A 57,671-nucleotide genomic window follows, 5' to 3' on the forward strand; every position below is an offset into this window, starting at 1 on the left:
TATTATATCTCACACATGAAAAAGACTAGAAAACAATTTTGTTTTCTAGCCAAAAATCGTATTTTATCGGGTACTTTTTCAGCAGCCTCGCTGCTCTTCCCACTGGAGTCTTCGGACTTGTCCCCTGATATCTTCTATTTAGGATACTACTTTTTCTATAAAAAGGGGCTTTTGCTACAGCCCCCTTAGCTTTTCTTATATTTTTTGAATAAGAGTGAAAGCGAGTTTGCGAAGGGATGATCAACCCGATTTCCGTGCCGAGACACCCGCGGAAAGCTGCCGCCTTTATCTATTTAATTTCTTATCCAGACAATCATTTCTCCTTCTCCACGATTGCTCCAGGCATAATACGGAACTGCCTTAATGTCTTTAGAAGTGCGTTCAAAGGTACTGGTAGTATATAAACTTCCGGATAAGGAAGCGCGATCCGTTATGGTGCCTTTTCCTTGAATGGTCACTACCCCATTCAGCAGATGCGGCTCAAACGTTGGTTCGAGCTGCTTTTTTTCATTAATTTCAATGTCCTGCAGATTTGAGCCATTGTCTTTTTCTTCGAGACAATATACCACCGGGCCACGCTTTAAGGCTACTTTTCCTGCATTCTCCCGTACTTCTGGATGAGAACGCACCACCTCCACAGGCATATCAAGCTCGATGTTAATCTCATCACCTTTTTTCCACGTGCGTAGGAATTTTGCATAGCCTCCCTCCTGGTTCACTTGGACTTTCTCTCCGTTAACGGTGATAGAAGCATTTTGGCACCAGCCCGGTATCCGCACAGCTATTGCAAATTCCTCAGATTTCTGCGGTTGTACGGTTATATTTATATTCCCCTGCCACGGATATTGGGTCTGCTGCTGCAGCTTCACGTTATTTCCATTCATCTTCACGTCTGTTTCTCCCTGCATAAACAAATGCACATAGATCTCCGATTCATTTTTTGAATAAACATACTGCCCTAATGACGCAAGCAGCCGTGCAATATTCGGCGGGCAGCAGGCGCAGCCGAACCAGGGCTGTCTTGTTGTTTTCACACTGGACATATCATGACGGTGATTCGCCGTATGTGGCCATACTTCTAATGAATTTACGTAAAAGTAGCTTTGGCCGTCTAATGAAATGCCGCTTAATGCCCCGTTATAAAGAGCGAGCTCCATAATATCTGCATATTCCCGGTCTCCGTCTATCTGGAGCATGCGGTGTGCCCAGAAAATTAAAGATATGGCCGCACACGTTTCGGTATACGCGCGATCATTTGGAAGATCATAATCAACGGTAAACCTCTCCTGATATTCCGATGAGCCAATGCCGCCAGTAATATACATTCGTTTATCTATCGTATTTTTCCATAAGGTTCTGGCTACATTTAAAAGTTGTTCATCATTTTGCTGCGCAGCAAGATCAGCAATGCCGCTGTACAGGTAAACCGCACGCACCGCATGTCCTTCGGGAGTGGTCTGTTCCTTTATAGGTGCATGTGCTTGAAAATAATCGTAATTTTTGAGATTAAAACGATCCGTTCCCCCGCGTTTTTCTTTTTCTATATCAAAATAATGCGGAGGCTGCTGGCCGCGCTCTTCAATAAAGAATTGACAGAGGCTGACGTATTTATTTTCTCCCGTTGCCCGATAGAGCTTCATTAATGCCAGCTCAATTTCCGGATGACCCGGATATCCTTTTTTCTTGCCTTCTTCCCTTCCGAATACTTCGATAATATGATCAACAAAACGGCTGCATATATCCATAATCTTTGATTTTCCAGTCGCTTCATAGTAGGCCGCTGCTGCTTCGAACAGATGGCCGGCACAGTACAATTCATGATCATCCTTTACATTGGTCCACTTATTGTCAGGTTCCTTGACCGTATAATAAGAATTCAAATAGCCATTGGCTTCTTGAGCTTCTGCAAGCAGGTCAATTACTTCATCCATCGTTTGTTCCCATGTACTATCCCGGTCGAGCTGCAGCGAAAATGCGACCGCTTCCATCCATTTATATAAATCACTGTCTTGAAACACCATTCCATAATGTGTGCCTTCTCTTCTCCCCGCCGCAATTTCAAAATTTCTAATCGTTCCACTAGGCTCTGCCCCTGGTATGCGGTCATTTAATGCATCCCACTGGTACGGTATGATGGATTCCTTCACAAGCTTCTGCCAAGGGGTCCAAAACGCATCCTCCACTACTACATTTTTCAAGCTGATAGGCTCCATTTGAAGTTTGTCGCTCATAATATTAGACATTGTTATATCTCTCCTCAAAGTATTATTTTACGGCTCCACTAGATAAGCCATTGACGAAATACCGCTGTATAAGGGAGCTTGTTTTACATTTCAATTTTTCAGTTGTACGTACATCAAATTTCGAAAAATTTATTTTAATAAGGTAGATAAAAATGACTAACAACTTATGAGAACTAATTTTACAGCATAGTACAACCTCCCCTCCTTTTTGATAATATCCCGTTATTAAATGGATTTCCTGCTATAATTCTTGTAGAGATGAACAATGTAATTAAATCTTATCACCGGTAATATTTTCTGTCGGTAGTCACAATGAAATAATAGATGCAAAAAAATGACCTATTTTATTTGACATTGTAGTACGGAGGAGCGTATGTTTCTAAAAACGAGCGTGACCAGGCCCATCGAATTTATCTCGGCCGGCCAATTTATGTCCGATGAATCCTTCCGCCATGACAAGCGGAAGATTGACAGCTATGAGTTAATAATTGGCGTGAATAAGACGCTGTATATTCAGCAGGGAAAGGAAAAATATGAAGTAAAACCGGGGCAGGCGCTTCTCATTTGTCCGGAGGAAGTTCACCAGGGTTATAAGGATTGTGAAGAAGATCTCTCATTTTTCTGGGTTCATTTTATAGGCCCGGACGAGGCACAATATATTGATGAAGTGCAGATGTTTAAGGATATTTCACCGCTGAGAAAATCTCCCGGGTCGCGAAAGGTTAATACCGATGTCTATATACCGACATTTTCGACCATCCAAGAGCCGGACAGAATGAACATATTGTTTCGCCAGCTATTGCATGTTGATAATGCAAATTACTATACCCGCCTCAGTGCAAATTATTTGTTGACCTCTCTATTAATCGAGCTGTCCGAACAAACGATTACAAATTTTTTTTACGATAAAAATCAAAAGCAGGTAGATTACAACCTTGTTCAAATGATGGAGTGGACACGTATCCACGCCTTTGAAAAAATTTCTGTTCAAAAAGTGGCAGAAACGTTCAATTACAATAAAGACTACCTGTCCCGGATGTTTAAACGCGAAACAGGTATGAATTTAAATGAGTATATTAATTTATTAAAAATGTCCAAAGCAAAGGAGCTGCTGAGCCGCACCAATAAAAGTATAAAAGAGATCGCCGGGGTAGTGGGTCTATACGACGAAAAGTATTTTATGAAGCTGTTTAAAAAATATGAGGGGTTGACTCCTACTGAATACCGAAAAGCCTTCTACAGCACACATTGGAATAAAAAGTGACCAGCTTAACGGCGCATAAATACAACGGCCAGGACGACGATAACGACGACGATCAATATAATACTCGTACTCATTGTCAATTTCCTCCTTTGATGAAATCCTATTTTCGTTAGTATACCAAAGTAAATCAAATCCTATAGAAGGATTGCACCTCCGAGGTGGAGAAATGAGAAGGCAGAGGAGGTGCCGGTCCATGCGTGAAAAATGGCGTGGTGATTTCATGCGCGGGCACGCGCAGAAATTAGAAAACGAACCGTTGAAAGGCAAAGGCAAAAAAATTCCCGAGCATGTGCTGCAGGGGGATGTGCTCGACCGCACGATTCAACATTCCGGCTTTAAGCCGGTGTGGGTAAAGCTGCAGCGGCAGATACACCAGGCTATTAAGGACGCTCTAAAATCAAATGACGTTTCTCCACAGAGGATCGTTGAGATTAATGAGATGATCCGCGATTATAACCGGAAGTGTCCGCCGCCGATGCAGCGCGGGCTCGTCTCGAAAGATACGCTGAAAACCAAGCTGCAGCTTTGGGAATAAGCTGCTTCGGATACGCCATTATTCTTAAAGTCAGCTTTTCCCCCGGCTGGCTTCTTCACAAATTTATTTTACCCATCCGAGCAGCATTTCTCGTATAAACTTTGCCGCTACAATCTGGGTTTGTTCACTGGGATCATACACAGGAGCGACCTCGACTAGATCAGCCCCGACAACATTGATTTTTGATTTCGATACGGCGGTGATTGCCTCCAGCAGCTCTTTGGATGTGATGCCACCTGCTTCTGCGGTTCCAGTGCCTGGAGCGTGGGCAGGGTCGAGAACATCAATATCAATTGTTACATATACCGGCCGTTCTGCAAGTGCAGGAAGCTTCTGCTTAAGCGGCACCGCCACATGAAACGGATGAAAGCTCATCCCGGACGTTCGTGCATACTCAAATTCTGCTCTTTCACCGGAGCGGACTCCGAAGGAATACACATTCTCCGGCCCGATCAGTTCACATACCTTGCGGATCGGTGTAGAATGCGACAGCTGTTCTCCTTCGTAATCGGTGCGCAGATCCGTGTGAGCATCAATATGAATAACAGCAAGGTCATAATATTTCCGGTGCATGGCCCGGATAATCGGCCAGCTTACTAAATGCTCACCGCCCATGCCGAGCGGAAATTTACCATCATGAAGAAATTTTTCTACTGTCTCTTCAATGCGATCAATGCTTTTCTGCGGGTTGCCGAACGGCAGCAACAAATCCCCGGCATCATGATAGCGCAGATCCTCTAAATGCTTATCAATATATGGACTGTATTCCTCAAGTACAAGCGAGGATTCGCGGATCCTTCCCGGCCCGAAGCGGGAGCCCGGCCGAAAGCTCACGGTCCAGTCCATCGGCATGCCGTAAAGGACTGCTTTACTTTCTTCATACGTACTTGTGCTTCCGATAAATACTTTACCGGAATAGGCTTCATCAAAATACACTCTGACTCCCCCTTCTATAATTCATCCCGGAGAAAACGCGGCAGGGCAAATGATGCTTTATGAAGCTCCGGCGTATAATATTTCGTATTGATTTCAAGAAACCGATCCGCGTCTGCTTGCAGCGGATCATATTTTTTTGAGCCGATCGTAAACGTCCACAATCCGCTTGGATAGGTGGGAATGTTTGCAGTATAGAGACGTGTGAGTGGAAAAATCTCTTTGACATCCCGGTAGACCTGGTGCACCAGCTCCTTTTGAAACCACGGATTGTCCGTCTGCGCTACGAAAATTCCGTCTTCCCGCAGAGCTTTTGAAATTCCTTCGTAAAAGCCCTTCTCAAATAATTTAACTGCCGGTCCGACCGGTTCCGTAGAGTCTACCAGAATAACGTCGTATGCCTCCCGGCTTTCTGCGATATGCATGAATCCATCAGCTACCTTCACGTCAACACGGGGATCGTCCAGTGCCCCGGCGATGGCAGGCAGGTATTTTTTCGAGTATTCAATCACCTTTCCGTCAATTTCCACGAGCGTTGCTTTCCGAACAGACGGGTGTTTAATAATTTCGCGGATAACCCCTCCATCTCCTCCCCCAACCACAAGCACGTCCATAGGCTCAGGATGAGTAAACAACGGCACGTGCGCCACCATTTCATGGTAGACAAATTCATCGACCTCGGTTGTCATCACCATGCCGTCGAGGACGAGCATATTGCCAAACTCCTCGGTTTCTAATACATCTAACTGTTGAAATTCTGTTTTTTCCGTATGAAGCGTCCGCTTGATCCTGGCTGTAATACCAAAGCGTTCGGTTTGTTTTTCGGTGAACCATAATTCCATTCAAATTGCCTCCTTAACACATCCTCTATCTGTTATACCCCCTGTGCATCACTCATGCAACATCATTTTTTTCCTCCCTGTTTAAAAGCTGTGAAAATAACCGAAACTGGAGGATAAACCCATTATCAGCGAAAATGAAGGAAGGCGGATCATCCGATGGATACAGTTCTGCAGAGAAGAAATCAGCGCCCGCGCCGGCCAGGTCTGCTGCGAATTCTGTTCAGGCTGACGTTATTTACGGGAGTGGCAGGCTTATTTAGTGCAATTCTTATTATTCTTTATGCGCTTGCTCTCGAAGCGCCGCCCGTTCAGATCGAACAGTCGACTCTTTATTACGGGGCCGATGGCAGTGTTATCGGCGAACACCAAAACGGTAATAAACGCTACTGGGTGGAGCTCGAGGATATGGCACCGGAGGTCGAACAAGCCGTGCTTGCCATTGAAGACCGGGAATTTTACAAGCATAATGGCTTTGATTTTCCCAGAATTGCTTCTGCCATCGCAGCCAATCTACAGTCCATGTCAAAAGCCCAGGGTGCGAGTACCATCTCGCAGCAATATGCAAGGAACTTATTTTTATCTCATGACAAAACCTGGTCCCGAAAACTAGAAGAAGCTTTTTATGCACTGCGGCTCGAGGCACATTACGAAAAAGAAGATATCTTAGAAGGCTATTTGAATACGATCTATTACGGTCACGGGGCCTACGGTATTGAAGCAGCGTCACGGCTTTATTTTGATAAATCGGCCGGCCGATTATCGCTTGCCGAGGCAGCACTGCTGGCAGGTGTACCGAAAGGCCCGTCCTATTATTCACCATTTTCCTACCCGGACCGGGCACTGGACCGTCAGAAAATCGTCCTGGCTTCCATGGAGACTACTGGAGCGATCAGTTCGGAGGAAAGAAGAGTTGCCGAACAGGAAACTCTCTCATTTGCTGCTCCTGGAAGGCTGGCGGATGAGCGGATCGGTCCGTATTTCCAGGATCACGTCGAAAGCCTTCTGGCAGAGGAGTATGACATTGAACCAGGCGTGGTGGACCGTGGCGGCCTCCATATTTATACAACACTTGATCCAAAGCTTCAACGAATCGCCGAAAAGCGTGTCAAGCTTGAGATTCCAAACGGCTCTGAACTTCAGGGGGCTCTCGTTTCTCTCGACCCGAACACGGGTGATGTCCGTGCGCTCGCCGGCGGGAAAAGCTATGAGGAAAGTGCATATAACCGCGTCACGGATGCAGCGCGTCCACCCGGTTCTGCCTTTAAACCGTTTTTATATTACGCGGCACTGGAAAAAGGATTTACACCGCTCACCTCATTTAAAAGTGAAGAAACCGAGTTCGAGGTCGGCGAGAATGGTGAAACGTATGCGCCGGGTAATTATGGACAGCGTTATGCCGATGATTTTATCACGATGGCAGAAGCACTCGCCGTTTCTGATAATATTTTTGCCGTGAAAACGCATCTGTTCCTCGGCCCGGATGCGCTGGTCGACGCAGCCAAAAAAGCAGGGATTCAGGGAAAGCTCTCCCCGCTTCCGTCTCTCGCACTGGGAACTCAAAATGTAAATATGCTGAATCTTGCTGCAGCTTACAGTCCGTTTGCAAATGGGGGAAATGCTGTGACTCCGCGCTTTATTCAAAAAGTAACCGATTCCGAGGGCAACGTACTCGTGGAAACGAAGCCTGAGAAGATGCAGGTGTTCGACGAACAGAAGGCGTATGTTATGGCAGACATGATGAGAGGCATGTTTGATGTGAATATGGACAGCTATACCTCCGTTACCGGGGCATCGATTGCTCATTTAATCAATCGCCCGCTCGCCGGGAAAAGCGGCACAACAGATTTTGACAGCTGGATGGTAGGATTTGCTCCACAGCTTTCTACTGCGGTCTGGGTTGGTTACGATGATAACCGCGAAATGAACCACGCCGAGGAAGGCCAGATTTCAAAGCGGATCTGGTCGCAGTTTATGAGTGAAGGTCTGCAGGATGAACTGAAAATGGCTGTGCCGCCGCCGGATGACATTGTAAAATTAGACATTGATCCCGAAACGGGTCTGCTCGGTTCTGAAGAATGCGGACCATCACGTGCCATTGCTTTTGAAAAAGGCACCGAGCCGGTGAAATCCTGTACAGATGAATTAGAGGAAGAAGCGAGACAAGCGCAGGAAGAATCGGAAGAAGATCTTCCCGAACAGAAGGAAAAATTCTTTGACCGGCTTCGGAAGTGGTTTGAATAAGAAGTTCTTCGAAACATTAACCACCTTTCGTCTCCCCCTGACGGCTGTGGGAATGATAAATTAAAAAGGCAGCAGGCCTCTCGTCAGACAGCGCTGCCTTTTTTGACATTTACAGGCTTGCCGGAAAAGGCTGCAAGCACTGTAATTCTTTTTTCTAAACGTGTCTTTTCCCCTGCTCCTTCCGATATAATATAGGAAAACGCTTTCATTTCTGAGGGGGAGGCAGAAGCGCAATTATGAGCATGTCGACAAGCAATACTCCAATTTCAAAAGCTCCGCGCCCAAAACGAAATATACCATGGAAGCGGATCATTCTCATTATATTTCTTATCTTTATAGCAGCAGCCGCCACAGCTTCTGTGTGGGGTTTTCTGCAGCTGCAGAAGCCGCTTCCGCAGACGGAAGGGACAATGGAACTCAGCGGTCTGCAGAGCTCTGTCTCGGTCCACCGCGATGAACGAGGCGTGCCACATATTGAAGCAACGAATGATAATGATCTCTATTTTGCACAGGGTTATATAACGGCCCAGGACCGGTTATTTCAAATGGACTTAAGCCGTCGTCAGGCTTCCGGGCTGCTCAGTGAAGCAGTCGGGGAAGCAGCACTCAATAATGATAAATACTTTCGGACGTTCGGCCTGCGCCGTGCCGCTGAAGCCTCGCTGTCCGATTATTCGGAGGAATCGCTGGAAACTCTTGACGCTTATGCTGCCGGGGTGAATGCCTTTATTGACCACGCCATTGCAGAGGGTACCCTCCCGGTGGAATTTCGAATTCTCGGATATAAGCCGGAGCAGTGGACTCCGCTTGACTCTCTGACGATAGGAAAATTTATGGCATTTGATCTGGGCGGTAATTGGGAAGGCCAGGCCTTCAGACAGTGGCTTGTCCAAAATACAACGGCAGCCGAAGCCGGGGATCTGTTTCCCTCTTATCCTGAAAATGGGCCGGTTATTTTAGAATCAGTTAAAGAACATGAAGTAAACGTTGAAAAAAGCTTCGCTTCTGCCGTGGTGACTGAGGAAGACAACGGAAGCAACAATTGGGTGGTGGCAGGAGAGCATACTAGAAGCGGCGCAGCGCTGCTTGCCAATGACCCGCATCTTGCGATTGATACCCCCTCGATCTGGTATGAAAGCCAGCTTATCTCCCCGTCAATGAATGTGAGCGGGGTGATTTTTGCAGGTGTTCCAGGGATCATTGTCGGGCATAACGATGACATAGCGTGGGGAGTCACAAACGTCGGGCCGGATGTGCAGCAGCTGTACATGGAGCGCCGCAATCCCGAGAATCCTTACGAATTTGAGTATGAGGGCGAATGGTATAAGGGCGAAGTTATCCAGGAGGAGATTCCGGTAGCAGACAGCGATCCGGTGCCTCATGAAATTGTCCTCACAAGAAACGGACCGGTATTTTCTGAATACGCGCTGGAGAAAAAAGAAAATGAGGCGTTATCGCTGAAATGGACAGCTCATGAACCGACAACGGAGCTCGAGGCGGTTCTTCGTTTTAACAAGGCTTCTACGTGGGAGGAATTCAAAGAAGCGCTCGAATATTTTCAGGCACCGGCGCAGAATTTTGTATTTGCAGACCGGAACGGAACAATCGCTTATCGGGCAAACGGCTGGATTCCTACCCGCGAAAGCGGTGAGGACAGCCTTTTACCAGTACCAGGCTGGTCTAGAGAATATGAGTGGGAGGGCTATATTCCCTGGGATGAGCTGCCGACTATCAAGAACCCAGAGTCCGGTATGATTTCCACTGCAAATAATAAAATCGGCGGGGATGATTATCCGTACCACATATCCCACACGTGGGCCCAGCCCTACCGTCATCAACGAATTCTTGAGGTTCTCGAAGAAAAAGAGCAGCTCACTTCAGAAGATATGAAAGCCCTGCAGCTTGATACCCGCAATCTTCATGCAAAGGAAATGCTGCCGCTGTTAAAGAAAGCAGTCCAGCAAAAACCAGGCGGACTGCGGGAACTTGACCGAAGAGCACTGGAGCTGCTGGACGCCTGGAATTTATTTGATGACAGGTCAGAGGCCGGCCCACTCGTATTTAATTTATGGATGAAACGACTCGCAGATGTGCTTTTTGAAAAGGATATCCCGATAGAAGTCCGAGATCTATTTGAAGGGGAAGAAGCTGCTGTCGACGAACTTGTCAGACGCGCATCGGCCGGAGAAGCAGGTCCCTGGATGGAGAAAAACGGCGGCTTTGAACAGGTCGCTCTGGAATCCTTGCAGCGTACCGTCGACCAGATTGAGGAAGCGCAGGGAAATGACCCGCACGACTGGAGCTGGGGGGCGTTTCATCAGGCAAGCTTTGCTCATCCTCTCGCTTCTGTGTGGCCGCTGAATTATTTATTTAATAGTGCGCCCGCTCCATCAGACGGAAGCCGGGCCACGGTCCGGGCGGCCGGTTTTGATTCTCTGACAGGAGATAATTATCACGGCGGCGGCTGGCGCGGGGTAATGGATTTAAATGATCTCACCAAAAGCGAACATGTGGTGGCTCCCGGCCAGTCCGGGCATGTGCAAAGCGCCTCCTACCACGATCAGCTAGATGACTGGATAGAGGGAAATTACCATGTCACACAGCGCAAGTCGGAAAGGTATGAAGAAAACAGCCGGCTTCTCCAGCTTCTTCCGACAGACGGCGGATAACCAAAACGCGCAAGAGATGTCCAGTCCCTTGCGCATTTTGGTGTCCTAATTCAGTTGTGCATGTGTGTATATCTAGTGTATTGATAAATGAGAAAAAGAACAATACGTGTATCCAATGTTCAAAAATCGTTCATAGTTTTGCCACACATACGAGCAGTAAATTTCCTGTTGGTTCTTCGTTTTCTACCGGGTTTTGTCCCAGCCGCTGCACTTTCTACACAGCATATTTATTCTGCCAGTAACGCTTTATGCAGGCTCTCCTCGGAGTTTTTCCACATTTCTTCATTGAATCCTTTCAGAAACGCAGCAAGTATCTTTTTTGACGGGTCATCCATTTTATCAAGGACGTGTCTGCGCTTTAACGATTTATCCATGTTATTCACATGCTCAGGCAGGCTCTTGTAACCGCGGCGTTTTTCTTTGTTCACCGTCATTTCGCAGGCAGTGACTCCGGCATAATAAGGCTTTCCCTCGCTGTTGTGGTCCGTTGTCACCCAGACGAGCCAGTAAAGCTTTGCTCCTTCCGGAACCTCTTCCTTGTTCGGGAGAAATTTCACTCTTTTTTCAACCTCGGACCGGGCATGGAGTGCGCCCATATCTATAAAAGCATCATTTTCTTCCGGGTCGACAAAAATCGGTGTCATATTATCAAGGCTGAGGGTGCCGGCGCCGTAACCACCATGTCCATCAGTCGAATCCCCGCTTAAAATATTAAAGCCGGCACTCTTGCGTTTCTTGTTATTATCAAAAAGGTCCATGACCTATCTACTCCTTTTTGTAGTTTCTGTTTCTATCATACGTTCTTATTGTAAGTTCTTCAAAGAATTGATAAAATCGAGCGCTTCCTGCATATCTTCCTCAGAATAGTTCTGGCTTTTTTTCAGCGCAAACACTTTTTCTTTCATTTGTGCTTCCGGCAGGTCTTCAAAATACAGCACAGTAGAGACCAGCTCTAAAAACCTGGAGCTGTGGCCATTAAGATGTTCGATAACTCCCGACGCTCTGTGGTCGAGCCACTCATTCGGAAAAGCGTCCAGAAATTCCTGGCCCTTCTCGGTAACTTCATAACGGTACTGATAGTAACCCGCTTTCTTTTCTTTTACTTCGGTCACAAACCCGAATCCGCACAGCTCCTCTACTCGAAGAGTCAGCTCTTCAGAATAAGGACCATACATATGAAACGTGTATTTTTCCTGAAAAGGAAGATTTAATTTCTTTCCGATATATACCATTTTCTGCAGTTTTTTTCGTCCAATAACTTCCCCGGCGCCGTGCATCAGCACCATAATCTTTGTGTGTTCCGGCAGCAAACCGAGCCCTCCTTCTGCAACTATCTTTCCTTTATTATGTAGCAGTCCTACCCATCCGGGTGCTCTGTTTCTGTTTTCCCTTCCGGGTGCAGCAATATGTCCTTGATTTGTTGTTTTTCCTCTTCATGGCCGGGAGTCTCAAGCAGCTCCGCCGGGAAATACAGTTTATGGTCTGTCCGTTTTTTTCCGGAGATTGCCTCCACCACGTCTGACTCTCTTGAGAGCTCGCGCAGCTTTCCTTCCGGCATTAATAAATGGATCGGCATCCGCTCTTCTTCCTCCCCGGGCCGGTAAAAATCATACGGGAGATCGGAAGAAGAATCAACCACGAGATAATAATCCGGGTCAATCTCTGCTTTGAGGAATAATTCCTGCAGACGTGTCCACTCCCTCATCACAAAATTATGGTCAAATTCAACATATTTAAACAGGCGCCGGTTCATAAAGCGCTGGCAGAGATCACGGAGAATCTCATCCTCTTCCTTCTGCCACATTTGAAAATAATACAAAGTAACAGATTCATCAAGCTCTAAATAGCCTTCCAGTGACAAGTTCCCTTCAAAGAATCCTGTAAAATGCCCCGGCTTCTGGCGGAAGTCATAGCCCCTGTGATGAAGCACCTTCACGCGGTGCAGAATTTTACTAAGAATGACCTCCGCACTTCGTGTGACGGGGTGAAAATATACCTGCCAGTACATTTGGTAGCGGCTCATAATATAGTCCTCCACCGCATGCATGCCGGTGTATTTTATGACTGCCTGGTCCTCCATCGGACGCATCACTCTAAGAATGCGTTCCATATCAAAGTGACCATAGCTTACCCCCGTGTAAAAGGCGTCCCGCTGCAGATAATCCATGCGGTCTGCGTCAATTTGGCTCGATATCATGCTGACAACGAGCTTGTTTTGGTACGTCTTTTCGATGACATCAGCCACTTTTTGAGGGAAATCATCACCCACTCGCTTTAATTTCTGGTTCACTTCTGTATCGCCTGCGATAATTTCTCTCGTCCACCATTCATGGTCTGTATGAAACACTTTTTCAAAGGAATGTGAAAATGGACCATGGCCTATATCATGCAGAAGTGCCGCACTTAAACAAAGGAGGCGCTCCTCTTCATTCCAGTTTGGTCTTCCTTGAAACACTTCAATGATTCGTCTCATGATTTCATATACACCGAGAGAATGATTAAACCGTGTGTGCTCTGCTCCATGAAAGGTTAAAAATGTCGTGCCGAGCTGCCGGATCCGGCGGAGCCGCTGAAATTCCTTCGTTCCGACAAGCTCCCAGATCAACTCATCCCGAATATGTATGTAACGGTGGACGGGGTCCTTGAATACTTTTTCTTCTTTTAATATTCGATTTCCTGATGCCATAACGTTCTCCCGCCCTCCTTTAACTATCGTGCTTCCATTATATCAATTTCCTAAAGGTCATGCTGACTTTCCCGGTAAAGAATTGAAGTAGAAATTTATAAAGTGCCCGCTGCTGGATATTCAAACACGTTCTGATCATAGCTCGTGCTGTGTGCGGACATGAGTTCCGTTATTCCTTCATAATTTGCTCTTTTTGAACCGTTGACGGACATCAGGTTAACTCAAACGCCGTTTTTCGTATCGTTCTGCGATGGGAAGAGCATCAAAAAAGAGGCAGATGCAGCACCCGCCTCACTCTACTCTCTCGTTATTACAAACATCAGGTGGCTTCAAACTGCCTGTACAGGTCCTTCAATGCGGCAATCAAAGCATTAGTCGCCTTGCCTTTATAATGCTTCTCGATCAATTGAATCGCTTCCTCGACGCCGTCCTTAATACAGACGCCTTTTAAGAGATTATGAATAAAATCACGTCCATGGTCCGTTGCAAGGGTGCACGAGGCAACAAGAATGACTCCATGCTCCACGTCCACTTCTGTCGTAATCGTGAGAGAATCGAAAACGCTTTTTGCCGCCATTCCTTGAGGAAGCCGGGCATGCCCCGCAATAAAAGTAGTGTGATAAATCGCCATATTGTCGGTCCTCCTGATCTTTCTTCGTTTAACTGAAGCTTAAATAATTCCATTCTTCTTCAGCATCTCAATTTCCTGCTTTGACAATCCCCTTTCCTCTGAGAGAATATCCTCTGTATGCTGCCCAAGCTCAGGAGGGGCGTCTTTAACATCAGGTTCGAAGCTAGAAAAACGAAGCGGGCTTCTTACAGTTTTCAAACGACCAAGTGTGGGATGATCATATTCCTGCACCATTTCTCTCGCTTTTACCTGCGGATGCTCAAATACCTGCTCCACATTGTTGACTGCCCCGCAGGGCACATTATGGTCGACCAGCACCGATTCCCACTCGTACGCCGTTTTGTCCTTGAACCTCTCTTCAAGAAGAGCTCTCAGCTCCTGACGGTGCTGAATTCTGAGCCCATTTGTCTTATATTCTTCCAATTCCGCCCACTCAGGGCGTTCCATTGCCTGGCACAGACTTTGAAACATCCGGTCATTCCCTGCAGCCACCATGATTAGTTTATCCATGCACATAAACGTTTCATACGGGGTGATATTGCCATGCGCATTACCCACACGGGTGGAGACATGGTTTTTAATCAGGTAGCTGCTTGCGATGTTGGCAAGGGAGCCGACCTGCACGTCGAGCAGGGACAGATCAATATGCTGTCCGACCTGTTGTTTATCCCGAAGCATCAGCGAGGAGAGCACACTGATACCGACGTAATGAGAAGCCATAATATCAACAACGGGAGTCCCTACTCTCGTCGGATTCCCATCTGGTTCCCCGGTAACATCCATTAAGCCGCCGACCGCCTGAATAACAGGGTCATACCCTGGGTTCCCCTTCAGCGGTCCGGTCTGGCCGTAGCCCGTCACCGAGCAGAGAATAATTTGATCGTTCACTTTTTTTAATTCTTCGTAACCGATGCCGAGCCGGTCCATTGTTCCTGTTTTAAAATTTTCAATCACGACGTCTGCATCCTTGACGAAATCAAGAAAGAGCTCACGGCCCGCTTGTTTTTTCAGATTGATCGTCATCGATTTTTTATTACGGTTGGCAGATAAATAATAAGTGCTGCTGTCTTCGATGAACGGCCACCAGTGGCGAATGTCATCTTTTCCTTCCGGAGCTTCCACCCTGATAACATCTGCTCCGAGATCGGCCAGGATCATAGACCCGAGCGGGCCGGCGAGGACTCTGGAGAGATCTAATATTTTTACATTTTCTAAAGGCTTAATCATTGGATACGCACTTCCTTTACGTTTTATTGGAAAAGAGAAGGCGTGTTCTAGAAAGGTCATCTCGTCATCAGAGTCCGTCCGCTTCGTTCCTTTTACCGTACACAGGAGAGAAAAGGGGAAGCAGTCTTCCTTTCTAGCGGCCGAAGGAAAGCCGGAACTTCAGGCAATTTCCTTCCAGGAGATATTGCTGACATTCAGCATGGCTTCGTAAGCAGAGGAGACGATTTACACTCCCTGCAGTATTTCGTTATAGAGCTTTGACCATGCCGCCGTCAACAACAAATGATTGACCTGTAACGTACGTATTCGCACCAGAGCACAAAAATACAGCCTGCTTTGCGAATTCTTCCGGTTCGCCGTACCGGCCGAGCGGGATGGAGGACTCTGCCTGCTTCTTAATATTTTCTACGCTCGTATTCGCTTTTTCGGCCTTGATTCCATCGAGCTCGTCGACCCGGTCCGTTGCAATTCTCCCTGGTCCTATTGTATTAATTAAAATATTATCTGATGCCAATTCCTGTGACAGGCTCTTAGACAGCCCGACGATCCCTGCGCGGAACGTATTCGATAAAATCAAGTTATCAATGCTCTGTTTAATGGACGAGGAGGCGAAGTTAATAATGTGCCCGCGCTGTTTTTCCTTCATGGAAGGCAGCACGGCACGGATCGCCCGGATAAAGCTCAGCAGATTTAATTGAAATGCCTGTTCCCACTGCTCATCAGTGAACGATTCAAACCCTCCTGCCGGCGGTCCGCCTGCATTGTTTACGAGCACATCAATAGGGCCGAATTTTGAGACGGCGGCGTCAACGAGACGTGTGATATCCTCCGGTTTTGTAATATCACAGGCAGCATAGGCGATATTTTCATTGTTTGTCTGTTTAATAATTTCCTGCTGCGTCCTGGCGAGATCATCTTCATTTCTGCTTGAAATCATGACGTGGGCGCCTTCCTCCGCAAATTGCAGAGCTGCTGCCCTGCCAAGGCCCTTGCTCGCTGCTAGCACGAGGACAACCTTTCCTTCCAGTTCTAGATCCATTAGTGATCACATCTCCTTTGTCTATTTTTTTAAGTCTCTTACATTGTTTACTAGCTTTTCAAAGTCGTCAATATGACACTCTACCGTATCTCCCTCTTTAATTGGCACCGCCCCCGGTGTCCCAGTCGAAATAATGTCCCCCGGCTTTAAGGTCATTACCTTTGAGTGAAAGGATACCAGATTCCACGGCGTAAAAGTCATATTAGAAACTACGTTTTTACGATGCACTTCCCCATTAATCACTGTCGCTACCTCCAGCCGATTTACATCCTCCACTTCATCAGCTGTCACCAAATGCGGCCCGAAGCTGAAAAAGGTGTCAAAGCTTTTCGAACGGGTAAGGTAGCGGGGATTTTTTTGTAATATATCTTCAGCCGTCATGTCTATTATGGTTGTAAATCCAGCTATGACATGCGGCGCTTCTTCCTCGGAAACATTCTTGCACTCTTTTCCTATAATAACCCCCAGCTCTGCTTCTGCGGTCGTACGCTCCGACTGAGGCGGAATTTCGATAGTGTCTCCCGGGCCGATAATGCTTGTATCGGGCTTCATAAAGCTGGCGGGCTCTGTATTGGGCGCCTTTTCACTGAGGTCCGATGCGTGCTCGACGTAATTTAAGCCGATGCCCCAGATTTTCCCGGGGTGATTGTATAACGGCAAAAATGAATAATCAGTGGTGATGCTCTGTTCCAGGCAGACTTTCTCATTTTTCGCGTGCCATGCTTTGAGATCTTCAAGTTCGTTATTTGTCAGAATCGAGAATAGGTCTTCTCCCCAGCTCTTGCTTTCTTTTTGATTGATAGTTTTTACCGGGGTCACTCCGTTTTCGGTAACAATCGCGGCAAGCTGCTCTCCTTGAATTTCCACGGTTGCTAGCTTCATGGTATCCACATCCTTTTTTTATAGTTCATAAATGAATTTCATAATTCAGTCTTTGATAGATAAATGCGAATGTTCAATTGATTTTATTCGCTATCATTCGATTTTTAAAACTTAAAGATAATTATGAAATTGATTCAGTTCATTTATGAGTTTTATGAGATAAGAAAAGAAGCGTCTTTTTCCATTGCCATTTTTTCGATATTTTCAAATGCGGTTGTTAACACTTTTCGCAGTGTATCGTAGGTGCCCGCTCCGATATGAGCGCTCGCAATCACCTGATCCAGTCCGAGGAGCGGGTGATCTTCCCGCACCGGTTCGTTTTCCCATACATCAATGGCAGCCCCGGCAATTTCTTTTTCAGTTAGTGCCTCGTACAATGCCTTTTCGTCAACAACACCTCCTCTGGAGACATTAATTAACAGCGCATTGTTTTTCATCCTCCGAAGCTCGGGGGCGCCGATTAAGTGCTTTGTTTCCTGTAAAAGTGGAATGTGCATGCTGATGATGTCTGCCTGTTCAAGCACACTTTCAAGAGCAGCATAGGAAGCATTCAATCTTTCTTCTTCCTTATCCGGCACACGCAGGACGTCATAATAAATAATGTTGGTGCCGAAGGCGCTGGAGAGCTCAGCCACCCTACGTCCGACGTTCCCAAATCCTATAAAGCCGTGGGTTTTACCCTGCAGTTCGAAAGAGGATGTCCGGTGCCTCCACATCGGCCAGCTGCCCGCCTTTGTTTCCCGGTTGATGACCGGAAGTTTTCGATAAAGCGCTAAGATAAATGATAAGGTCAGTTCGGCCACCGCTCCTGCATTTACTCCTGGTGTATTGGCAACCGGAACTGCAAAGTCCCTCGCTGCCTGCAGATCAATATTGTCCACGCCTGTGCCCGTTTTTTGGATGAGACGGAGCTGAGATGCCTGTTCAATTTCCTTGCGCCCTACCGGCGCCGTTGCTGCCAGAAAGAAATCAGCTTCTGCGAGCGCTCTTTCTTTGTCTGATACTTTTAAATCAGCAAAAAAGATCAGCTCCGCAGCAGACGGCTTCAATTCTTGCAGCAGCTCCTTTAGGCTGCCGGAAGCTTCATCAAAATATAGAATGTTTCTTTCACTCACAGACGTCACCATCCTTTATGGAATTCGGGTGATGCAGAAAAGTTCATCATGTCCAAGAATTTCTGATTTGACCTGGCTGCCGGAAGCGACAGCAAGAACGTCGTTATAAATTGTGTCTCCCATTTCTTCGAGAGTGCTTTCACCAGTCATTACCCGCCCTGCATTAATATCAATATTTTCCGTCATCCGTTCGTACGTTTTGGGATTGCCGGTAATTTTCAATACTGGAACGCCTGGAAAGCCGGTCGGTGTTCCTCTTCCCGTCGGAAATGCAATCAGCTGGGCACCTGCTGCCACCTGTGCCGTCGCTACTTCTCCGTCATGGCCGGGGGAATCAAGCAAAAACAAACCATTTCCTTTTTTTTCTTCCCCATAAGAAATTACCCCTGAAAAAGGAGCTTCTCCAGCTTTCTTCATACTGCCGAGTGATTTTTCCACCACACTTGAAAGCCCGCCGTCATAATTACCTTTGGAAATAAGGTGGTTGCGGTCGGCATTGCTTGAAGCTGCCGTCTGACGCAGTAATTTTTCTTCGGTTCTTTGAATAACATCCAAAATTTCATCGTGAACCGCAGTGTTTACCGCCCGTCTAGCTAAAATATCTTCAGTTCCGATCAGTTCTGTAATTTCTCCAAGCAGCGAGGATCCCCCATTTTCGACAAGTCGATCCGAGGCCAGCCCAAGAGCCGGGTTGGCGATTAATCCGGACGTCGTATCTGAGCCTCCGCAGTTCAAAGCAAGTGTTAATTCACTGACTGGAACTGTTTCGCGCTGCTGCGCAGAGATCTTATGCTGCATTTCTCTTGCTGCTCTCGTGCCCTGCTGTATCGCTTTCAGGGAATCCCCTTCCTTTTGAATGACCACCGTTTCGAGGAGCTTTTCGGAGGAAGAAATGCCCTCGGCAAGCTCATATGGGGAAAAGCGCTCACAGCCCAGGCCGACAACCACCACCCCGGCAAAGTTAGGGTTTCTCCCAATATTAATTAATGTCTTCGCCGTTATTTCTAGGTCCTCCCCGACCTGACTGCAGCCGACTGGGTGCCGGAAGTACACAGACCCCGGCACTTGATAAGCGATTCTTTCTGCGACCTTGCCCGAGCAGAAGACTGATGGAATAATGGCAATTAAATTACGGATGCCGACTTTGCCGTCACTGCGTACATAGCCCATAAAGGTATCACTCATTTGTTTATTCCCCTTTCACAGTACATGTTGTGATTGTGAATCCAATTCCCCTTATGAACTGGTGTCATCATTCTACCGATCATTTCCCCGTATTTATACACTGCTTCGTCTTTGTTAAGATCAACAAGTGCTAGTTTATGGCCAAAAGAAATTTTCTCATGAACTGTCACCATAAATTCCTCTGGCCCCTTACGGACGATGCAGGTCTTGCCGGCAGGGATATCCTGCAGCGCTACGGCCGTATTATCTCTGTCATCGATCATCAGCGCGGCATGCTTTTCATGATTTACAACGAGCTTTAATTCATCAGAACTCACTTCGATTTCCTCCTTATTACGTAGTCAGCCTCTTCACTAACCTGCCGGACCCATCAAAAGATAGAGATGATTCCTCGTGGACGCGGTAAGTTACTTCCTGTCTCTCCATTTCATCGAGCACCGGCGCGGATACAAGCATTTTCTCCAGATGCAGCGTGTTGGGAATCTGGATACACCTTGCATTTTCTGCTTCAGCGTCCGGTCCAAGACTCTGAAAAGCAGTCTCAATCGATTGCTTTTCCGTATCATAAATAAACGGGAACATCGCCCTTCTCAGATACGTACTCGTTAACGCATTGGTATACGTAGCATTTCTGTCCACTTTATCGATAAGTGCCTGTGTCGTAAAATCAGCAAGGCCAATTCCCTGCGCATTGCCAAACGACCGCTCGGCCAAGTCCAGCACGGTAATTCTATTCACCGACGGCGCTTCCGGCTCTTCCACTCCATCAATGCGCCAGCGTCCGATAATATTTGGATCCATGCCAGTGCCGCTGAAAATTTTTCCCATCTCTTCTACGATCAGGACATCGATATTATGGACGGGCAGAGATGGCATCATCTCTTTTGCTTTTACAAGAAGTTCTGCTTCCCGCTCAAACCAATGCTGAGGCTCCACCAGCTGAATGTCCGCCGTTTCTTCGTAGCCGTTTTCAATGATGGCGAGTCCGCATAAAATCGGCGTGGTTTCCAAAGCTGTTCTGCAGACACCTGTGATATTCTGCGCCATCTGGCCGGCGCCATGGCTGTGAACATAGGTGGCTCCTTTAATTTTGCCAAGACCGATTGTAACCATTTTACTTAAACCGCTTTCCACACTGCCTCTAAAGGCCGTATGTGCTTTCACGCGGTTTACTACAATAATGCCGCCTGCACTGCAGGCATGCTTATCAATATACACAGGCACCCCTTCCTCCGTGTGCCCGGTAAGCTCGACTTCCATTGATGAGCGGATTTCAGCCCCAACCGCTTCTTCTGTTATGTGAAGGTGTTTGAGCACCTCTCGTTGTCCTTGGGCAGTAGCGCCGCCGTGACTTCCCATCGCGGGCACAAGAAAGGGGATAAGTCCAAGGTTTTTTACGTACTCCACAACATGCTTTGTGATTTGGTCTATGTTCGTAATCCCACGGCTTCCCGCAGTAATAGCGACCTCGCTGCCTCTTTCGAGCGAATGAAGTGCTTTACACTCTGAAAGCTCCTTCTCAACCCCCTGCCTGATGTCGATAAGCTTGTCGTCAGCAAGGGTTTGTTCTATCTCATACAGCTTCATTTTACCTCCACTCCTTTTCTCCTTATTGAACAAAACTTATCGCATAAATAATGAATGACATAAACGGAATAACCACTACCACGTACTCCCAGCTCCACAGTCCGACCTGGATCGGACTTTTATTTAAAATATTTCCAAGCGTCAGGTTTAACGCGGTCACCGGCGAGATGATGGTTGCGACCGACCAGCCGGCAATCATTGCCAGCCCCAGCGTTTCAGCGTTTACAGCCATTGAGGAGAGCGGCACGCTTGCACCGATTAATGAAACTGTTAAAATTTGGTGGATGCCTAAAAACGCGAGAAATGCAATCAAAAAAATGATTAACAAAATGATAAAAAAGGAAGAAGCACGGTTAAAATAAACAAACATCATTTGCATTGCATCCGCTATTGCTGTTCTTTTTACCATTTCCGCAAAGAAAGCGGCTGCAATAAAAAGGACGGCTTCATTATGGAGATTCGGCAGGACAGTATGTCTATAATGCTTCATGGAACCAAAAAAACTGCGTGATTCTCTAATCATCAGCGACCAGAGCAATGGAAAAAGAAATCCAACAATGCTGATCATCACGACCAGATTAATTTCAAAGAATAGATCCGCAATAAATAAAAGCAGAAACATCAGTCCGAAAACAAAAGCGAGCTCCGCCCCTTTTTTCATTTTGATGGATTCCTGGGCCGGCAGCTCTGGCACCGAAGGGTAATCTGCTTCTTTTAACTCGATCTGCCTTGCTTCTTTATATATCAGCCCAAGAGAAACTGCCGTGCCGCCAATGACGAGCAGCAGTCCCCAGAAAATAAAGGGAAACAGGGACAGTTCAAGCATGTTCACAATAATCGCGACACCGGCAAAATACGGCGACCAGCACATCGAAATGGAAAACCCCTGAGCAAGTGCTTTCGTAAAAAACTTCTGCCGCTGCTGAATGTCTTCCGAAAAAAGGTCATAGCTGATTCGAACGGAGCCAAGATTCATAAAGGAAGACAGCATCGTCGTCGATAAGAGAATGTTTGAAAACAACGTGATCGGCCGCTTCAGAAAACGATGGCTGAGCTTATATACATAATCAACATACCCGCCATTTTTTAATGGATAGGAAAACAATGGCACAGCTACAAATAAAGCGACGAGAGGTAAATTTTCAAGCAGGCCGGTCTGCCAGGAGGAAAAGCTTAACCCCTGCTGAAAGTAAATCAGGTGCCCTGTACCAAACATAAGCACCGCCATGATTTTCGGAAACAAAGCCATGAACGGCAATGAATAAACGATGACAAAAAAAGTGAGCCATACGACTACATTAACGTTCGGCCAATGGAGTATGGAAAACAAAATAAACACGACGGAAAGTATCAGCAGTAAGTATCCTCTTGAGATAGAAACCTTTGAATCAATTACATGCACCGGACTTCCCTTCTTTATCTATGATTTATCTGTCATCAGCGCCTGAAAGATCTCCGCCTGTCAGAAAATCAAAATCACAGCCTTTATCTGCCTGCAGAACTCTTTCCTGATACAGCTTTGTATACCCTCTCGCTGATTTTTTCACTGGAGAGCTCCAGCGGCTCTTCCGCTGTACGAGCTCCGTTTCCTCTACACAGAGATTGAGCCTGCGTTCTTCGACATCAAGCTCTATCATATCTCCGTTTTCCACTAGTGCGAGCGGCCCTCCGGCGGCAGCTTCTGGGGCAACATGAAGGACAACTGTCCCAAAGGCGGTTCCGCTCATCCTGCAGTCCGACAGGCGGACCATGTCACGGACGCCTTCTTCGAGAAGCTTTTTCGGAATAGGGAGCATGCCCGCTTCCGGCATCCCTGGAGCACCGATCGGTCCGGTATTTTTTAACACAAGTACGTCATCTGCTCTTACATCTAGTTCAGGGTCATTTACTTTTGCCTCCATGTCCTCTACAGATTCAAAAACTACCGCTCTGCCTTTATGTTTTAATAGATTTACTGACGCCGCCTTTGGTTTAATAACTGCCCCGTCCGGTGCGAGATTTCCCTTAAGTACAGCAATTCCTCCGCCATCGAATAATGGCTTGTCAAATGTATAAATCACCTCTCCGTAATTTTTTGGAAAGCTCTGCCCGACAAGATTTCCGGCATGTGTATTTCCGGTTACGGTCCTTTCCTCCATGTGAAAAACCGGTTCCAGCTCTTTAATAACTGCCTGAACGCCGCCTGCATAATAAAAGTCTTCCATTTGATATTTCCCGGCCGGCCTCAGGTTGGCGATAAACGGCGTTTCTCTGCCAATTTCATCAAATAATTCAAGCGGAAGCTTTATATTGAGTCTTCCTGCAATGGCAATTAAGTGAATAATGGCGTTTGTAGATCCACCTACAGCCATAATCATCTTAATCGCATTTTCAAATGCTTTTTTAGTCATCAGCTTCGAAGGAGTCAATTGTTGCTTTACTAACGTGACCGACTGCTGTCCTGCTTTTTGGGCGATATTCAACAGTTTGTTCTCCGTCGCAGGAACAGCAGCAGTTCCCGGAAGCGTCATTCCCATTGCCTCGGCTGCGGCAGCCATGGTGCTTGCACTTCCCATCACCATACAGTGCCCGGAAGTCGGGGCCAGTGACTCATTAATATTTTCGAGTTCTTCTTCCGTGATTGTTCCGCTTCGGTATTCCTGCCAGAAAAAACGGCAGTCAGAGCAGGCACCGAGTGTTTTCCCTTCATACTGGCCGTTTCTCATCGGCCCTCCCGAAACCATAATGGAGGGGATATCAGCACTTGCGGCTCCCATCAGTTGAGCCGGCGTCATTTTGTCACAGCCTCCGATTAAGACAACACCATCAATCGGCTGGGCCCGGATCATTTCTTCTGTATCCATAGCGGCCAGATTCCGAAACAGCATCGACGTCGGGCTTGTAAAACTCTCCCCTAAGGATATCGTCGGAAACTCAAGGGGGACGCCTCCTGCCATCAGCACTCCGCGTTTTATCGCCTCCGAAATGGAATCAAAATGAGCGTGACAGCGATTTATTTCACTTTTCGTGTTAATAATGCCAATGACCGGCTTTTCAAAGTCCTCCGCATCATGTCCCATATGGCGGGCAAAAGCCTTCCGTAGAAATAAACTAAATCCTTGATCTCCATAAGATGCGGTCCCTCTATTAATGCTCATGTGCTCCTCCTTTTTTGTGTTCAAGCTGAACCAGGCCTTTTGCGACTTTATTGCCCAGCTGATTGGTGACACGAATCTCCCACTCTAAGTCATGTGCAGATACGGCCTCCATAATTAATTGATCTCCGGTATACACTTTTGCTAAAAATGTCGTTTCTAATTTCTTCATGTAGAATCCGTCGGAGACTTCGTCTGCAAACAAACTGCTTATCCAGCCCATTGTGAGCATGCCGTGGACAATTGTCCCTGGTAAACCATGGGTTCTGGCGGCTTCTGCATCAACGTGGATCGGATTAAAATCTCCGGATGCAGCAGCATAATCATCAATCATTTGCTGAGACACCGGCGGCAGTTTTTTATGTTTTGAGGAAGAAGCGTCCTGGAGGACTTTTTTCATTCTCCACCAGCCTCCTTCCTCCAGAGCGTTTCCGGAAGAATTAAAAGGCGGTCTCCATAAAAAACTCGATTTTGCGAGACATCTTCGCCTGTCTGTTTGATGTAAACAAACAGCATCTCTCCGCTCTTCCCCTGCTTTTTCACAATGTCCTGGAGCTGAAAGCAGCAATAGATCACATCACCGCTGTACAGGGGGCGGTCATAACAGTAAGACTGTTTGCCATGAATCATTCCGGCTTTCGGAAGTGAAAAGCTGTGGATGCTCCCATATTCCAGAGTACGAGGAAAAGTCGGAGGCGCGAGAAGAACATTGGAAGTTCCACCTGCTGTCACCTCTGGAAAGTTGACTGCTTCTGCAAACCTCTGTATTTTTTCAGTTTTGATTTCATTTTTTCTTTTTCCTGAAATTCTTCCAATGCATTCTGCCCACGGTATCAAAAGTTATCACCCTTTATACTCCGTAATGTCGTTGTACGTCTCGACAATGTGAAGCAGGCTCTTTTTATTGCGTTCGATATGAAACCTTATCATCATCGTCGTCAATTCTTTATCCTTTTTTTTGATTGCCTCGAAAATAAGGCGGTGCTCCCGCTGCGCTTCTTCAAATTGATCCCGTAACAAGCGCGGGCTTGCGATCGGAAGGTATCCTGACCAAAGCATATCGACCTTCTGCTTCACCCTTCTCCAGCTGCTCTTTTCCCGCATTTTTGCGTGATAGCGCTTATTAAGCGAAATATAGTATTCTAAGTTTTCATCATGGAGTTCAAAATGCTCCATTTCCAATAAAATTCGTTCTAATTCCTCAATATCAGCGTTCTGGATATAAGGGAGTGCTTTTTCTACCGCCAACGATTCATTAAATGCCCGGAGCGTATAGATTTCTTCTACATCATCTGCTGTGATTGGAAGAACCACCGCTCCTTTTCTCGGTGTTGTCTGGACAAGCCCTTCCATTTCCAGCTGCTTTATTGCCTCCCTGACCGGCATTCGGCTGACTCCTAATTTTTTTGCCCATTCCTCCTGAATAAGTCTGTCGCCACGTTGAAATTTCCCTTGAAATATTGCGTTCCTGAGTGATTCTGTCACATGCTGCTCGACTGTAAACGACCGCATTTCCTCTAGTTTATTACTCATTCAAGGGTTCCACCTTTTGCATGATAGTTTAAAAGAAAGAGGCGTAGACACCCGCATAATGACGAGTGCCTGCCTGAGAGTGATGTGTTTATTCCAACACTCCTTCTTCTTCATAGTATTTTTCGGCCCCTGGATGGAGTGGAACTTCTCCGGCCCCTTCGGTAACTTTTTCAATATCAAATTGCGTGAATACTTCGTTGGAGCCTTCTAATTCTTCAAGGTTCTCCCACATTGTTTTCGTGATTTCATAGGCGACATCCTCCGGCATTGATTCATCAGCCACTAAGAAATTCTGCATCGCTGTGGTCTGGACGTCTTCTTCCTGGCCGTCATAAGTACCGGCAGGAATTGTTTCCTCAATGTAGAAATCATAATTATCCACCATCGACTGTATTTGTTCGTCATCAATACTGACGAGCTCCCCGTCCGCTGTTGAAATCATTTCACTGACAGCAGAGGTCGGGATACCGGAGTTAATATTAGCGCCGACTGCCTGGTTATTTCTCAATAAATCCGTCGCTTCTGGAAAATCGGCAAAATGGGTTTTTACGTCTTCAAATGACAGCCCATAGGCTTCCAGAATGTGCTGGGAGGCAATTTCAGTTCCGCTGCCAGTCGCACCCGGAGCAAAGTCCTGCCCTTCTAAATCTGCCAGCGAGTCAATGTCGGCATTTTCTTTCATGACCACCTGGTTATAGTTCGGATAAATGCCTGCGAGAATCCTAACTCCTTCATAAGGCTGTTCTTCAAACCCTCTTTCTCCTTCATAAGCCTCCTGTAAAATATTACCCATCACAAGGCCCACATCTGCTTCTCCCTGCGACATAAAGTTCATATTTTGCACACTGCCGTTGGAGGCCTGCGAAGAGGCACTGACTCCATCTACCTCATTCTGCCAAAAATCAGCCAGTACAGCTCCAATCGGGTAATACAGCCCTGTTTCACTTGCCGTAGTGAAATCAATATGGAAATCTCCTTCTTCTCCTTCAGAGTCTCCCCCGCTCAGTCCTTCACTGCCGGAGGCTTCACTTGTGTCTGAATCTTCCGTTCCTCCGGAATCACCACTATCTCCGGAGTCTTCCTCACCGCCGCCGCATGCTGCAAGCAGACTGAAGGAAAATACCCCTGCCATGACGCCCATCGCGAATCGATTTTTCGGAAATTTTGTCATTAGTTCTCCTCCTACAATAAAATATTTATTTAACGTGCTTCATCAATACTCAGCTGTGTATCACATAGCTGTTTCTGTGCTTTTTGTCGTTTTCACCTTTCCTTGGGACGGCTTCAGTTTCTGCCACACAATTACAGTGGCAAGTGCAGCAGCCCCGACCAGATCAAGCCAGCCTGTAGGTTCAATCAAGCAGTAGGCAGTACCAAGCAGTAAAAATCTTTGGATCCAGTTTGCTTTGGATAAAAGCCACCCCTGCAGTCCGGCAGCAAGACAGAGGACTCCGACTCCTGCTGTAAGAGCAGCCATTATACTGGCTGTGATACTGACTCCATCAAACAGCAGCACAGGATTAAACAGGAAGAAAAACGGAATGATGAACCCTGTGATTCCTAATCGGACGGCAGTAAAAGACACCTTGTTCGGCGATGAGCCTGCCAGTCCTGCCGCAGCATACGATGCCAGTGCAACAGGCGGTGTAATATTGGACAATGCTGCAAAAAAGAACGCAAACATGTGCGCTGTCAGCACCGAAGCACCAAGCTCAACCAGCAGCGGCGCAGAAACTGTCGCCACGATAATATAGGAAGCTGTCGCCGGCACTCCCATTCCCATGATGATACTGATGATCATTGTAAAAATCCCCGCAATAAGCAGGCTCCCCCCGGCAAGCTGCAGGATGTTGTTTCCGACCGTTAAGCCGAGACTCGTTAACGTGACTGAGCCTACGACAACCCCGACAATCGCACAGGCGATCCCCACAGAAATAGCGGCACGACAGCCTTCTTCAATCGACTTAATGACGATTCTCAGGTTCATTCTTGTCGATTTCTTAAAGGAGCTAGCCACAATCGTTGCCAATAAAGCAAATACAGCAGCGTAGGTTGGAGTGGTTCCGCTGACAAGTAAGTAAATGAGGACAGCAAGCGGGATGAATAAATGTCCCTTTTCTTTCATCACCTTTAGTCCATTCGGAATTTTATCCTTGGAAATTCCGGTAAGTCCTATTCGCTTTGCTTCAAAATGAACAGCCATAAAAACAGTGAAAAAATAAAGTGATGCTGGAATTAATGCTGCAAGCATAACAGTCGTATACGACACTCCAATAAATTCTGCCATAATAAAGCCTGCGGCTCCCATGACAGGCGGCGCAATTAAGCCACCAGTGGAGGCAACTGCTTCCACCGCTCCAGCAAAGTGAGGTTTATACCCTGTTTTCTTCATGAGCGGAATGGAAACGGCACCGGTCGTGACGGTATTCCCAACGGCACTGCCGTTAACCATCCCCATTGAAGCGCTTCCAATAACAGCAACTTTTGCCGGACCGCCGGCAGAACGCCCTGCCACCGTTAAGGCAAGATCATTAATAAAGTCGGTAAATCCACTGTTTTTCAAAAATGCGCCGAAGAGTACAAACATAAATACGAAAGTCGTAAACACACTCAATGCAATCCCTAGAATTCCCTGGGTGCCCCAGAACATTGTGTCAATCGTTCGGGTGAAGCTGAATCCGCCATGACTGAAAACTCCAGGCATATATGGACCGGCGAAAATGTAGAGCAGAAATATGGCTGCAATAATCGTCAACACGCTGCCGACCACCCTGCGGCTTGCTTCAAACAAAAGAAAGATGGCAATGGATCCAAAGATGAAATCCCAATTACTCTGGTGGATCCCGCTCCATTCTCTCGCGAATTTCTCATAGATTGACAGGAAATATGCTACTGATGAAATCGCCCCTGCGATACAGGCCATATCCCAAATGGTCGGGAGCTTCCTTACTTTTTTATCTTTCTTGCGGGCAGGAAAAAGCAAAAATGCCAGCACTAATAAAAATCCTAAATTCCAGGCACGAAGAAGGATCGATTCCATGGATCCAATGCTGTTAAAATACATTAAAAACAACGCCCAAAAAATAGTGATACCAGTAATGAGCAAAGTCATCGGACCGCGGTAATTTCTGGTCAAACCTTCTTCACTAAGCCTTTCCAGCTCCTTAATCTCCGCCTCTGTCATCTCATTTCCTGCAGCATCAGCTTGTGACATCCTCATCCTCCTTTTCAATTAATGACAACGCTTACATTTAACATTTTTTAAATATCCCGTCCTTGCGGGATCCTGGATCCAATCTGAATCACAAATGACAGCATATTATTCTGTTCTGCTGCAGCTTGTCCTCCTTTCTACGCTGGTTAAAAAAAGCCAGTCCACCCCCCTTATTCAGCAAAGAAGGTGAACTGGCTCTGTGCTCTAAGCCTTAACTCTGGCGTGGAGTTAAATTAAAACACTCAGTCCGTAATGTGAAACTATTCTGATTAATGAAAATAATACGTGGTGTGTTTCCTATTGTCAACACTATATCTAAAAAAACATGAGATTCGTCCCACACACATTTGGTTCAGGACAAAGCAATATTGTCTGTTGGTTTTGCCGTTTAGCGGAAGAAAAGTAAACAGCCCGGCCGCCTTTTTGAAAACAAAAGACAGCCGGGCTGATTGTTATTTTATTGTTAAGACGATGGTATTTGATCCTTCTTTTTCTCAGAACGGTCAATAATATACGCGCATGCCGCATCCCCGGTAACATTCAACGAGGTCCGAAGCATATCCAGAATTCGGTCGACCCCGAGAATAATCGCAATACCTTCGACAGGCAGACCTACCTGCGTCAATACCATGGAAAGCATGATCAGACCAACACCAGGCACTCCGGCAGTTCCGATGCTTGCCAGAGTGGCTGTGAGCACGACCATAATTAATTGAGTAAGTGACAGATCCACCCCATACACCTGCGCGATAAATATTGTAGCTACGGCCTGCATAATGCCGGTGCCGTCCATATTTATCGTAGCGCCCAGAGGCTGAACAAAGCTGCTGACCTGCTTACTGATACCAAGACGTTCCTGAGCCGTTTTCATCGAAATCGGCAGAGTTCCCGTCGAGCTTGACGTACTAAACGCTACGGTCATCGCAGGAAAGAAATTTTTATAAAATTCCAGCGGGTTTGCTTTCCCGATTACTCTGATTGCAAGTGAATAAGTAATAATCGCATGCAGGAGCAATGCGCTGATCAGCGTGATCATGTACATCGCCATCGATTGTATCCCTTCTACCCCGCTCGAGCCGAGAGCGGAAGCGATCAAGGCAAAAGCTCCGTATGGCGCTGTATACATGACAATAGTTACAAGGAACATCATCACACTGTTCCCTTGTTCGAGCAGCTTGTGAATGGCTGCCGTCTTTTCCCCAAGTCTAGCCAAAGCAATACCGAGGAAAATCGCAAGAGCTATGATCTGAAGCATCTCAGCATCGGCAAGAGCCGCTACCGGACTGTCCGGAATGATATTAAGGAGCGTGTCCATGATTGGAGGGGCTTCCTCTGCTTCGTAATTTGCACTTTCAGTATCAAATACACCTTCTTGGCCCGGTTGAACTACATATGCGAGTGTCAGGCCGATTATTAATGCGATAAACGTGGTAATAAGGTAGAAGGCAATTGTCTGTGTTCCAATTCTCCCCAACTGTACGGGATCCTTCAAGCTGGCAGTACCCAGCGCAATGGAAATGAAAACGATCGGCACAACAAGCATCGTAATGAGATTAAGAAAGACCTGGCCGACAGGGTTGAGAATGTAAGTATCAATAAAGTTAAATACGTCTCCAGGAACCGCGTTTAAAGAAAGACCGACGATAACCCCGAGGAGTAACGCTATCAGAATCTTTTTCGTTAAATTCTCCATATTAACCTGCTCCTCTCTATATTTAATTTAATTCGCTAATGTTAGTGAAATTCCCCCCTTTAAAAGGTATATTTTCCGTGTTTCCTATTATGTATTTCAGGACATAAAACCGCTGCTTCCCACACGTAAAACTAATCTTTCATACCCTTTTTCAGATATAGGTTAAACCGCTAAATTTTCAAAACATTCTAACATTAACTATTCAATTTAATAAATCACGTGAGGAAGATGAATTTTGTTTGTTTTTGTCCGTATTTCGCAGAATAAAGTATAACATATCATTCTGCGAACGCAATAACCAAGATATGCTATAATCATTACGTTAATATAGAAAACGAATAAATGCCTCCAAATTAGAATATAAGTTGGTACAGGCTGCAGCTCCTATTCTATCAGTCTGCTTGGAGGTAAGTGTGATACACGGAATCATTCAATTTATGGAAGAGTTTGGGTACCTTGGAATCATTCTGATGATTGCAGCAGAAAATGTGTTTCCTCCTCTTCCTTCAGAGCTTATCCTTGCGTTTGGCGGATTTATGACCACATATACGACGTTAAGTATTCCAGGAGTGGTTCTTGCCTCCACAGCAGGTTCGGTTGGCGGAGCCTTGATACTTTACCGTATTGGAACGTTATTTGATATCCCCCGTCTCGAGAAAGCCGTGGAACGCTGGAAAATCTTAAATATCAATAGAGAGAACCTTTATCGGGCAGAAAGCTGGTTTGAGAAATTCGGACCATGGACAGTTATGATCTGCCGGGTTATTCCGTTAGTACAAAGATTTCCATCCCGGCTGGAATGTCACGGATGAAAATATGGCAGTTCCTTTTGTTCACGACGTTAGGCACGCTGATTTGGAATACATTTCTTGTTTCCGCGGGAGCTCTGTTAAGTGATTCATGGCCGGAAATTATGCGTTTTATGAAAATGTACTCAAATTTTACGTATACCACCCTATGCTTACTTACAGTTTTATTCTTTTTATTAGCTCTCTTTAGAAGAAAAAATAAATAATAGGGGAAATGGAATGGAATTGCTTGAGCTGTTAAAAGCAGTGATTTTGGGAGTGGTAGAGGGATTAACTGAATTTGCTCCTGTGTCCTCAACCGGACATATGGTGATAGTAGATGACATGTGGCTTCAATCGGAATTATTTCTCGGGAAATATACAGCGAATACATTTAAAATCGTCATTCAGTTAGGATCGATCTTAGCTGTAATTATCATATTTAAAGATAGATTTATTGATTTATTAGGTTTAAACCAGCGTGATACGACTGCTTCAGGAGTTCAGAACCGATTAAAATTATCTCAGGTTTTTATAGGACTGCTTCCTGCCGCCGTATTAGGATTATTGTTTGAAGATTACATTGATGAATATTTATTTTCTATCGAAACGGTACTTATCGGATTAGTACTCGGGGCGTTTTTCATGATTCTTGCTGATGCTTTCAGCTCCAGGAAGCCTGCTGTAGTGACAGTTGATCAGATTACGTACAGCCAGGCTTTTATCGTTGGGCTCATTCAATGCTTTTCACTCTGGCCCGGATTCTCCCGCTCCGGCTCCACTATATCCGGAGGCGTGCTGCTCGGAATGACCCATCGGGCCGCAGCGGATTTCACCTTCATTATGGCAGTCCCGATAATGGCAGGGGCAAGCGCACTGTCCTTGATAAAAAACTGGCAGTATTTTACTATTGAAGCTCTCCCATTTTTTATCGTCGGCTTTATTAGCGCTTTTTTGTTTGCCCTCCTTTCCATCCGCTTCTTTTTGAAGCTTATTAATAAAATCAGGCTCGTTCCGTTTGCCGTTTATCGGATCGTACTCGCAGGCCTCATTATTGTGTTTATCCTCTAGCTTATTATGAAATGGAGTCAGATTCATGAATACACATCAAATATTTTATGGAGAAACTGTACGCTGGATCGATCATTCCAGTACAGGCTTACAATTTAACCCGCTTCAGTCGTTTGCTCTCGATGACACTTTCTGCATCAGCACAGGAGAACACCGCTCCGCCCCAGTGATGCGGGCGTGGGTGCACGCTCCGACGATTGTGCTTGGGATTCAGGACAGCCGCCTGCCTCATATAGAAGAAGGCACCGCTTTCCTACAGGAGCAGGGCTACCGGGTGATTGTCAGAAACTCCGGCGGTTTGGCAGTCGTCCTTGATGAAGGAATTTTTAATCTTTCTCTTATATTTAAGGAAGAAAAATTGATCTCGATAAACAGTGGATACGATTTAATGCATGATTTAATGAAAAGAATCTTTCCTGATGCCCCCGGTGAAATTAAGGCTTATGAAATAGAAGGTTCCTATTGTCCGGGAAACTATGACTTAAGCATCAATGGCCGAAAATTTGCAGGCATTTCCCAGCGGCGGATCCGGGGAGGAACAGCCGTACAAATTTATGTGGCTGTCACCGACAGCGGTCCGGAAAGGGCAGCGCTGCTTCAGGAATTTTATGAACGAGCGGTACAGGGCAGAACGGTTAAATACCAATGGCCCCGTATTCGTCCAGAGGTAATGGCATCCCTATCTGAGATTTATGAACAGGAAATCGATATTAAGGATGTGCTGTATCGACTGCTGTCAGCTGCAAGACAACATGGTGTACTTATGCAGTCTTCGTCATTAACTAATGAAGAACTGCATCGTTTTGATTATTTGTTTCAGCGGGTGAGCGAACGTAATCAAAAAGCCCTTGCCTTTTTAGAGGCTTGAAAGTGACGGCAGCGCTGCCTGCTTATTCCACGGCTCGGCTTCTGTTTCCCGCTCCCGGGCCGTATTTCCACCGATGCGGAACGATTTCACGCTCAAGGTTGGGGTTTCCTCTTTTGCGGGGAGCATTTCCACCTCAGCCTAGCTCGTTTCCCTCCTTGCGTTGTGCGTTTCCCCTGAAGTTGGGCAGTTTCCACCGACTGTCTGCTTTTTCCACGTAACAGTTTGCTTATCCCGCTCGCGGTGTTCAAACGCAGGACGCCTGCTACCCCAACTCTTCGTTAAAAACGCAAAAAATGGAGGCAGGGAAAGAATCCCGCCTCCATTGTATATTCAGCTACTATTTATGCATTAACGAGAAGTGTTTTTTTTTCTTCAATTGCCTGTTTGGCTGTAATGAGAGCCAGCTTATAAACGTCCTTTGTGCTGCAGCCTCGTGACAAATCATTCACTGGTTTGTTCAGCCCCTGCAGAATGGGGCCAATGGCGTCATAGCCGCCAAGACGCTGGGCAATCTTATAGCCTAAGTTACCTGACTCAAGGCTTGGGAAGATAAATACATTCGCTTCCCCCTGTAACGGAGAATCTGGTGCTTTCTTTAGCGCAACTGCCGGCACGAATGCTGCATCAAATTGGAATTCTCCGTCTATTACAAGATCCGGTCGAGTTTTCTGTGCTGTCACCGTTGCTTCGGAAACCTTTTTTGTTTCCAAAGAAGACGCAGACCCTTTCGTTGAAAAGCTCAGCATTGCAACTTTTGGATCAATTTCAAACGTTTTGGCCGTTTCTGCTGTCGAAATAGCGATTTCTGCCAATTCTTCAGCGTTGGGAGAAATATTAATGGCACAGTCGGCAAAAACAAATTTTTTGTCCTCTTTTACCATGATAAAGACCCCGGATGTTTTCTGGATACCCGGTTTCGTTTTGATAATCTGTAAAGCCGGCCGCACGGTATCCCCGGTTGAGTGAGCTGCTCCACTCACTAATCCGTCTGCAAAATCAAGGTATACAAGCATTGTCCCAAAATAGTTCGGATCCTGCAGCTTTTCGTGGGCCGACTCTTCTGATTCTTTTCCTTTGCGGCGTTTTACAAATGCAGAAACAAGCTCATCAAACCGCTCGTACGTTTTCGGATCGAATATTTCCGCTTTTGTCAGAGAAACTCCGAGAGAATCTGCTTTTTTCAGCACATCTTCTTTTTTTCCTACAATTATCGGCTTCAGCATCCCATCCTGTGACAGCTGAGCCGCAGCTTCTACAATCCGTTCGTCCTCACCTTCCGGAAATACGATCGATGGATATTCCGTTTTCACCTGGCTTTTAATGCTGTCAAAGAGATCAACCACAGCCATTCCTCCTTCAAGAATCTTGCGTTTCTCACAAAAGCTGTTCTGCTTCGATGAATGCCGTCTCGTTTTCTCTATATATGATACCCGCTGACGGGCTGTAAATAATCTTTTGTGAAAATGTTTCAATCTTTTTTCATACCTAGCATACTCCTCTTTCTGAAAAAAATAAACCAACTTGCATAAAATAGAAATAATAAAAATTTTCTAACTCCTTCTTCCGGCTCTAACCCTTGATATAAAAGCGTTTTCATTCACTTTCACAAGCAGGAATGACGCATAAATTATATAAATATATTAAATGTTTCACGTGAAACATATTGATCTTTTCTACCTTTTCTTATACGTTATAAGGAAATCTCGGCTTTTCGCAAAATCCCAAAGCCGGTAATCTACACTTTTGTCTTTATATATTAAAGGAAAGATAGGAGATTGTGATGAGCCCAAAAATAGGAATGGAGCCAATCCGCAGAAAACAAGCTATTGATGCGGCCAAAGTGTGTATTTTAAATCATGGTTTTGCTCATTTTTCGATTAAAGATGTAGCCAAAGAAGCCGGTATCAGTACGGGCGTATTGTATCATTATTTTCAGAATAAACAGGATCTGCTCGTCCAGGTTTTGAAAGAAACATTTGCTGAAACAGAGCAATCTGTCCGGAAAGCAGTCGACAGCAACCCATCTTTTGAATCTAAATTTACTGCATATTTAGAGACTGTCGTGCATGTCCCTGAGAACAACCCTTCGTTCTACCTGCTGCTGCTGAATTATTTAGCTCAATCTCCTTATAATGAGGATGTCCGTGAGCTCGTTCAGAAGTTTTTTGGAAACCTCACTTCATATCTCGATACTATTCTATTCCTGGGAGTGCAGGAAAATAAACTATCTGAGCTGCAGGCAGGGACATTATCGAGACTTATTATCGGCCAGGCGATGGGACTCGCATTTCAGGAAAACCTGCATCCTCACGAGAAGATGAAGGAGCATCGCCAAGAATTTGTAAGAATTTTTCAACATTATCTTGCTCAAAACAAATAAAAGGGTATATAATGAATTTGATTTATTTATAACGAACGTTCGAAATAAAAAGTTAGGGGGAAGAAAATGGCGTACGAGCATTTGCTGTCACCTATTACACTGCGAAATACTACTCTTTCCACCCGTATTATGATGGGATCGATGCATGTCGGACTCGAGGGAGAAGAAAACGGTCACGAGAAATTAATTGCCTTCTATACTAAACGAGCGCGTGAAAATGTCGGCATAATTGTTACTGGCGGAGCAGCTGTGGCCCCTGAAGGAAGCGGCGGAGAAAATTTCATGTCCATTTTTCAGGATGAAGACATTAAACGCTGGCTGCCGCTTACTAAAAGCGTTCACAACGCCGGTGGAAAAATCGCCCTTCAGCTTTTTCATGCCGGCCGTTACGCATACAAGGCTATGACCGGCATGGATCCAGTTGCCCCCTCCCCGCTCCGCTCTCCGATAAATCCTGATGAGCCTGTGGAAATGTCTGAAACAGAAATTGAGCGTACGATTGAAGCTTTCGCAGCTGGTGCCCTGCGCGCAAAAGAAGCAGGGTTTGATGCTGTAGAAATAATGGGATCAGAGGGGTATCTCATAAATCAATTCGTCTCCCCTGTGACGAATAAAAGAAAAGACCGCTGGGGAGGCTCCTTTGAGAATAGACTGCGGTTTCCATTGGCAATAACCTGTCGCGTACGAGAAAAGATTGGAGATAATTACCCGGTTATCTTTCGTATGTCCGGACTTGACTTAATAGACAACAGCACGACTCCAGAGGAAACTACACGCTGGGCTAAAGAGCTTGAAAAGGCTGGCATTGATTTGTTAAATATTGGGATTGGCTGGCATGAATCGCAGGTCCCGACTATTTCGATGAAAGTTCCCCGAAACCACTTTGCAGGGATTGCTCAGCAGATAAAAGAAAGCGTTTCCATTCCAGTCATTGCTTCCAACCGCATTAATAACCCACAGGATGCAGAGCTTCTTCTGCAGCAGGGTAAAGCGGATATGATTTCGATGGCACGGCCGTTTTTAGCCGACCCGGAAATCATTACGAAAGCGAAGGAAGGACGCGAACAGGAAATCAATACGTGTATCGCCTGTAACCAGGCCTGCCTGGATCATGTGTTTGAAAATAAATCGGCCACCTGCATGGTCAATCCAGAGGCAGGCCGCGAGCTCACTCTTCGACTGGAAAAAACGAAAGTCCCCAAAAAGATCCTTGTGGTGGGAGCCGGTCCGGCGGGGCTAGAAGCTGCTCGAGTAGCTTCAGAACGAGGCCACTTCGTCACCCTCGTCGACGAAAAGAATACAATCGGCGGCCAGCTTAACTATTCACGGATCGTTCCAGGTAAATCAGAATTTAATGAAACCATCCGCTATTACCGAGTTCAGCTTGAAAAACTCGGTGTGAAAATTGCGCTTGGTACTGCGGTTGATAAAACACATCCTCTTATTGAGCAGGCTGATGAAGTGATTATTGCCGCGGGTATCATTCCGCGCGAGCCGGAAATAGAGGGACTTACTTCCAGCAGTCATGTTTTTTCCTATCGTGATGTGTTTGAAAATAATGCTACGGTTGCTGGAAACGTCGTTATCATTGGCGGAGGAGGAATCGCCTGTGATCTCGCTTCCTTTCTCTACGATAAAGGTCACACCACGCTCACCCTTCTTCAGCGAGGCAATAAATTTGCTCGTGGTATCGGAAAAACAACACGCTGGGCTACAATCATGGAGCTGAAAAAGAAAGGCATTCAAATGACAGGCGGTGTCCTTTACAAAAAGGTTCTTCCTGAAGGTATCCTTATTTCAATAGAAGGAAAAGAAAAGCTCGTAGAAGCAGATACGATAATCACCGCAAGCGGCCAGCTTTCCAATCCAGCTTTGTATGAAGCGCTGAAAGCACAGGGCACGCCGGCTCACGTGATCGGCGGCGCCCGTCTTGCTGTCGGTCTCGATGCGAAGCAGGCAATCTATGATGGTGCCCTGGCCGGGAGGGCTATTTAAGAAAAATCGTGTTCGGATTGCTCTCCCTGCCGCTTTCAATATATAGATATTTCAGCTTTTACATTCTGAAAGGAGAAAAATGATGAAGCAAACCACAGTACTTTATGAAAAAAAGGATGGAATTGCACGAATTACCTTGAACCGTCCCGAGGTAAAGAATGCGTTAAACCACGCCATGCACGAAGAGCTTTTTCAATGCTTTCACGAGGCGGAGCAGGATAAGGAGGTAGAAGTAATTGTCCTGCAGGGAAGCGGTGATTCCTTTTGCGCAGGAGCGGATTTAAAAAGCATCCCACTTGAAGATATGGATAATTTTGAGTACGGGCTTTACCTGCGGGACACATACAACCGGTTGATTCTGCTTATAGATTCAATTGAAAAACCGACAGTCGCTTACCTTAACGGTATTGCGGTTGGAGCGGGCCTGAGTATTGCCCTTGCCTGTGACTATCGAGTTGCTGAGCAGAATGCGAAAATGGCACTCAGCTTTTTGAAAATCGGGTTGGTGCCGGATGCAGGCGCTTCTTATTTTCTTCCCCGACTAGTCGGTCTTGGCAAAGCAGCTGAAATGGGTCTTGGAAATACGATAACTGCGGAAGAGGCTTACCGCATTAATTTAATTACATCCATAGGAAATCCTGATGAACTTGCTGAAGATCTCGTGAAGGTCCCTTCAAAAGCTTTTGGCCTGATGATGAGGAACATGAAAAAAGGATCGGAAAAAAGCCTCGCAGAGGTACTCGAAATGGAAGTATCAGCTCAGACTGCCGCCGGCCAGACCGAAGAACACAAGCAGGCAATTAAGCGATTTGTCGACAAGAGAAAGTAAGTTTATTAAAAGGGACACTTCTGCATGCCGTCATTTTCACTACCAGCATTTCTATGTCCTTCATTCGTTGTAGACCAGTAATTTATGATATAGTTGAAATCGGAAAAAGGATGACATAAGGAGTGATTCAACAATGAGTGAAGCTTCACAAACATTGGATGGATGGTATTGCCTGCATGATTTTCGTAATATGGACTGGGCTTCCTGGAAAACTCTTTCGAGTGAAAAACGCCAGAGCATCCTTCATGAATTTATACAGATGATCGGGGAATGGCAGGACGTAGAAAATCAGGAGCGCGGCAGTCACGCACTCTATACCATTGTCGGCCAGAAAGCTGATTTTATGATGATGGTGCTGCGACCGACATTAAATGATCTAAATGATATAGAAAATGCATTTAATAAATCTGGGCTGGCAGAATATACAATTCCCACATATTCATATGTATCCGTCGTAGAACTCGGCAACTATATGCCGCCGAAAGACGGCAGTGACCCGCTCGATAATCCTGAGCTTCGTGCAAGAATTTTCCCGATTCTTCCTAAATGGAATCATGTCTGCTTTTATCCAATGGATAAAAAACGAGAAGGCAATGACAACTGGTACTCTCTGCCGATGAAGGAGCGGCGTGAACTCATGCGCGCTCACGGGATGACCGGCCGTAAGTACGCCGGAAAGATAAAGCAGATTATTACCGGATCCACCGGTTTTGACGATTGGGAATGGAGCGTTACCCTGTTTGCTCATGACGCTCTGCAATTTAAGAAAATAGTTTACGAGATGCGGTTTGATGAAGTCTCAGCCCGCTACGGAGATTTCGGAGCCTTCTATGTCGGGAATATTCTTCTCCCAGAAAAAATCGAAGCTTTCTTTTACGTGTAAAAGCTGTGCAGCCGCACAGCTTTTTTTATTCATAACCTGCCTTCCCTTTTCATACATTGTGATAATGGCATGCAAGCATCTATGAAAATGAGGTGATCGCGTGGCGGTCGTTCAGGCAAACGAAGAGGACATGAAAATGCTTGCCCGATTAATGAGAGCGGAAGCAGAAGGAGAAGGTGTACAGGGCATGCTGCTGGCCGGAAATGTAATGGTCAACCGGGTTTTTGCCTCCTGTATTGATTTCACGGATATTCGTACGATTCCGCAGATGGCTTTTCAATCCCCCGGCGGATTTGAAGCTGTTCAAAAAGGTTATTTTTATCAGCGGGCACGTGATAAAGAAATTAGACTGGCCCGCAGGCTGGTGAACGGCGAGCGATTTTCACCAGCACAAGAATCGCTGTGGTTTTTCCGTCCTGCCGGTGAATGTCCAGCCCAATGGTTCGGACAGCCGAACGTTGGACGTTTTAAGGCCCATTGTTTCTTTTCCCCTACTTATGCAGATTGCCCCGATGTATATCGGTAAAAAAGGAGGAAAATTATGTATAACTATAATTCATGGTATGGCTATCCTGTGCAGGGCTATTATCCCCAGTATGACATGCGTCAAAATGGAAACGGAAATGGGAACGGGAATGGGAATGGGAATGGGAATGGGAATGGGAATGGAAACGGGAATGGCGGAATGCTGCCGATCGAACAATCATATATTGAAAATATTCTCCGTTTAAACCGCGGCAAACCGGCAACTGTGTATATGACTTTTGAAAACAATCCAGACTGGAGCTCGATGGTTTTTCAAGGCATTATTGAAGAAGCCGGCCGCGATCATATCGTATTGAGCGATCCCGATAATGGCAAGTGGTATTTGTTATTGATGGTGTATCTTGACTACATCGTTTTTGATGAGGAAATTGATTATGAGTATCCATTTGACGGCGGCGGTCAGTCTCAGATGGGCACCTACTCTCCCCGCTGAGCAGGATTTGTTTAAAAATCAAACATGTGTGATATAGTGCACCTACAGAAAATTCCATGAACAGCGCAGGCCAACAGGCAGCGCTGTTTTCTCATTTTCTTTTTAAAAATTTTTTAAGCATTCCACTTGAAAGTCAAAAAAGGTCAGGATATAATATGTTTACAAGGTCAAAGATAGTCAAAGTTAAGGCTGATCATTTGTCCTTGAAAAAAATACGTTATCTTTTTAACCCCAACAAAAAGTTTTAAAATAATCGAGCTGTATATATTGAACAATTAAACAAGGAGGAACGAATGATGATGAGATGTGAACATTGTAATGAACGTCAAGCACGTATCGAATTGAATATGAACATTAACGGACATCAGCAAAAAATGCACTTATGCGAAGCGTGCTACCGCGAAATTCGCAGCCAGTTGAAGCAGCCTTCCGGCCAAAGCGGCCAGGGCCAGCCTCATCCATTCGATCAGTTTTTCGGAGGAATGATGAACGGCCAGGCAGCACAGGACCAGCCCGGCCAGAGCCAGACAGCTGCCGGCGGAGGCAAAGGCGGACTAATTGATGAACTCGGTAAAAACCTTTCTGATGCTGCCCGTGCCGGTCTGATCGACCCGGTAATCGGCCGCAATAATGAAGTAGAACGAGTCATTGAAACGTTGAACCGCCGCAATAAAAACAATCCGGTTCTTATCGGTGAGCCAGGTGTCGGTAAGACTGCGATTGCTGAAGGCCTTGCCTTAAAAATTTCAGACGGACAAGTACCGAATAAATTGAAAAATAAAGATATTTATCTGCTTGATGTCACCTCTCTCGTGGCAAACACAGGCATCCGCGGTCAATTTGAAGAGCGGATGAAGCAGCTTCTGAAAGAATTACAGGAGCGCCAGGATGTCATTGTCTTTATTGATGAAATTCATCAAATTGTAGGTGCTGGATCAGCGGAAGGTTCTTCTGACGCCGGCAATATAATGAAACCTGCGCTCGCACGCGGTGAAATTCAGGTGATCGGTGCAACCACCCTTTCCGAATACCGTAAAATCGAAAAGGATGCTGCCCTCGAACGTCGCTTCCAGCCGGTTATGGTTAATGAACCTAACCTTGAGGACGCAGTTGCCATTATGAAGGGGTTAAAGGATAACTACGAAAAGTATCATAAGGTCCGCTATACGGAGGAAGCATTGAAAGCATGTGTCACACTTTCCAGCCGTTATATTCAGGACCGCTTCCTTCCAGATAAAGCGATCGATTTAATGGATGAAGCCGGTTCAAAAATCAACCTCGCTCACAGTGAAGAGGATACTAATGAACTGCAAAGCCGCCTTGAACAGATTGCGGTGGAAAAAGAAAAAGCAACCCAGCAGGAAAACTACGAAAAGGCAGCCAAGCTGAGGGATGAGGAAACTAAGCTTCAGCAGCAATTAAAGGATTCTGAAACATCCAATATACCTGCGGAAGAAAAGGCTGTCGTCGATGTGGAAACAATTCAGCAGATAGTGGAAGGCAAAACCGGTATTCCAGTGCGCCGGCTTCAAAAAGACGAACAGCAAAAAATGAAGGATCTTCCTGATCGGCTGCGTTCCAGCGTGATCGGGCAGGAAAAAGCGGTCGACAAGGTCTCCCGTGCCATCCGCCGCAATCGTGCCGGCCTGCGCCGCGGCAGTCGTCCAATCGGGTCCTTCCTGTTTGTGGGACCAACCGGCGTAGGGAAAACCGAGCTGTCAAAATCCCTTGCACGTGAAATGTTCGGGGATGAAGAATCGATGATTCGTCTTGATATGAGTGAATATATGGAGAAGCATTCTGTTTCTAAACTGATAGGCTCCCCTCCAGGTTATGTTGGACACGATGATGCCGGTCAATTAACAGAACAGGTACGAAGAAAGCCTTACAGCATTATTCTGCTTGATGAAATTGAAAAAGCGCATCCGGATGTACAGCACATGTTCCTGCAGATTATGGAAGACGGCCGCCTGACAGACAGTCAGGGACGAACAGTAAGCTTTAAAGACACGGTACTGATCATGACGTCTAATGCCGGGACCGCGCTTAAGAAAGTCACTGTAGGCTTTGGAAATTCTGAAGATATTGAGCCAAAAATAACTGAGTCCCTCGGTGACTATTTCAAGCCAGAATTTCTGAACCGATTTGACAGCATCGTTACCTTCAAGGAATTAGCACAGGACGACCTTGTAACCATTGTCGATCTTATGCTTGCCGAAATAATCGATGCAGCAAAAGATCAGGATCTGACCATTACAGTATCAGATGAAGCGAAAGAAAATCTTGCAAAAGCTGGATATGACCCTGCATTCGGGGCCAGACCACTGCGCCGGATCATTGAAGAAAAAGTAGAGGATGGCATTGCTGACTTAATGCTCGAAGAAGAAAATATTCAAACCATCCGAGTCGCTGTTGAAAATAACGATATTGCTGTTACAAAAGCATAGCTCCTTCCTTCCCCTGCCAGCTTCCCTTTTCGGGAAGCTGACTTTTTTCATAAAAAATTCATTGGTTTCCTGGACCGGCCTGTGCTACTCTTTAGACTGAGGTGAAAAAATAATGTCATCCGCTATAGGAAAATTACGTATTGCAGGTATGATCGAAGGTGTTTCATTTATCTTACTGTTATTTTTAGCCATGCCTTTGAAATATATGGCCGGAATTGACATAGCTGTGACGATTGCAGGTGCCGCACACGGCGGATTATTTCTGCTGTATATCGGTCTTGTTCTCGTAGTCTGGATACAGCGCAGATGGTCGTTTCTGCGTGCTATGGTCGCAGCAATAGCTTCAGTGATTCCATTCGGCCCGTTTATATTCGATAAAAGCTTACGCAGAGAACAGGAAACTGGCATAGAACCGGATTCTGTACTCGGTTAATAAGAAAACGGCTTTCCTACTAGAAAGCCGTTTTTTCTTCCTCCATCATCATGAATTAGGACATGCTGCATAGAATAAATGGAGTAGAATTTTTGTATGCCTCATGATATAAACAATAGGAAAGTTTTAAAGAAAAATTTATGGTTCACAAAGGAGTCTGTTTGATGGAGTGGAAAAACATTCTTCGCGGCATGGCGATGGGAGCAAGTGATATTATTCCAGGTGTCAGCGGGGGAACCGTGGCGCTTGTTCTCGGTATTTATTACCGGCTGATTGAAGCTATTAATCTATTGTTTTCCAGACGCTGGAAGGAACAAATCATATTTTTTATTCCGCTCGGACTCGGAATATTGCTGGCAATCTTTAGTTTAAGCAATTTGCTGGAATGGCTGCTGCATGAGTATCCAGAGCCCACTTTCGCCTTTTTTCTGGGCTTAATATTAGGGACAATTCCATTTTTACTGAAGGAAGCTGACTTCTCTAATACGTTTTACATGAAACACTACCTTATATTGGCTGCGGCTGCTGCAATTGTTATTTCCTCCGGAGTGCTGCAGGGAGATAAAGAAGGTCCCGTAATGCAGTCTTTAGGAACATCCGATTTTGTACTTTTATTTTTTTCCGGCTGGCTTGCCAGTTCTGCGATGATACTTCCTGGTATCAGCGGTTCATTTGTGCTTCTGATTATAGGAGTGTACCCTACTGTGTTGAGCGCTGTGTCTAATTTAAACCTTCCTGTAATTGTGGTTGTAGGAAGCGGAGTTGTTATCGGCATACTTGTCATGAGTAAGTTCCTTCATTATTTACTCCGAAATCATATTACAGGAACATACTCCGTAATGACGGGTTTTCTTATCGGCTCTCTATTTGTTATCTTTCCCGGCATCGCCGACAGTGCGCTGATTGTTCTGTACAGTGTAATCACATTCGCTGGGGGACTGGCGATTGCAATATATCTTGGAAAAGTAGATAGAACTTCCTAATATCAACGGTTTGAGCTGGGTAAACACCCTTTCTCAAACCGTTATTTATTTCTTAACACAGTCACAGCGCTGCTAATTACCTTCTTTTTTCCTGCCCAATAATTATAATTATGCTTCTTTTATCCTATTTTAAAGACATAGGTTTCCGGGAATAGAAGATTAGCATGTTAGGAGGTGACTCTATCAATGCCTTCCAATAAAGAATTAAAGTCTTTATTAAATAAAAATTCTGTTTTATCGTGGCATGGGAAGCTTGAAAAAATAACAAAGAATATTCCGGAAAATAAAAACCGCGGAGGTCTTGATCCTAGAGTCAAAGAAATTTTGTCATCCCAGTCAAGCGGCCATCTAAAAAAAATAATAGACGCAGAAAACCTGATGGAAATAAGAAATAAAAAAATTAGAAACCGTGACTTATCTCCTTCTATTTCTACAGAAGAGAGAGAAATTAAATTAGAAGACAGGTCTATTCCAATTAGAATTTATAACCGCCAGCATTCCAAAAGACTTCCGCTGATTATTTACTATCATGGAGGGGGCTTTTTTAGCGGAGATATGAATATGGTGGAGAATCCTTGTAAATGGCTGGCATCGGAAGCCGAAGCAGTTGTTATCTCTGTAGAGTATCGTCTCGCCCCCGAGCATCCTTATCAAGATGGGCTGAACGATTGTTATGAGGCACTTCACTGGGCTTACGAGCATGCAGATGAGATTTTGATTGATCGGGAAAATATTGGGCTGATAGGCGATAGCGTAGGAGGAAATTTAGCACTGGGAGTTAACCTTTTAAGCAAGGACAAGGAATGGAATATTAAACATGTAGGGCTGATTTATCCTTTGCTTGATTTGACTGATTTCGCCGGGGATAAATGGAGTTTGAAGCAATATAATTTATCTTTGGATGAAGCTATTATCCGGCATGAACTGACTAATATTAGACAATCTATATTTTTCATTCAATCCGTATATTTAAACGACCTGGCTGAAGCCTTCACCCCACTTGTTTCTCCACTGCGAAGCAATCATAATCATGATTTCGCAGCCGCCACTATTATCACAGCTGAATATGATTATTTAAAAATTCAAGGACAGGAATTCGCAAACCAAATGGCAGACGCCGATGTCGCCGTTCGTCATATTGAATACAAAGGGATGACTCATTCCTTTATTGAAAATTTTGGTCTTTATCCTCAGGCTGAAGATTCTCTCAGCGAAATTGCCAATCATTTTAAAGAAGTCATTCACTGATAGTCGGCATCACAAGGATTTGTTAAAAAAACGAGATTTCGCAGTCTCTGAAGAGTGAACAATGCTTCCGATTAATGATAAGTCGGAAGTTTTTCTTTGTTTGTATTAGAAACTATCCGCTGCTCGGAGTTGACTCCTTGTGCTTCTGGACTTCTCCCAGGATGAAGCCGACATCAGGTATGTTATTTGCCTGTATGGCGGGGTTTTGGGCTTGTTTTTCGGCCGATAGCGGAACTCATGTCCGGCAAATCCAAAAAAAAGAGGCTGTTTGGAGCCATTAACTGCACAATGTCCACAGAATCAGCTGTTCCTGTCCCAGCCTCCTTATTTGCAGATACCACTAGAAGCTTAGGCTTTTAGCACAGCCACAACGAGCATTACCCAGCCTGCGATAAATGCAGTCCCGCCAATTGGTGTAATGGCGCCGAGCCAGGAGATACCTGTAAAAGCCATTGTATACAAACTTCCGGAAAAAATAATGATACCTGTAAATAAAAGCCCGCCTGCCCATCCAAGCGATGCTGAGCTTCCTGCGTATGCTGCTGCGAGTCCAATTGCAAGAAGGCCAAGGGCGTGCATGATGTGATATTGTACTGCTGTCTGGTAGACCTCCATTAATCGTTCTGACAGCTTTCCCTCCAGACCATGTGCCCCGAAGGCACCAAAACCAACCGCTGCAGCTGCGTTAATTGCTCCTAATATGACAAATAGCTTCCACATATCAATTCCCTCTCTTTTGCAATAATGATGTCCTAAAAATCAAGCAGATTTCCACTAGTTGAAGGGATTTCATTTTTCTTTGGTTCTTTCACCGCTTTTACTGGTGCTTCGTAGGCAGGCGCCTGCATATGCGTGTTCAGCTGCCGGGTTCTTTCTGCAGGGACAGACGCCTGTTTGCCCCCGCCTGAAGATAGCAGCACCTCGCAATAAGCCTTTAATACCCTGGCGTGGTCTTTGACCTTCATTTCATTATCATCTTCGGCCTGTTCTGCAAGCTGCATAAGTTCTTCTTCCATTTTTTCAATTAACGTTTGGGCGGAAATATCCATATGTGCTTCACCTGCCCTTTTACCTTAGTAAATTTACTTTTTTGATTATATCACAATGTGGATTCACTCTAAAAACGAAGGTACTAATACCAAACGAATTCAATAAAAAGAGCCAAATTTCTGCATCTACTCAGAAATTCGACTCTCTTATACTTATTTCGTTAATTCAAGAAATCTTTTTGTGTCATTCAATAAGGACCGCGCTGCCTGTTTCCAAAAATCTTGTTGTGTAAGGTCTTTCTGTAAATGCTTTTCAGCGAGATCCTCGACGCTCATGCTTGCTGTATCGCGGAGAAGAGCTACGTACTTGTTTTCAAACGACTCCCCTTCCTCCTTCGCTCGTGCGTAAATTCCCATACTGAACAAATAACCAAACGTGTATGGGAAATTATAAAAAGGAACGTTTGTGGTGTGAAAATGAAGCTTTGCCGCCCAGAAATGCGGATGATAGGAAGCAAGCTCTCCACAGTAAGCCTCTTTCTGTGCTTCCACCATAAGCTCACTTATTTCCGAAGCCGTCAGCCAGCCATCTTTTCTTGCTTCATAAAATCTCGTTTCAAAAAGAAAACGGGAATGTAAATTCATGAAGAAGGCCAGCCCGCGGTTGAGCTTCGCATCGAGCAGTGAAATCTCTTCTTCCTTAGAAGAAGCATTTTCGATAGACGCGTCCGCCACAATCTGTTCTGCAAATGTTGACGCTGTTTCAGCCACATTCATCGCATACTTCGTTGCAAAGTATGGGAGGCCCTTCATCGCGTATTGATGATAGGCATGGCCCAGCTCATGCGCAAGTGTGGCAAGATTGGAAGGTGTTCCTTCATAGGTCATAAAAATTCTTGTTTCATCCGATACAGGAAGGGTCGTGCAGAACCCTCCCGGCCGTTTATTTTCGCGGTCTTCCGCTTCAATCCAGTTTTTTTGAAATGCCATGTCTGTAAATGTAGAAAGCTTGGGACTAAAGGCTGCAAACTGCTGCGAAATTGTCTCAGCCCCGTCTTCATAAGAAATAAAGTCCGAAATTTCTCCGATGGGAGCGTGGACATCATGCCATTCAAGCTGATCGACGCCAATCAGCTCCGCTTTGCGGCGCATGTACGGTATCAGATCTGCTTTCATATCCTCAATGGCGCCCCACATCGCATCCAATGTATCTTTAGACATTCTATTAATCATCAGCGGTTCTTTTAACGGGTCTTCCCAGCCTCGTTTTTCATATAAGCTCAATCGAAACCCGGACAAATGATTGAGCGTTTCAGCAAACAAGTCTGCACGGCTGCTCCACGCCTTCTCCCATTCCTCGAACATTTTCACTCTTGTAGGACGGTGGGAGCTTTCCAGCTTATTCTGTGCCTGTCCTGCGGACAGCTGCTTCGTTTCGCCATTTTCGTCGAAAGGAATCTTTAATGAGCTGACAATGGTGTTATACATTTCGCCCCAGCCGTGGTACCCGTCCTGGGCGAGGGCGTTTGCGAGCTTTTCTTGCTCTGAAGAAAGCTTATCCTCCGTCCACTCTCTTTTTTCACGGATGTAAAAAGTGAGTCCTTCCAGTGCTTCCAGCTTCAAGAGTGCTTCAAATGTTTCCTCTGTCATTTCAGAGATGTGATCTTCCATCTGAGTCATACATGCACCGATACGGATACGATATGGCTTAAGATTGGCCTGCCATTGTTTTGCTTTCTCATCATGGACGTTTTCAGCGGTCAAGCACCCTGCAAAGGAGCCCGCTTCCTGCATTCTTGCCATCAGCCCCTGCAGCTCCAGCAGCAGAGCCGCCCACTCCTCCATCTGCTCATTTGTTTCCGGGACAACAGCAGCGACAAGCTTTTCTTCCAATACCGATAAATCATTATGTAATTGATGTACAAATTTCTTAAGTTCTTCTGAGCTGCTTCCGCCTTTAAAAAGGGAGTCAAGATCCCACCGTTTAGATAATGTCTTGCTCATTCATCCCCTCTGATTTATTTCGACATCCGTAATAAATCAAATGTACCATAAGTTACCGAAATGTTCATTATAAACCTGTATTTATCTATAGAAAAACCCGGATGCCGGTCGGCAGACCAGTATCCAGGTTTTTTTAATTATTTCTCTATCACTGTGTAACCGTATGCTTCAATTTTTGAATATTCTTCTTCTTCTACTACCCAAAAGTGCCCATCATTGTCTTTGACAACTAGTTCATTGTCAGATGCTTCCTGCTTAGCATCAGCTTCAGAATCATATTTTTTAGCAGGAATCTGCAAATCATCAATGATGATATATGCCATCGGTAACACCTCCAGTTAATTGGAAGTGTTCCCGTTCTATTTTTACCCTAAACGAATGTTTATTGAATGTCATCAAATTGTAAATATTTACACTCCGTTTTCTGGTTTCTTATATTTATTTAAATGCGGCCGGAGTTTTTTTATGTCGGCGTTCTTTAACGAACTATTTTCCGGTTTGGAGTGGATGGTTTTCGTTTCTTCCCGTGCTGAAAGAACTGTCTTAATGCCAGCCATATTCAGTCCTCTGTCAATTAATTCTTTTATTTCTGCACATTGATCTATATCCGCCAATGAAAAAAGCCGCTGGTTTCCCTGATTTCTTTTTGGCTTAATTAACCCCTGCTCTTCATAATATCTAATCTGCCTGGCAGATAATGATGTCAGCTCTTGAACAACGCTGATAGGAAAACATGCTGTATGGCGGGGAATATTACCTTTCAACTCGCCCTCCTCCTTTTCCAGAATAAAATGCTCTTATGATTACTTGTTTTGGCTGTTTAGATAGGCATATATATCCTGGAGGGTCTCAAACCCCCGCTTAATAACTTCCTGTTGTGTTTTTGCCCACAAATCTGCAGTGACGAGTGCATCGCCAAGAGCATGATGACGGTGTTTGATCGGAATGCTGTAGTAACCGCAGCAATCATCAAGATTGCTTACCGGAAGATCTGGAGCGGCAATTCGTAAAAGAAAAGATGTATCGAGCAGGCGGTGTTGAAATTGGACTCCGATCGCTTGATAGGAAGCATGCTGCAAAAATTTCTTTTCATGTCTTGCATGATGGGCTACAAGTAAATCCGTCTGAATAAACTCATAAAATTCCTTCAGGACGTCGGAAAGCTCCGGGGCTCCTTTTAACTCTTCTTTGGTTAAGCCGGTCAGAGAGGCCACCTCTTCCGATAAAGCATCCGGTTCGCACACAGGAGAATAATAAGTCTCTTCTTTATTCACCCTGCCTTCTCGAATTTTTACAGCGCCGATCGACAGTATTTTGTCTCCTCCGTCCGGGTAAAATCCGGAAGTTTCCAGGTCGAGAACAGTGATATCAAGCTCATTCAATGATTTGGTCAACGGCTGTTCTGCTTTTAGATCCTTTTGCAGCTGCCGGTAAAAAGACATATGCTGGGGGTTTGTCTGGTCAAGCGGTCCCCCCAGCTTGCCTGATACCTGGCGCATCCATTGAAACATTTGATTCATTGCCATTACTTTTCACCTGATTCTGCTAATTTTTTCGTTTGCTGAAAAAGGTGTTTTCCTTCTTTCAAAGCATGCTTTAGTTCATTTTTTTCGGTCTTTGATAATTTGTTAACAGGAATATAATGGACATCTTCATACGATTCCTGAGTATTCGTAAAAGACGAGCGTAATTCGAGCAGTTTTTGAAAAGCTGCTACTTTCCCTTTTAGATAAGGATGGGCCGTTTCGAGCTGACCAAGCCGTTCCGAGGTAGACACCGAATAAATCTGCTCTTTAATGGCGAGAAGCCTTGCCGCGTGGACATACGGAAACAATCCGACATCCTTGATGTGAATATAACCGGTATATGGCCCTTTTTCTTCAGGAAGCAGCTTACCAAATGCATTCGTTCCGCGGTGCAGATAAGAGGTATTTTCAGATAATCTTTTTAAAAGTACCGGCTCCTTATCGGCATGCTGAAATACATGATCTTTTAAACTTTTTAATAAAGAGGCCTTTCCGGCAAGCGCTCTTGCGTCAATAAAAGTAAGCAGATGCCGCAGCGTTTCCCACTTATCCTTTTCAATCCAATCATCAATCTGCTGCTTCCAGTCTTCTACTCCGTGGCACCAGCGGGGATGCGATGCCATCACTTTTCCTTCACAGCGGGGATAACCTACATGAGCCATTCCTTCCCGGATCTCTTCTCCAAGCTTTAGAAAATAGCTCTGATACTCCGCATCACTGCCTTCAAAAATGATGCCATGATCCTGGTCGCTCCAAATTGCCTGCTCCTGTCTGCCGGCACTTCCCATTAGAAAGAAAGCAAAGTGAGCAGGGGCTTTTCCCCGCTCACTTTCGGTAATTTGAAGGGCGAGAGCGGCCGATTCTAAAATCCACCGGTCATGGGCATCATTTAGCTTTTCGGTGTTATCCGCAGCTCCCTTCATTTCCTGCTCTCTTTTTTGTTTAATTTCTTCATAGGAAGAAAAAGAAGGATCGGGGAAAGTTTCTTCATTTTCCCCGGATCTTGAAGATAATGGTTTCATCGTATTACGCTCCCGTAATTTCATTTGATTTAGGAGACGAAGAAGTTGTCGAGGTTACATTTTCCGGATAACCATAACTTCCATGCTCACTAATATCGAGTCCCATAATCTCTTCTTCCTCCGATACGCGAAGTCCTCCAACAATTGATTTAGTAATTAAAAGCAGCACATACGAAGCGATAAAGGCAAACAATCCGCAGGCAACCACACTGATTGCCTGAACTCCGAGCTGAGCAAGACCTCCACCATAGAACAGGCCGGCCTGGCCTCCATTCATTTCAGCCAATTCAGGAGTAGCGAAAAATCCGGTAGAAAGAGTGCCCCACACACCAGCTGCACCGTGCACGGACAGGGCGAAAATTGGATCATCGACACCAAGTTTTTCAAATAGCTTCATGCTGTAAAATACGAGAATTCCGCCAATAACACCGATTACTACTGCTGCCCATGGCTCAACGAAGGCACATGAAGCAGTAATGGCAACCAGCCCTGCAAGTGCGCCGTTTAACATGGTCGGCACGTCCGGTTTGCCAATAACAGCCCAGGCAACTAACAGCGCTGCTACGGCTCCTGCTGCTGCGGCCAGCTGTGTGTTCAAAGCAACAAAACCGAAGAAGGAATCTGCAACTCCAAACGTACTACCTGCGTTAAAACCAAACCAGCCTACCCACAGAAGCAGCACACCTAATGCTGTAAACACCTGGTTGTGTCCGGCAAGCTCATTTGGAGAACCATCTTTGTTGTACTTACCAATACGAGGCTTTAATAGAACTGTTGCAGCAAAGGCTGCCATTGCTCCTGTTAAGTGAACAACCGTAGAACCTGCGAAGTCTTGTTTCCCAAGCTCACCGATCCAGCCTGCGCCCCATACCCAGTGCGCGACAATTGGATAAACAAATGCGGAAAATAATACTGCAAATACGATGTAGGCACCGAGCTTCGCCCGTTCAGCAAAGCCGCCGAACGCAATGGTCAATGCAATTGCTGCAAAGGCCAGCTGGAAGATGAAATCAACCGAGCCGGATAAACCGTCAAACATAGTTTCATAATCTCCAAAGAAGAAATCAGACAGACCAATAAATCCACCTGCACTGGATCCATAAATAAATCCATACCCTACTGCCCAAAAGACAAGCGATGCGATTCCTAATGTAAAGATCGTTTTCCCGGCAATATGACCCGCGTTTTTCATTCGCGTCGAGCCGGCCTCCAAAAGAATAAATCCACCCTGCATTAAAACAACTAGAATAAATGCGATCATGATCCATAAATTATTCATGAGAAATTCTGCATCCATGTTTATTTGTTTCTCCCCTCTCTTATTTCTTTATGTCAACTTAGTTAACATCTAGCGTTAATTACATTTTACATGGATTTGCATAGGTTTCTACATTTACGTAAGATAATCTAACATAGTATTTAAATTTAATGGTCAACCGACAGCCCTATTAAGAAAAACCAGGTCCTGTGGCCAACATCGACACTAGCTCGTCCTGTGCGTCGTGGGAAGGTTGCTGGATTGTTTGTTACCCATGAATTTTCATAAAATGCTCCGTCAAAACGCTTCGCTTTCCGCGGGCACGGCTCAAGCCTCCTCGGCAGAAAGAACACTGCCTGAGAGTCTTGAGACTCGTGCTGTTCCCACAGGAGTCTACGCATTTTGACTACGCCAATGACCTGATTTCTCATCCAAAGAAATTAATATTCGTCTTTTAAGATGCTATTTTTATTTGTCCAAGCTTCTGCGTACGGTCATTCTTTGACTTGTATTAATTTCAATACGAGAAATTCAATGTCACCCTTATGGTTATTATTCTTCGATTGAAGAACGGAAAGCGGCCGCCTGCAGGGATGAAATCAGCAAAATCCATATTTTCTTCTCTTTTAAAAAACCAGAAGCACTATGGCTTCTGGTTAATGGCTGCCTTTTTGATGACATGTACGAGAAGAGGTAAAAAGAGCATAAGTACCATAACCCGTATAATATGAAGACTTGAGACGAGAGTTGGCTCAAGCTGAAGAGCTATCGCTGTGGAACTCATTTCAGCCGCCCCCGCAGGGACAGTACTCAATAGACTCGTAACATACGGGAGATTCGTCAGCCATTCAAAAATTAACGCAAGAGACAGGCTGAACAAAAAATAAATGCCAAGCAGAGCAGCACTTGGCTTTCCAATTTCTTTGAGCTTAATTAAGGTAGGGCGGTCAAAGCGGATTCCGACCATTACACCAATAAATGCCTGCCCGATTCCTCCTATATATGAAGGAAGAGAGGCGTTTGCTCCCAGCACCCATTCACTAATAATAAATCCTGTAATAATTCCATAAAACAAAGTGCCGGCTGGAATTTTCAAAAATCTATATACGATAAGAGTCACTACCATTGCAGTACCGAATCCTATCATCGTGCCCGCCGTCACCACAGCTGTTTCGGTCCCGCTTGCTGCTACCCGCATTCCATCCGGGTAAAAGAAGCCGACAAGAAAAGGAATGGAGAGAACAAAAAAAGTAATCCGTGCTGTATGGAAAGCAGCTACCATTCTATTATCCGCACCGTAATCACTGCTTAGCGCGATAACTTCCGAAGCGCCTCCAGGGACACAGCAAAAATATGCGGTCAGCGGATCAAGATTCGTCCAATGATTCATCAGCCATCCAATTCCCACGCCTCCGGCCAGCGTCAAAATTAAAGTGACGAGCAAAGGGAAGAAATAATGGCCGATCAGATAAAATAATTCGCTTTCCATCATAAACCCAATATTTACACCGACAAGTGCAAGGGTTGCCCGAAATGGCCAGCCCTCAAAATTCAATCGTTTAATAAACAATCCATAAATAATGCCAGTAATTAATCCTCCAAGCAGCCAGCCTGCGGGAAGGTTCAAAACATTAAATAAACCTCCAATTCCTAACGCTGCCGCCAAACATATAATATGCGCAAGCTTCATTTCAGATATCCTTCTTTCAACATTCAGCAATATATTTTTCTTCTTCTATTGTATCATTATTGATTTCCCTGTTTGAAAAAGAACAAAAAAAGGAAAAACACGAGAGACTAATCAGTTACAGGAGGAGTTACAATGACTGCACTATACGATATGAAAGTAAAAACAGCGGAAGGAAAGGATAAGTATCTAGCGTCGTACAAAGGAAAGGTATTACTCATCGTAAATGTCGCTTCCGAATGCGGCTTTACTCCGCAGTATGAACAGCTGCAGGAAATATATGAGCGTTTTCAGGACCGCGGCTTTGAAGTGTTAGGCTTTCCTTCCAACGATTTTGGAGGGCAGGAGCCCGGTACTACAGAAGAAATCACCGAATTCTGCGAGACAAATTATGGTGTCACCTTTGATATATTCGATAAGGTTCATGCCAAAGGACCAGAGCGGCATCCGTTATATGAATATTTGATAGACAAAACCGATCCGGCGGGCAATGTCGATTGGAACTTTGAAAAATTCATTATTTCACGGCAGGGGGAAGTACTGGCAAGTTTTAAGAGTGACGTGAAACCGGATGATCCGCAGATTATAGATGTGATTGAAGCGGGGCTCGAACAGAAGTAATAAATTAAAGGTGTGATCAGACTTTGCTGGGATTAGTATGAAGAAATGCTATTATCAGCTTTAATAGAGAAAAGTGACAGGGAATAAACCAGTAATGAAGAAAGTGTTCCCTAATTAAGGTGACCCCCAAAAGTTAGATCAACTAATCTAACTTTTGGGGGTCAGTTAGTTGTGAAGAATTTCTGCGTAATGTTCCGCTCTCAGCCGAAACTATGCCTTTTCCCCCGCTCTTCAGGCACATAGCTCCTGATGTCCGCCAACCTATGGAAAATACCGCTTTTTGAAGAATTAGCGGATCTCTTGTCCGGCATCCAGCCAAAGAGAAATCCAGATGCGCCGGGCGGCTTCTGACGATACAAGCACACAGCTGAAGTTAGCGAATACGGCTCTCGATTTCCTAGTTATCTGAAATGGCTGTCGCCTCATTGAAGAAAGACGCCAGCCGGCGCCTTTCGCACAGATGATTACATATCCTCATACGGAAATTCATCCGGATGATAGCCGTAACGCTTATTTTCATTCATTCCATCGATCGCCTGCAGATCCTCCGTGTCCAGACTGAAATCAAATACTTCTGCATTCGAGCGGATCCGCTCAGGAGTTACCGACTTAGGAATCGTCACTACATTATTTTCGAGACACCAGCGGATTAATATTTGTGCAGTTGATTTGTTATGCTTCTCTGCAATTTTTTGAATAACTTCATGATCAAGCAGATCACCTTTTCCCAGAGGCCGCCACGCTTCCAGCTGGACCCCTTCATTCTGGCAATATTCCAGGAGGCTTTTTTGAAAGAGACGGGGATGGAACTCCACCTGATTTACCATCGGAAATACTTTTGCCGTTTCTTTTAAACTTTCAAGGTGCTGATCGGTGAAATTACTTACTCCGATGGTCCGGACTTTTCCTTCCTCATACAGCTTTTCTAACGCGCCCCACGTTTCTTTATATTTTCCCGGCACCGGCCAGTGTATTAAATATAAATCGACTATCTCAACCCCAAGCTTCTTTCGTGAACGTTCAAACGCTTCAAGTGTTTTCTCAAAGCCCTGCTCGTCGTTCCAGGCTTTTGTTGTAATAAATATCTCTTCGCGGGGAACATCGCTTTCACGAATTGCTTCTCCTACACTCTCTTCGTTGTCATAAAAGGAGGCTGTATCGATGCTTCTATAGCCAGCCTGTAAGGCTTCTTTCACAGCCAGCTTTACTTCATCGCCAGCTTCTGCCTGGTATACACCAAGACCTGCCCATGGCATGTTCACACCATTAGAAAGTGTTGTTACTGCGTTTTGTATCGTATTCATAAGACATTTCCTCCTTTAGCTTCTCGAAATGCACCAATTAATCTCAGGCCTTCCCGCTTCTTTTAAGAATTGATTAGCTCTTGAAAACGGCCTGCTTCCAAAAAAACCTTTATGGGCGGAAAAAGGACTGGGATGCGGTGATTTAATAATCAGATGATGATTTTCCGTAATCAGCTCTTCTTTATTCTGAGCATGACGGCCCCATAACAAAAATACCACTGCATCCTTTTTGTTATTCACTTGATTGATCACTTCATGGGTAAAATGCTCCCAGCCTTTACTTTGATGAGATCCCGCCTGGCCTGCCCGCACCGAAAGCACTGTATTAAGCAGCAGTACACCCTGCTCAGCCCAGCTGGTTAAACTGCCATGCTCTGGAATCTCGCAGCCAATATCCTCGCTCAGTTCTTTGTGTATATTTTGAAGAGACGGCGGTATTTTGACCCCCGGCTGCACGGAAAAGCTTAAGCCGTGTGCCTGATGGGGGCCATGGTATGGATCCTGACCTAAAATAACTACCTTTGTTTTTTCATATGAGGTGTAATGGAGGGCATTGAAAAGATCATGCATATCCGGATAAACGTCACCTTTTTGATACTCTTTCTTTAGAAAATCCCTCAACTCAACGTAATACTGCTTTGAAAATTCTTTTCCAACATATGAATTCCAGTCATTTTTTAAAATATTCAACGTCTGCTCACCCTTTGAATGTGCTTCATCCCTTCTCTCCTGCTTAACGGAGCCAGCTTTTCCTTTTCAATAAAATCAGCGACAGATTCCGGAGCGGTCTTCGAATATTCCCTCAGAGCCCAGCCGATCGCTTTTTGAATAAAGAAATCGTTGTGATCGGCATTACTTCGGATATAATCAAACAACCGATCTTCATCAGTAGATTCTTTATATTTTAATTGAAATAAAATCGCGGTCCTCCGCAGCCATTTATTTTCATGTGTCACCCATGTTTCCGTGTATTCAGGAATACGTTCTGGATAAGCCTGAAAATAGGAGCCGCAGATCTTGGCGGCTAACGGATCCACTGTGTCCCACCAGGGTTTTTCCGTAATGCAATAGATAAGAAAATCAATGTCCTCTTCCTGCAGGTGTTTTTGGTAAAGATCGAGGGCATCGACTACTGCATATTGATATTCCCGTTCTTTCAGCCCCCAAACCTTCCGCAGCAGCTCCTTTTTTAATGGGGGCCGATGCCATTCATGCTCGCGTAAAAAGGGGTAAGTAAGGTTTCGTCTTTCCTGGCTCTTCAATCCAATAAAGGAAAAATGATTTTTCATATATTTCTGCATCGGGCCGGCGTTATCTGGGTTGCGGTGACGTATTAGAATATCTTGAAATCGCTTTATTGACTCTTCTTCCAACCTTGTCCCCTCCTGCATTGTTTCATGTGAAACGAATTTACCGTTCAATAAGAGCTTTCAGCTGGGGGAAGATCTCAGGTGAACCTGATATTACAAAAAGACCTTTCTCTTCTTTGACAACTTCAGCTACACCACCGGCTTCCTCCAGTATTAATAAACCAGCTTCAATATCCCAGCTGTTGAGCTTTATTTCCCAATAACCATCCATTCTCCCGCAGGCGACTTGCGAGAGATCAAGTGCAGCACCTCCGAGCCGGCGTATCCCGCCTATCTTTGGCAGAATATTATTAAAGTGGGTAAGATTATTATCGGGGTCTGTTCCTTTATCAT

General features: G+C 45.3%; 55 protein-coding genes and 1 pseudogene (1 of these 56 running past the window's edge). 19 read left to right on the forward strand and 37 right to left on the reverse strand.

Going from position 1 to position 57,671, the window contains the following annotated elements; all coding sequences use genetic code 11:
• Window positions 1–189 (forward strand): hypothetical protein (locus ACE4RR_RS15295; RefSeq protein ID WP_375536306.1); only part of this gene is annotated, 189 nt, incomplete at its 5' end.
• A 104-nt stretch (window positions 190–293) separates the two neighbouring features.
• Here ACE4RR_RS15295 and ACE4RR_RS15300 read toward each other — a convergent pair.
• Window positions 294–2,243, reverse strand: a complete 1,950-nt coding sequence (locus ACE4RR_RS15300) for a glycoside hydrolase family 127 protein (RefSeq protein ID WP_375536307.1) — start codon at window positions 2,241–2,243, stop codon at window positions 294–296.
• Window positions 2,244–2,616: 373 nt separating this feature from the next.
• Here ACE4RR_RS15300 and ACE4RR_RS15305 point away from each other — a divergent pair, with 373 nt between their 5' ends.
• Entirely contained in the window at window positions 2,617–3,507 is an 891-nt protein-coding gene (locus tag ACE4RR_RS15305) for an AraC family transcriptional regulator (protein ID WP_375536308.1), read from the forward strand.
• 193 nt (window positions 3,508–3,700) lie between these two features.
• Entirely contained in the window at window positions 3,701–4,042 is a 342-nt protein-coding gene (locus ACE4RR_RS15310; protein WP_375536309.1) for a hypothetical protein, read from the forward strand.
• Between the two features lie 63 nt (window positions 4,043–4,105).
• Here ACE4RR_RS15310 and speB read toward each other — a convergent pair whose 3' ends face one another.
• Together speB and speE are read right to left on the reverse strand one after the other, a co-directional pair.
• A complete protein-coding gene (gene speB, locus ACE4RR_RS15315) occupies window positions 4,106–4,978 on the reverse strand; it encodes an agmatinase (protein WP_375536310.1) in 873 nt (290 codons plus the stop codon).
• A gap of 14 nt (window positions 4,979–4,992) precedes the next feature.
• Entirely contained in the window at window positions 4,993–5,817 is an 825-nt protein-coding gene (gene speE / locus ACE4RR_RS15320) for a spermidine synthase (protein ID WP_375536311.1), read from the reverse strand.
• A 156-nt stretch (window positions 5,818–5,973) separates the two neighbouring features.
• On the opposite strand from speE, the gene ACE4RR_RS15325 reads away from it, so the two are divergent.
• Both ACE4RR_RS15325 and ACE4RR_RS15330 read left to right on the forward strand, forming a co-directional pair.
• Window positions 5,974–8,058, forward strand: coding sequence for a transglycosylase domain-containing protein (locus ACE4RR_RS15325; protein WP_375536312.1), 2,085 nt, complete (start codon window positions 5,974–5,976; stop codon window positions 8,056–8,058).
• 242 nt (window positions 8,059–8,300) lie between these two features.
• The gene (locus tag ACE4RR_RS15330; RefSeq protein ID WP_375536369.1) at window positions 8,301–10,727 is read left to right on the forward strand and encodes a penicillin acylase family protein; all 2,427 of its coding nucleotides are present in this window, start codon (window positions 8,301–8,303) and stop codon (window positions 10,725–10,727) included.
• A gap of 227 nt (window positions 10,728–10,954) precedes the next feature.
• Here the strand turns inward: ACE4RR_RS15330 and ACE4RR_RS15335 are convergent, their stop codons facing one another.
• The 19 genes from ACE4RR_RS15335 to ACE4RR_RS15425 form a co-directional block, all read right to left on the reverse strand.
• Window positions 10,955–11,485 (reverse strand): YwhD family protein, encoded by a 531-nt coding sequence (locus tag ACE4RR_RS15335; RefSeq protein ID WP_375536313.1) that lies wholly within the window; start codon window positions 11,483–11,485, stop codon window positions 10,955–10,957.
• A 45-nt stretch (window positions 11,486–11,530) separates the two neighbouring features.
• Complete coding sequence (locus ACE4RR_RS15340) at window positions 11,531–12,037, reverse strand: YwgA family protein (RefSeq protein ID WP_375536314.1); 507 nt, start codon at window positions 12,035–12,037, stop codon at window positions 11,531–11,533.
• 47 nt (window positions 12,038–12,084) lie between these two features.
• Window positions 12,085–13,413, reverse strand: a complete 1,329-nt coding sequence (locus ACE4RR_RS15345) for an HD domain-containing protein (RefSeq protein WP_375536315.1) — start codon at window positions 13,411–13,413, stop codon at window positions 12,085–12,087.
• Window positions 13,414–13,732: 319 nt separating this feature from the next.
• Window positions 13,733–14,044 (reverse strand): DUF3870 domain-containing protein, encoded by a 312-nt coding sequence (locus ACE4RR_RS15350; protein WP_375536316.1) that lies wholly within the window; start codon window positions 14,042–14,044, stop codon window positions 13,733–13,735.
• Window positions 14,045–14,083: 39 nt separating this feature from the next.
• A complete protein-coding gene (locus tag ACE4RR_RS15355; protein WP_375536317.1) occupies window positions 14,084–15,271 on the reverse strand; it encodes a CaiB/BaiF CoA transferase family protein in 1,188 nt (395 codons plus the stop codon).
• Window positions 15,272–15,518: 247 nt separating this feature from the next.
• Window positions 15,519–16,310 (reverse strand): SDR family oxidoreductase, encoded by a 792-nt coding sequence (locus ACE4RR_RS15360; protein ID WP_375536318.1) that lies wholly within the window; start codon window positions 16,308–16,310, stop codon window positions 15,519–15,521.
• Between the two features lie 21 nt (window positions 16,311–16,331).
• Window positions 16,332–17,192 carry a fumarylacetoacetate hydrolase family protein gene (locus tag ACE4RR_RS15365; protein ID WP_375536319.1) on the reverse strand — a complete coding sequence of 287 codons (861 nt, stop codon included), beginning with the start codon at window positions 17,190–17,192 and terminating at the stop codon, window positions 16,332–16,334.
• A gap of 152 nt (window positions 17,193–17,344) precedes the next feature.
• The gene (locus tag ACE4RR_RS15370; RefSeq protein ID WP_375536320.1) at window positions 17,345–18,307 is read right to left on the reverse strand and encodes a 2-hydroxyacid dehydrogenase; all 963 of its coding nucleotides are present in this window, start codon (window positions 18,305–18,307) and stop codon (window positions 17,345–17,347) included.
• Window positions 18,308–18,322: 15 nt separating this feature from the next.
• Window positions 18,323–19,492: a UxaA family hydrolase gene (locus tag ACE4RR_RS15375; protein ID WP_375536321.1), complete on the reverse strand. Its 1,170-nt coding sequence runs from the start codon at window positions 19,490–19,492 to the stop codon at window positions 18,323–18,325.
• Window positions 19,489–19,809 (reverse strand): UxaA family hydrolase, encoded by a 321-nt coding sequence (locus tag ACE4RR_RS15380; protein WP_375536322.1) that lies wholly within the window; start codon window positions 19,807–19,809, stop codon window positions 19,489–19,491. Before ACE4RR_RS15380 ends, ACE4RR_RS15375 begins: the two co-directional genes overlap by 4 nt.
• A gap of 16 nt (window positions 19,810–19,825) precedes the next feature.
• Window positions 19,826–21,079, reverse strand: a complete 1,254-nt coding sequence (locus ACE4RR_RS15385) for a nickel pincer cofactor-dependent isomerase, group 22 (RefSeq protein WP_375536323.1) — start codon at window positions 21,077–21,079, stop codon at window positions 19,826–19,828.
• A gap of 22 nt (window positions 21,080–21,101) precedes the next feature.
• On the reverse strand, window positions 21,102–22,481 hold the full coding sequence (locus ACE4RR_RS15390; RefSeq protein ID WP_375536324.1) for a hypothetical protein: 1,380 nt from the start codon (window positions 22,479–22,481) through the stop codon (window positions 21,102–21,104).
• Window positions 22,482–22,506: 25 nt separating this feature from the next.
• The gene (locus tag ACE4RR_RS15395) at window positions 22,507–24,216 is read right to left on the reverse strand and encodes a dihydroxy-acid dehydratase (protein ID WP_375536325.1); all 1,710 of its coding nucleotides are present in this window, start codon (window positions 24,214–24,216) and stop codon (window positions 22,507–22,509) included.
• A complete protein-coding gene (locus ACE4RR_RS15400; RefSeq protein ID WP_375536326.1) occupies window positions 24,206–24,613 on the reverse strand; it encodes a MaoC family dehydratase in 408 nt (135 codons plus the stop codon). The genes ACE4RR_RS15395 and ACE4RR_RS15400 overlap by 11 nt, the downstream gene beginning before the upstream one ends.
• Window positions 24,610–25,050, reverse strand: coding sequence for an FAS1-like dehydratase domain-containing protein (locus ACE4RR_RS15405; RefSeq protein WP_375536327.1), 441 nt, complete (start codon window positions 25,048–25,050; stop codon window positions 24,610–24,612). The genes ACE4RR_RS15400 and ACE4RR_RS15405 overlap by 4 nt, the downstream gene beginning before the upstream one ends.
• Window positions 25,051–25,056: 6 nt before the next feature.
• The gene (locus ACE4RR_RS15410; protein ID WP_375536328.1) at window positions 25,057–25,746 is read right to left on the reverse strand and encodes a GntR family transcriptional regulator; all 690 of its coding nucleotides are present in this window, start codon (window positions 25,744–25,746) and stop codon (window positions 25,057–25,059) included.
• Window positions 25,747–25,834: 88 nt separating this feature from the next.
• Complete coding sequence (locus ACE4RR_RS15415) at window positions 25,835–26,917, reverse strand: TAXI family TRAP transporter solute-binding subunit (protein WP_375536329.1); 1,083 nt, start codon at window positions 26,915–26,917, stop codon at window positions 25,835–25,837.
• A 60-nt stretch (window positions 26,918–26,977) separates the two neighbouring features.
• The gene (locus ACE4RR_RS15420; protein ID WP_375536330.1) at window positions 26,978–28,960 is read right to left on the reverse strand and encodes a TRAP transporter permease; all 1,983 of its coding nucleotides are present in this window, start codon (window positions 28,958–28,960) and stop codon (window positions 26,978–26,980) included.
• A 463-nt stretch (window positions 28,961–29,423) separates the two neighbouring features.
• Complete coding sequence (locus ACE4RR_RS15425; protein ID WP_375536331.1) at window positions 29,424–30,653, reverse strand: dicarboxylate/amino acid:cation symporter; 1,230 nt, start codon at window positions 30,651–30,653, stop codon at window positions 29,424–29,426.
• A 413-nt stretch (window positions 30,654–31,066) separates the two neighbouring features.
• On the opposite strand from ACE4RR_RS15425, the pseudogene ACE4RR_RS15430 reads away from it, so the two are divergent.
• The 3 genes and pseudogenes from ACE4RR_RS15430 to ACE4RR_RS15440 all read left to right on the forward strand — a co-directional run bounded on the left by ACE4RR_RS15430 (window position 31,067) and on the right by ACE4RR_RS15440 (window position 33,380).
• A pseudogene (locus ACE4RR_RS15430) lies at window positions 31,067–31,668 on the forward strand (DedA family protein).
• 13 nt (window positions 31,669–31,681) lie between these two features.
• Window positions 31,682–32,512, forward strand: a complete 831-nt coding sequence (locus ACE4RR_RS15435) for an undecaprenyl-diphosphate phosphatase (protein ID WP_375536332.1) — start codon at window positions 31,682–31,684, stop codon at window positions 32,510–32,512.
• Between the two features lie 25 nt (window positions 32,513–32,537).
• Window positions 32,538–33,380, forward strand: a complete 843-nt coding sequence (locus tag ACE4RR_RS15440) for a lipoate--protein ligase family protein (RefSeq protein WP_375536333.1) — start codon at window positions 32,538–32,540, stop codon at window positions 33,378–33,380.
• 341 nt (window positions 33,381–33,721) lie between these two features.
• On the opposite strand, the gene pta is transcribed toward ACE4RR_RS15440, so the two are convergent.
• Window positions 33,722–34,723: a phosphate acetyltransferase gene (gene pta, locus ACE4RR_RS15445; RefSeq protein WP_375536334.1), complete on the reverse strand. Its 1,002-nt coding sequence runs from the start codon at window positions 34,721–34,723 to the stop codon at window positions 33,722–33,724.
• A 437-nt stretch (window positions 34,724–35,160) separates the two neighbouring features.
• Here pta and ACE4RR_RS15450 point away from each other — a divergent pair, with 437 nt between their 5' ends.
• The 10 genes from ACE4RR_RS15450 to ACE4RR_RS15495 all read left to right on the forward strand — a co-directional run bounded on the left by ACE4RR_RS15450 (window position 35,161) and on the right by ACE4RR_RS15495 (window position 45,557).
• On the forward strand, window positions 35,161–35,760 hold the full coding sequence (locus tag ACE4RR_RS15450) for a TetR/AcrR family transcriptional regulator (RefSeq protein ID WP_375536335.1): 600 nt from the start codon (window positions 35,161–35,163) through the stop codon (window positions 35,758–35,760).
• A 66-nt stretch (window positions 35,761–35,826) separates the two neighbouring features.
• A complete protein-coding gene (locus ACE4RR_RS15455) occupies window positions 35,827–37,755 on the forward strand; it encodes an oxidoreductase (protein WP_375536336.1) in 1,929 nt (642 codons plus the stop codon).
• Window positions 37,756–37,837: 82 nt separating this feature from the next.
• A complete protein-coding gene (locus ACE4RR_RS15460) occupies window positions 37,838–38,584 on the forward strand; it encodes an enoyl-CoA hydratase/isomerase family protein (protein WP_375536337.1) in 747 nt (248 codons plus the stop codon).
• A 133-nt stretch (window positions 38,585–38,717) separates the two neighbouring features.
• Complete coding sequence (gene hemQ, locus ACE4RR_RS15465; RefSeq protein ID WP_375536338.1) at window positions 38,718–39,467, forward strand: hydrogen peroxide-dependent heme synthase; 750 nt, start codon at window positions 38,718–38,720, stop codon at window positions 39,465–39,467.
• A gap of 100 nt (window positions 39,468–39,567) precedes the next feature.
• Entirely contained in the window at window positions 39,568–39,993 is a 426-nt protein-coding gene (locus ACE4RR_RS15470) for a cell wall hydrolase (protein ID WP_375536339.1), read from the forward strand.
• 15 nt (window positions 39,994–40,008) lie between these two features.
• Window positions 40,009–40,446: a spore coat protein GerQ gene (gerQ, locus tag ACE4RR_RS15475; RefSeq protein ID WP_375536340.1), complete on the forward strand. Its 438-nt coding sequence runs from the start codon at window positions 40,009–40,011 to the stop codon at window positions 40,444–40,446.
• A 299-nt stretch (window positions 40,447–40,745) separates the two neighbouring features.
• Window positions 40,746–42,893: an ATP-dependent Clp protease ATP-binding subunit gene (locus tag ACE4RR_RS15480; protein ID WP_375536370.1), complete on the forward strand. Its 2,148-nt coding sequence runs from the start codon at window positions 40,746–40,748 to the stop codon at window positions 42,891–42,893.
• Window positions 42,894–43,002: 109 nt separating this feature from the next.
• Complete coding sequence (locus tag ACE4RR_RS15485; protein ID WP_375536371.1) at window positions 43,003–43,326, forward strand: DUF3817 domain-containing protein; 324 nt, start codon at window positions 43,003–43,005, stop codon at window positions 43,324–43,326.
• A gap of 164 nt (window positions 43,327–43,490) precedes the next feature.
• Window positions 43,491–44,309, forward strand: coding sequence for a DUF368 domain-containing protein (locus tag ACE4RR_RS15490; protein WP_375536341.1), 819 nt, complete (start codon window positions 43,491–43,493; stop codon window positions 44,307–44,309).
• 186 nt (window positions 44,310–44,495) lie between these two features.
• Complete coding sequence (locus ACE4RR_RS15495; protein WP_375536342.1) at window positions 44,496–45,557, forward strand: alpha/beta hydrolase; 1,062 nt, start codon at window positions 44,496–44,498, stop codon at window positions 45,555–45,557.
• Between the two features lie 348 nt (window positions 45,558–45,905).
• On the opposite strand, the gene ACE4RR_RS15500 is transcribed toward ACE4RR_RS15495, so the two are convergent.
• The 10 genes from ACE4RR_RS15500 to ACE4RR_RS15545 all read right to left on the reverse strand — a co-directional run bounded on the left by ACE4RR_RS15500 (window position 45,906) and on the right by ACE4RR_RS15545 (window position 54,046).
• On the reverse strand, window positions 45,906–46,277 hold the full coding sequence (locus ACE4RR_RS15500; RefSeq protein ID WP_375536343.1) for a DUF423 domain-containing protein: 372 nt from the start codon (window positions 46,275–46,277) through the stop codon (window positions 45,906–45,908).
• Between the two features lie 32 nt (window positions 46,278–46,309).
• Entirely contained in the window at window positions 46,310–46,606 is a 297-nt protein-coding gene (locus ACE4RR_RS15505; RefSeq protein WP_375536344.1) for a YwdI family protein, read from the reverse strand.
• Between the two features lie 153 nt (window positions 46,607–46,759).
• Window positions 46,760–48,550: a M3 family oligoendopeptidase gene (locus ACE4RR_RS15510; RefSeq protein ID WP_375536345.1), complete on the reverse strand. Its 1,791-nt coding sequence runs from the start codon at window positions 48,548–48,550 to the stop codon at window positions 46,760–46,762.
• Between the two features lie 137 nt (window positions 48,551–48,687).
• Window positions 48,688–48,873, reverse strand: a complete 186-nt coding sequence (locus tag ACE4RR_RS15515; protein ID WP_375536346.1) for a hypothetical protein — start codon at window positions 48,871–48,873, stop codon at window positions 48,688–48,690.
• Between the two features lie 87 nt (window positions 48,874–48,960).
• Complete coding sequence (locus ACE4RR_RS15520; protein WP_375536347.1) at window positions 48,961–49,314, reverse strand: MerR family transcriptional regulator; 354 nt, start codon at window positions 49,312–49,314, stop codon at window positions 48,961–48,963.
• Between the two features lie 39 nt (window positions 49,315–49,353).
• Complete coding sequence (locus tag ACE4RR_RS15525; RefSeq protein WP_375536348.1) at window positions 49,354–50,076, reverse strand: exonuclease domain-containing protein; 723 nt, start codon at window positions 50,074–50,076, stop codon at window positions 49,354–49,356.
• Complete coding sequence (locus ACE4RR_RS15530; RefSeq protein WP_375536349.1) at window positions 50,076–51,098, reverse strand: DUF294 nucleotidyltransferase-like domain-containing protein; 1,023 nt, start codon at window positions 51,096–51,098, stop codon at window positions 50,076–50,078. Before ACE4RR_RS15530 ends, ACE4RR_RS15525 begins: the two co-directional genes overlap by 1 nt.
• A 4-nt stretch (window positions 51,099–51,102) precedes the next feature.
• On the reverse strand, window positions 51,103–52,395 hold the full coding sequence (locus ACE4RR_RS15535; RefSeq protein WP_375536350.1) for an ammonium transporter: 1,293 nt from the start codon (window positions 52,393–52,395) through the stop codon (window positions 51,103–51,105).
• A 128-nt stretch (window positions 52,396–52,523) separates the two neighbouring features.
• Complete coding sequence (locus ACE4RR_RS15540; RefSeq protein WP_375536351.1) at window positions 52,524–52,757, reverse strand: hypothetical protein; 234 nt, start codon at window positions 52,755–52,757, stop codon at window positions 52,524–52,526.
• Window positions 52,758–52,999: 242 nt separating this feature from the next.
• Window positions 53,000–54,046 carry an AbrB family transcriptional regulator gene (locus ACE4RR_RS15545; RefSeq protein ID WP_375536352.1) on the reverse strand — a complete coding sequence of 349 codons (1,047 nt, stop codon included), beginning with the start codon at window positions 54,044–54,046 and terminating at the stop codon, window positions 53,000–53,002.
• 132 nt (window positions 54,047–54,178) lie between these two features.
• Between ACE4RR_RS15545 and ACE4RR_RS15550 the strand changes: the two genes are divergently transcribed.
• A complete protein-coding gene (locus ACE4RR_RS15550) occupies window positions 54,179–54,664 on the forward strand; it encodes a glutathione peroxidase (RefSeq protein ID WP_375536353.1) in 486 nt (161 codons plus the stop codon).
• A 464-nt stretch (window positions 54,665–55,128) separates the two neighbouring features.
• On the opposite strand, the gene ACE4RR_RS15555 is transcribed toward ACE4RR_RS15550, so the two are convergent.
• The 4 genes in view from ACE4RR_RS15555 to ACE4RR_RS15570 are tightly spaced (at most 37 nt apart) and all read right to left on the reverse strand, a layout consistent with a single transcriptional unit that may run on beyond the window.
• The gene (locus ACE4RR_RS15555; RefSeq protein WP_375536354.1) at window positions 55,129–55,968 is read right to left on the reverse strand and encodes an aldo/keto reductase; all 840 of its coding nucleotides are present in this window, start codon (window positions 55,966–55,968) and stop codon (window positions 55,129–55,131) included.
• 15 nt (window positions 55,969–55,983) lie between these two features.
• Entirely contained in the window at window positions 55,984–56,658 is a 675-nt protein-coding gene (locus tag ACE4RR_RS15560; protein WP_375536355.1) for a uracil-DNA glycosylase, read from the reverse strand.
• Window positions 56,655–57,341 carry a DNA alkylation repair protein gene (locus ACE4RR_RS15565; RefSeq protein ID WP_375536356.1) on the reverse strand — a complete coding sequence of 229 codons (687 nt, stop codon included), beginning with the start codon at window positions 57,339–57,341 and terminating at the stop codon, window positions 56,655–56,657. Before ACE4RR_RS15565 ends, ACE4RR_RS15560 begins: the two co-directional genes overlap by 4 nt.
• Window positions 57,342–57,378: 37 nt before the next feature.
• A protein-coding gene (locus ACE4RR_RS15570; protein ID WP_375536357.1) for an inositol monophosphatase family protein crosses the window boundary here: on the reverse strand, window positions 57,379–57,671 show its end. It continues 478 nt past the right edge of the window; the window shows 293 of its 771 coding nt (coding positions 479–771); its start codon lies off the right edge, out of view; its stop codon occupies window positions 57,379–57,381.

The sequence above is a fragment of the Alteribacillus sp. HJP-4 genome, from assembly GCF_042139015.1.
Lineage (GTDB): Bacteria > Bacillota > Bacilli > Bacillales > Marinococcaceae > JBHIKY01.

Coding starts and splice junctions, on each gene's coding strand:
- ACE4RR_RS15300 (WP_375536307.1), bottom strand. CDS start 2,243: ATGTCTAATATTATGAGCGACAAACTTCAAATGGAGCCTATCAGCTTG.
- ACE4RR_RS15305 (WP_375536308.1), top strand. CDS start 2,617: ATGTTTCTAAAAACGAGCGTGACCAGGCCCATCGAATTTATCTCGGCC.
- ACE4RR_RS15310 (WP_375536309.1), top strand. CDS start 3,701: ATGCGTGAAAAATGGCGTGGTGATTTCATGCGCGGGCACGCGCAGAAA.
- speE (WP_375536311.1), bottom strand. CDS start 5,817: ATGGAATTATGGTTCACCGAAAAACAAACCGAACGCTTTGGTATTACA.
- ACE4RR_RS15325 (WP_375536312.1), top strand. CDS start 5,974: ATGGATACAGTTCTGCAGAGAAGAAATCAGCGCCCGCGCCGGCCAGGT.
- ACE4RR_RS15330 (WP_375536369.1), top strand. CDS start 8,301: ATGTCGACAAGCAATACTCCAATTTCAAAAGCTCCGCGCCCAAAACGA.
- ACE4RR_RS15335 (WP_375536313.1), bottom strand. CDS start 11,485: ATGGACCTTTTTGATAATAACAAGAAACGCAAGAGTGCCGGCTTTAAT.
- ACE4RR_RS15345 (WP_375536315.1), bottom strand. CDS start 13,413: ATGGCATCAGGAAATCGAATATTAAAAGAAGAAAAAGTATTCAAGGAC.
- ACE4RR_RS15350 (WP_375536316.1), bottom strand. CDS start 14,044: ATGGCGATTTATCACACTACTTTTATTGCGGGGCATGCCCGGCTTCCT.
- ACE4RR_RS15355 (WP_375536317.1), bottom strand. CDS start 15,271: ATGATTAAGCCTTTAGAAAATGTAAAAATATTAGATCTCTCCAGAGTC.
- ACE4RR_RS15360 (WP_375536318.1), bottom strand. CDS start 16,310: ATGGATCTAGAACTGGAAGGAAAGGTTGTCCTCGTGCTAGCAGCGAGC.
- ACE4RR_RS15365 (WP_375536319.1), bottom strand. CDS start 17,192: ATGAAGCTAGCAACCGTGGAAATTCAAGGAGAGCAGCTTGCCGCGATT.
- ACE4RR_RS15375 (WP_375536321.1), bottom strand. CDS start 19,492: ATGAGTGATACCTTTATGGGCTATGTACGCAGTGACGGCAAAGTCGGC.
- ACE4RR_RS15385 (WP_375536323.1), bottom strand. CDS start 21,079: ATGAAGCTGTATGAGATAGAACAAACCCTTGCTGACGACAAGCTTATC.
- ACE4RR_RS15395 (WP_375536325.1), bottom strand. CDS start 24,216: ATGAGCATTAATAGAGGGACCGCATCTTATGGAGATCAAGGATTTAGT.
- ACE4RR_RS15400 (WP_375536326.1), bottom strand. CDS start 24,613: ATGAAAAAAGTCCTCCAGGACGCTTCTTCCTCAAAACATAAAAAACTG.
- ACE4RR_RS15410 (WP_375536328.1), bottom strand. CDS start 25,746: ATGAGTAATAAACTAGAGGAAATGCGGTCGTTTACAGTCGAGCAGCAT.
- ACE4RR_RS15415 (WP_375536329.1), bottom strand. CDS start 26,917: ATGACAAAATTTCCGAAAAATCGATTCGCGATGGGCGTCATGGCAGGG.
- ACE4RR_RS15420 (WP_375536330.1), bottom strand. CDS start 28,960: ATGTCACAAGCTGATGCTGCAGGAAATGAGATGACAGAGGCGGAGATT.
- ACE4RR_RS15425 (WP_375536331.1), bottom strand. CDS start 30,653: ATGGAGAATTTAACGAAAAAGATTCTGATAGCGTTACTCCTCGGGGTT.
- ACE4RR_RS15435 (WP_375536332.1), top strand. CDS start 31,682: ATGGAATTGCTTGAGCTGTTAAAAGCAGTGATTTTGGGAGTGGTAGAG.
- ACE4RR_RS15440 (WP_375536333.1), top strand. CDS start 32,538: ATGAATACACATCAAATATTTTATGGAGAAACTGTACGCTGGATCGAT.
- ACE4RR_RS15450 (WP_375536335.1), top strand. CDS start 35,161: ATGAGCCCAAAAATAGGAATGGAGCCAATCCGCAGAAAACAAGCTATT.
- ACE4RR_RS15455 (WP_375536336.1), top strand. CDS start 35,827: ATGGCGTACGAGCATTTGCTGTCACCTATTACACTGCGAAATACTACT.
- ACE4RR_RS15460 (WP_375536337.1), top strand. CDS start 37,838: ATGAAGCAAACCACAGTACTTTATGAAAAAAAGGATGGAATTGCACGA.
- hemQ (WP_375536338.1), top strand. CDS start 38,718: ATGAGTGAAGCTTCACAAACATTGGATGGATGGTATTGCCTGCATGAT.
- gerQ (WP_375536340.1), top strand. CDS start 40,009: ATGTATAACTATAATTCATGGTATGGCTATCCTGTGCAGGGCTATTAT.
- ACE4RR_RS15480 (WP_375536370.1), top strand. CDS start 40,746: ATGAGATGTGAACATTGTAATGAACGTCAAGCACGTATCGAATTGAAT.
- ACE4RR_RS15490 (WP_375536341.1), top strand. CDS start 43,491: ATGGAGTGGAAAAACATTCTTCGCGGCATGGCGATGGGAGCAAGTGAT.
- ACE4RR_RS15495 (WP_375536342.1), top strand. CDS start 44,496: ATGCCTTCCAATAAAGAATTAAAGTCTTTATTAAATAAAAATTCTGTT.
- ACE4RR_RS15500 (WP_375536343.1), bottom strand. CDS start 46,277: ATGTGGAAGCTATTTGTCATATTAGGAGCAATTAACGCAGCTGCAGCG.
- ACE4RR_RS15505 (WP_375536344.1), bottom strand. CDS start 46,606: ATGGATATTTCCGCCCAAACGTTAATTGAAAAAATGGAAGAAGAACTT.
- ACE4RR_RS15510 (WP_375536345.1), bottom strand. CDS start 48,550: ATGAGCAAGACATTATCTAAACGGTGGGATCTTGACTCCCTTTTTAAA.
- ACE4RR_RS15515 (WP_375536346.1), bottom strand. CDS start 48,873: ATGGCATATATCATCATTGATGATTTGCAGATTCCTGCTAAAAAATAT.
- ACE4RR_RS15525 (WP_375536348.1), bottom strand. CDS start 50,076: ATGGCAATGAATCAAATGTTTCAATGGATGCGCCAGGTATCAGGCAAG.
- ACE4RR_RS15530 (WP_375536349.1), bottom strand. CDS start 51,098: ATGAAACCATTATCTTCAAGATCCGGGGAAAATGAAGAAACTTTCCCC.
- ACE4RR_RS15535 (WP_375536350.1), bottom strand. CDS start 52,395: ATGGATGCAGAATTTCTCATGAATAATTTATGGATCATGATCGCATTT.
- ACE4RR_RS15540 (WP_375536351.1), bottom strand. CDS start 52,757: ATGCGTAGACTCCTGTGGGAACAGCACGAGTCTCAAGACTCTCAGGCA.
- ACE4RR_RS15545 (WP_375536352.1), bottom strand. CDS start 54,046: ATGAAGCTTGCGCATATTATATGTTTGGCGGCAGCGTTAGGAATTGGA.
- ACE4RR_RS15550 (WP_375536353.1), top strand. CDS start 54,179: ATGACTGCACTATACGATATGAAAGTAAAAACAGCGGAAGGAAAGGAT.
- ACE4RR_RS15555 (WP_375536354.1), bottom strand. CDS start 55,968: ATGAATACGATACAAAACGCAGTAACAACACTTTCTAATGGTGTGAAC.